Below are 56,899 nucleotides of genomic sequence, written 5' to 3' on the forward strand. Positions count from 1 at the left end.
GAGGAGTCCTCGACGACCGCCACCGAGCTCGAGTTCACCGAGGGCATGCAGTTCGACAAGGGCTACCTCTCGGCGTACTTCGTCACCGACACCGAGCGCATGGAGACCGTCCTCGAGGACGCCTACATCCTCATCAACCAGGGCAAGATCTCCTCGGTCGCCGAGGTCCTGCCGGTCCTGGAGAAGGTCGTCCAGTCGGGCAAGCCGCTGCTCATCATCGCCGAGGACGTCGACGGCGAGGCCCTCTCGACGCTCGTCGTCAACAAGATCCGCGGCACGTTCAACGTCGCCGCCGTCAAGGCTCCCGGCTTCGGCGACCGCCGCAAGGCGATGCTCCAGGACATCGCCGTGCTCACCGGTGGCCAGGTCATCGCCCCCGAGGTCGGGCTCTCCCTCGACCAGGCCGACCTCACGGTCCTCGGCCAGGCCCGCCGCGTCGTCCTCACCAAGGACGACACGACGATCATCGACGGTGCCGGCGAGCAGTCCGAGGTCACCGGCCGCGTCAACCAGATCAAGGCCGAGATCGAGCGGACCGACTCCGACTGGGACCGCGAGAAGCTCCAGGAGCGCCTCGCCAAGCTCGCCGGTGGTGTCTGCGTCATCAAGGTCGGCGCGCACACGGAGGTCGAGCTCAAGGAGAAGAAGCACCGCATCGAGGACGCGATCTCCGCGACGCGCGCCGCGATCGAGGAGGGGATCGTCGCCGGTGGCGGCACCGCCCTCATCCACGCGGCGACCGTCATCGACGGCCTCGGCCTGTCGGGCGACGAGGCCACCGGCGCCGCGATCGTCCGCAAGGCCGTGCAGGAGCCGCTGCGCTGGATCGCCGAGAACGCGGGTCTGCAGGGCTACGTCGTCACCTCGAAGGTCGCCGACATGCCGCTGGGCCAGGGCCTCAACGCCGCCACGGGCGAGTACGGCGACCTCATCGGCGCCGGCGTCATCGACCCGGTCAAGGTGACGCGCTCCGCGCTGCGCAACGCCGAGTCGATCGCCTCGATGATCCTGACGACCGACACGCTCGTCGTCGAGAAGCCCGAGGACGAGCCGGAGGCCGCCGGCGGCCACGGTCACGGCCACGGTCACTGATCGCGACCACCGCACACAGAGAGGGCCGCTCCCCGTCGGGGGAGCGGCCCTCTCCGCGTTCCGGCGGCGCCACCCCGTCGTGGGGCTGCCGGAGCGTCCGGGTCCCGCCCGGTGTCCGTGGTGGTCGACGTCGTCGGCGACCGTGGTCGGTGGGTGGGTCGGGGTCGGTGGTGGTGGACGTGAGGTGGTGGGGTCGTGGAGGCGGGTGACGATCAGCCGGTGGCGACGGTCAGGACGCCGCGGCCACCCCGTCGTAGAGCAGCTCGCGCTCGCCCTCGGTGAGGCCGCCCCAGACGCCGTAGGGCTCGCGGACCTCAAGAGCGTGGGAGCGGCAGGCGGTCACGACGGGGCAGGCCGCGCACACGGCCTTGGCCTGCGCGTCGCGGTTGCGCCGGCGCGGTCCGCGCTCGCCCTCGGGGTGGAAGAACACGTCGGGGCTGACCCCGCGACACGCTCCCTCGAGCTGCCAGTCCCAGAGGTCTGCAACCGGTCCGGGCAGGCGGGTGATCTCGGCCATGAAGTCGTCTTTCGGGTCGGGCGGGTGGAGACGCCGGGTCGAACGTGCGGCCGGAGGTTTCGCCTTGCGAGGCCACGGAATCGACGCTAACCGGGCGCAGGATCACGGTTAAAGGGCGGAATCTTCAAGACTTGTTCAAGACTTTCCAACCAGATGGCATGCTCGTCGGGAGGCTGCGGCCCGGACGGGTGGGGGGTGCCCGACCCGCTCGGAACCGGATCCGGAACGACTAGCATGAGGGCGCTCCGCAGGACCGCCGGGTGCCGGTGCGTGGCCCCGCCACGGGTGCGGCAGCACCGAGCAGCAGAGGCCGGCGCGACCAGCACGGGCACGACAGACGAGCACGACCGACGAGCAGGACACACGACCATCGGGGGAGCGAGGTGCCATGGGTCTGGGACGCTCGACGTCCGTCCGCGTAACGCCGGGCGGTGTCGCCGCGATGGAGCGGGTGGATGCACGCCCCCTTCGCGACCTCGCGGCCGCTGCCGGCCGTGACGCCCGCGCCCATGAGCTGCTGCTCGCCCGGGTGCGGGACATGGCGCTGAAGTATGCGCGCGTCCGCCTCGGCCGGTTCGGTGCCGAGGACATCGCGCAGGACGTCGCCCAGGAGGTGTGCATGGCTGTCATGACGGCCCTGCCGACCTACGAGGAGCGCGGCCTGCCCTTCGAGGCGTTCGTGTACACCATCACCTCCCGCAAGCTCGCCGACGCGCAGCGCGCGGCCATGCGCGGTCCGGCCCCCGTCCCGGAGGTGCCGGACGCCCCGGACGACGCGCCCTCGCCGGAGTCGGTGGCCGTGATGCGGGACCAGGCCGCGACCGTCATGGCTCTCATGCAGCGGCTGCCTGCGCAGCAGCGCGAGATCCTGACGCTGCGCGTCGCGGTCGGCCTGTCCGCCGACGAGACCGCCGCAGCGCTCGGCATGTCTGCCGGCGCCGTACGCGTCGCCCAGCACCGGGCGCTCGGCAAGCTGCGCGGGCTCGTGGCCGAGGCCGAGGCGGGTGACGTCGCATGAACGAGCTGCACCCCATCGACGACGTCGTCGCCGACGACCTGCTCCTCGACGCGCTCGGGCGTCGCTCCGGCGGCTCCGGTGAGCCGGTGGCCGCCCTGCTCGGGGCGCTCGCCGCGCACGCCGACACCCGGCTGCCCGGACGCTCCGGCGCGCGTCGGCGTCGGACCCAGCACCGTTACCTCGGTGCGTTCGCCGCGCTCGCCATCGCCGCATCCGGCGCCGGCGTCGCGGCCGCGGTGTCGCTGCCCGACCGAGGCCCGAACAGCGCCGGCCGGGCGCGCGTGCTGCAGCAGATGGAGGACAGCGCGCACAGCTCGGCACCGAGCGGCCTCTTCGCGCGGCTCGGCCTGCCCCAGACCGCCGGCTCGACGCGGGCCAAGGGCCTCGTCCTCGTCCGCCGCGCCGACGGCGCCATCGTGCTGCTGCCGCCCGCGCAGGCCGCGGCCGTCGAGGCGGCGGTGGCAGCAGGTGGGCCGGGTGCCGTCAGCGACGCCGCCCAGCAGGGTCACACCGCCGGGGGCGACGCCGGCCACGGGCGCGGCTCGGGCAACCAGGGCGCCGTCGGCGCCGGCCAGACCGCTCACCCGCCGGCCGGCGGGAACGGCCAGGGCGGCACCGACGAGGGTGGCGACGGCCAGGACGGCGACGCGCAGGGCGCAGACCAGGGGACCAAGAGCACGAACAACGGCAACGGCACCAAGGGCACCAAGGGCGGCAAGGGCGGCAAGAACGCGACGGGCACGCCGACCGCCCCGGCGCCGACGGAGCCCGCAACGCCCACCCAGACGCTGGGCGCGACCTCCCCGAGCACGTCCGGCTCCGCCGGGTCGGGCAGCAGCGCGCGGAAGACGGCGTCCCCGACGTCGCCGGCCCCGGGTCGCGCGGGCAGCGCGGGCGGTGCCACCGGCAGCGGGGTCGTGCCCGGGAGCGACGACACATTGACGCTCCTCGGCGACACGACGTCGACGCTCGTCGGCGGCGCCGGCGCTGCCGTCGGCGGCCTGCTCGGCGCCGGCTGAGACGCGTCCGAGGGGCCTTCGCGCAGCCCTTAGACTTGGGCAATGAGCCTCGGATCGTCTGACGTACCCGCTGCCTTTGCCACGATGGGGCTGACGTACGACGACGTTCTGCTCCTGCCGGGCTACAGCGACCTCGCCCCCAGCGACATCGACACCACGACGCGCCTCACCCGCGAGCTGTCGATCAAGTCCCCGCTCGTCTCGGCGGCCATGGACACCGTCACCGAGGCCCGGATGGCCATCGCGATGGCCCGCCAGGGCGGTCTCGGCGTGCTGCACCGCAACCTCTCGATCGCCGACCAGGCCTACCAGGTGGACCTCGTGAAGCGCACCCAGACCGGGATGATCTCCAACCCGATCACCATCGGCCCCGACCGCACCCTCGAGGAGCTCGACCAGATCTGCGGCGAGTACCGCGTCTCTGGCCTGCCGGTCATCGGCGAGGACAAGAAGCTCATCGGCATGGTGACCAACCGCGACCTGCGCTTCACGCCGGTCGCCGAGTGGGCCACGACGCTCGTGCGCGACGTCATGACGCCGATGCCGCTCATCACCGGCCACGTCGGCATCACCCGCGACGAGGCCACGGCCCTGCTGCGCCAGCACAAGCGCGAGCGGCTCCCGCTCGTCGACGGCGAGGGCCACCTCACCGGCCTCATCACCGTCAAGGACTTCGTCAAGAGCGAGCAGTTCCCCGACGCGAGCAACGACGCCGACGGCCGCCTCATGGTGGGTGCCGCGATCGGCTACTTCGGTGACGCGTGGGAGCGGGCCACGACCCTCATCGAGGCCGGCGTCGACGTGCTCGTCGCCGACACCGCCCACGGCCACGTGCGCCTGCTCATCGAGATGGTCGAGCGGCTCAAGAAGGACCCCGCGACGCGTCACGTGCAGGTCATCGGCGGCAACGTCGCGACGACGGCGGGCGCGCAGGCGTTCGTCGACGCGGGCGCCGACGCCGTCAAGGTCGGTGTGGGCCCGGGCTCGATCTGCACGACCCGCATCGTCACCGGCGTCGGGGCCCCCCAGATCACGGCCGTCCACGCCGCCGCCCAGGCGTGCAGGCCGGCGGGCGTGCCGGTCATCGCCGACGGCGGTCTGCAGTTCTCCGGCGACATCGCCAAGGCCATCGTCGCCGGCGCCGACTCCGTCATGATCGGCTCGCTGCTCGCCGGCTGCGAGGAGAGCCCCGGCGAGCTGATCTTCGTCAACGGCAAGCAGTTCAAGAGCTACCGCGGCATGGGCTCGCTCGGCGCGATGAGCAGCCGCGGCAAGAAGTCGTTCTCCAAGGATCGCTACTTCCAGGCCGAGGTCGAGTCCGACGACAAGATCGTTCCCGAGGGCATCGAGGGCCGGGTCGCCTACCGCGGCCCGCTGTCGGCCGTCGCCCACCAGATGCTCGGCGGCCTGCGCCAGTCGATGTTCTACGTCGGCGCGCGCACCGTCACCGAGCTGCAGGACAAGGGCCAGTTCGTGCGGATCACCTCGGCCTCGCTCAAGGAGAGCCACCCGCACGACATCCAGGGCATCGTCGAGGCGCCGAACTACTCGACGAGCGGCTGACGCGTCGCCTGACGCGTCGCCTGACCCGGCCCGCCGGCACACGCGACGGCCGCCCGACCCCGGATGCGGGTCGGGCGGCCGTCGCGCGTCGTGGCCTCGTCTCAGGCCAGCGGCTTGGCCGCCTGGACGAACTCGTTGGTGAAGGTCTTGGACAGGTCGATCGACTTGCCCTGCACCTTCGGGTTGAACTCGCCGAGCACGGCGAGGCAGGTCTGCGGGCCGTCGGCCGGCATGAGCCCGGTCGGGTTGAAGATGCCCTTCTCGCTGTTCAGCGCGGCGACGTAGGCGTCCTTGCCGACACCCTTGTAGTAGTCGGCCGGCATCTTGTCGGCGATGGCGGCGCCGTCGTGCGCCTGGATCCACGACAGCGTCGCGACGTAGGCGTTGACGAGCTTCTGCACCGTCGCCTTGTTGCTGTTGACCCACTCGGTCGGCATGTAGAGAGACGTGGCCGGGTAGGTGCCGCCGAGGGCGGCCTTGGAGCCGGCGGCGGTGCGCATGTCGAGGAGGATGAACGCCGTGCCGTCCGAGAGGGCCTTGCTGACGGTCGGCTCGGTCGTCATGCCGCAGGCGATCGTCTTCTGCTTCATCGCGGCGATGAAGGTCTGGCCGGCGCCGACACCGCGGCGGGTCTCCTGCGTCGGGTCGACGCCGTTCTTCTTGCTGAGGTACTGGGTGAGGAAGTCGGTCGAGGAGCCGGTGTCGGTGATGCCGAGCGCCTGGCCCTTGAAGTCGGCCGGGCTCTTGATGGTCCCCTTGAGGTCGCTGCGGCACAGCTCGACCTCGCCGGGGATCTGGAGCATCGAGACGACCGCCTCGGACGACTTGCCCTGGGCCTGGAGGGCGATGTTGTGGTCGTAGAAGCCACCGACGCCCTGGACCTGCCCGGCGAGCATGTTCTGCGTCGCGTCGCCACCGGCGGGCTCGTCGACGAGGTTGACGTTCACGCCGGCCTTGGCGTAGTAGCCCAGCTGCTTGGCGAGCATGAACGGCAGGTAGATCTGCTTGCTCATGCCGCCGACCATGATGGTCACGGTGGGGGCGTTGGCGTCGACCGAGCCGGCGGCGCCGGTGGCACCGGACGCGCTGTTGGCGCAGGCGGCCATCGTCGAGGCGGCGAGCAGGGCGGCACCGAGGGCGCCGAATCGCTTGGTGTTCAAGGGAACTCTCCTTTGAGTCTGTTCTGGGTCTGGTGCTGGGAGTGCAGGCGTGGGCGGGCTACTCGTGCGCGCCTCCTCCGTGCGTCTGCGGGGGACGCCACCGCAGGAGCCGACGCTCGAGGAGGGTGATGAGCCCCTCGGCGGTCAGGGCGATGACGGCGACGAGCACCATGCCGGCGAGCACGCCGTTCATGTCGAAGTTGTTCTGAGAGGACCGGATCAGCAGGCCCAGCCCCTCGTTCGCGCCGAGGATCTCCCCGACGAGCGCCCCGATGAGGGCGAAGCCGAAGCTGATGTGCAGGCTCGCGAGGATCCACGTGAACGCAGACGGCAGGACGACGTCGCGGGTGACCCGCCACCTCGAGGCCCCGAGCAGCCGGGCGTTGGCCACGAGGTTGCGGTCGACCTCGCGGCTGCCCTGGAAGGCGTTGAAGAACACGCCGAAGAACACGAGGACGACGGCGAGGATGACCTTCGACTGGATCCCGAAGCCGAACGCGACCGTGAAGATCGAGCCGAGGATGATGCGCGGGATCGAGTTGGCGGCCTTGAGGAACGGCGCGAAGATCTCCGAGAGGATCTGGATGCGGCCCAGGGCGATGCCGAAGACGACGCCGAGCACCGAGCCGATGACGAAGCCGAGCACGGCCTCCTCGAGGGTCACGAGGATCTGGGCGCCGAGCGAGCCCTGCGGCGTGCCGACGGTGACCCAGTCGACGAGGGTGCTCCAGACGCCGGTCGGCTCGCCCCAGAAGAACGGGTCGACGACGCCGGCGTGGACGCACAGCTGCCAGGCGACGAGGAGGACGACGACGATGCCGAGCCGCACCGCGCCGAGACGCAGCCGCCGGTTGCGGGCGCGTGCCCGGGGCGAGGTCACGGACGCCTGCGCGTCGGTGGCTCGGACCGGTCGGGCCTCGGCGGCCTGCGCCGTCAGGGACCCGTCCTGGTGGGTCGCGGCGTCGATCACGATGCCACCTCCGCCAGACGCGTCGTGCGCGCGTAGGCCTCCTCGACCTCGGCGCGGAGCGCCTCCCAGATCTCGGTGTAGAGGCGCGTGAAGCGGGGGTCGAGCCGGATCTCCTGGACGACGCGCGGGCGCGGCAGGTCGATCTCGAACTCGGCCTTGACCGTGCCGGGGCCGGCGGTGATGACGACCACCTTGTCCGCGAGGGCGATCGCCTCCTCGAGGTCGTGCGTCACGAAGACGACGGCCGGACGCGTCTGGTCCCACAGGTGCAGCAGCTCGGTCGACATGATCGCCCGGGTCTGCACATCGAGCGCGCTGAACGGCTCGTCCATGAGCAGGATCCGCGGCTGGTTGACGAGCGTCTGGGCCAGGGCGACGCGCTTGCGCATCCCGCCCGAGAGCTGGTGCGGGTAGCGGTCCTCGAACCCGGACAGCCCGACGCGGCGCAGCCAGTCCCGGGCCAGCCGGGTGGCCTCCGCGCGGGACCGGCCGCGGTAGAGCGGTCCGGAGGCGACGTTGTCGAGGACCGACCGCCACGGGAAGACGGCGTCCTGCTGGAAGACGAAACCGGTGCTCGTGTCGATGCCGTCGACGGGTTCGCCGTGGACGAAAGCCTCGCCCCGGGTGGGGCGCTCCAGCCCGGAGACCAGGGTCAGGGTGGTGGACTTGCCGCAGCCGGTCGGTCCGACGACGGCGCAGAACTGGCCGTCCTCGACGGTCAGGCTCAGGTCCTGGATCGCGGTGTAGGTGCCGCCCCCGCTCGTGGGGAAGGTCTTGGTGACGTTTCGTAGCTCGATGGCGGCCATGGGCCGAAACCCTTTCTCCTCGTTGAGTTGCGTCAACGTAGGAGGCGGCCGCACCCGGCCTGAAGCCTTGTGCGCCTTGGTCGTGATAGTCGCTTTGTCTGTGGTTTTGTGCGTTCTGCTCAGTCATGCTTGATCGCGTCCCGATGGCGTGAGGAGAGCTATGCCGAGGTTTGCCCGGACGTTGGCGTCCCGGATCCTCATCGCCGTGCTCGGCATCGTCGTCGTGACCATGGCGGTGGGGTTCGGCTTCTACACGCGCCTGACCGGCCGGGCCGCCGACGCGCACGCCATCGACCAGGCCACGAGCGTGGCCGTCACGGTCGGGCGGATCCCGGCGGTGGCCACGGCCGTCGAGCAGGGCGACCCAGCCCGCGTCCTGCCCCAGCTCGCCGAGCACATCCGCTCGGCGACGCAGGCCTCCTACGTCGTCATCATCGACCGTGACGGTCGGCGGTACTCCCACCCGAACCCGTCCCTCATCGGGCAGCGCGTCGAGGAGCCCGTGGTGGCCCTCGACGGGAAGGTGCACACCGGCATCGACGAGGGCAGCCTCGGGCGGTCGGCGAACTCCCGCGCGCCGATCCTCGATGCGTCCGGACGCCCGATCGGAGAGGTGTCCGTCGGCATCCTCGAGTCCGAGGTGGGGGTCAGGGTGTCGGCCGAGGTGGCCGACATCGCCCTCTACAGCCTCGTCGCGCTGGGCCTCGGGGTCGTCGCGTCGCTGCTGCTCGCGCGCGCGATCAAGCGGGTGACCTTCGGCGTCGAGCCGGCCGAGATCGTCGCCCTCGTGCAGGAGCGCGAGGCGATGCTGCACGGCATCCGCGAGGGGGTGCTCGGCATCGACGCCGACGGCGCGATCAACGTGCTCAACGACGAGGCGCGCCGGCTCCTCGGCCTCGAGGCGGCGCGGCTGGGCCAGCCCCTCGAGGAGGTCGTGCCCCCGGGCCGCCTCCGGGGCGTCGTGACGGGCGACGTCGAGGGCACCGACCTCGTCGCCGTCACCGACGAGCACCTGCTCGTCCTCAACCGGATGCCCGTCGTCGTCGGGGGCCGGCGTGCCGGTTGGGTCGTGACGATCCGCGACCGCACCGAGCTCGAGGGCCTGCTGCGCCAGCTCGACTCCGTCGAGGGGCTGACGACGGCCTTGCGCGCCCAGGAGCACGAGTTCTCCAACCGGTTGCACGTGCTGTCGGTCCTGCTCGAGATGGGCGAGGTGGACGAGGCGACGCGGTACAGCCAGCAGCTGTGGCAGGAGACCTCCCTGGCGAGCGAGGAGATCCGCTCGCGCGTCGCGGCCCCGGTCGTCGCCGCCCTTCTTCTCGCCAAGACGACCGTGGCCGCCGAGCGCGATGTCACCGTGCGGCTGGACCCCGCGAGCCGCGTCGAGGCGCGCGACGTCGACGGGCTGCCGGTGACGACGGTGCTCGGCAACCTCGTCGACAACGCCGTCGACGCCGTCGCCGACGACCCGGCCACGCTCGGACGGCACCCGCGCGGCGAGGTCACGGTCTGCCTGCTGTGCCACGACGGCGTCCTGCACCTGCGTGTCACGGACACCGGTCCCGGCATCCCGGCCGACCGGCTCGAGGACGTCTTCGTCGACGGGTACTCGACCAAGGACCCGCGCGGGGCCATGCGCCGTGGCGTCGGCCTCGCCCTCGTGCACCGGCTCGTGACACGAGCGGGCGGGACGATCACGGCGTCCTCGCCGGGCGGCGCGAGGTTCGAGGTCAGCCTGCCGGTCCGGGTGCGGGAGGGAGTGGCGTGATCAGCGTCCTCGTCGTCGACGACGACTACCACGTGGCCCACGCGCACGCCCTCGCCGTCGGCAAGGTCGAGGGCTTCCGCGTCGTGGGGGAGGCCCCTACCGGGGCCGAGGCCGAGCGGCTCGTCGGAGACCTCGAGCCCGACCTCGTGCTGCTCGACATGTACCTGCCCGACTTCACCGGGCTCGACCTCGTCCGGCGCCTGGCCGCAAGTGGCCGGCCGGTGCCCGACTTCCTCCTCGTGACGGCGGCCCGGGACCTCGAGTCGGTCCGCACGGCGATGCAGCTCGGCGCCTTCTACTACCTCGTCAAGCCGTTCAGCTTCGCGGCCCTGCGCGAGCAGCTCGAGGCCTACCGGGCGTGGGCGGAGCGCGTGCGCCGGGCACCGGCCGGAGGGGGCGACGCGGGCGACCTCGACCAGGCCGTCGTCGATGCCCTCTACACGTTGCGCGGGACCCCGCCGCGCCAGGCCGCCTCGGTCCGTGGCCTGCAGCCCACGATGGCGCGCGTCCTCGAGATCGTGACGCAGGCTCCCGCGCCGGTCGGCGCCGCGGAGGTGGCCCAGATCCTCGGCGCGAGCCGGCCGACCGCCCAGCGCTACCTCGCCACGCTGGTCAAGAAGCAGCTCGTCGACCTCGACCTCTCCTACGGGACGACCGGGCGACCGGAGCACCGCTACCTCCCCCGACGCCGCTGATTCCCGTCGCTGACGCCGCCGCCTGTCCGCCGCCATCCCCGCCGCCGTGGGAGGCGCGACCGCGCCGGTCGCGGGCTCGATAGGATCTGCCGGTGACCGAGATCGAGATTGGCCGAGGCAAGCGCGGCCGCCGCGCGTACTCCTTCGACGACATCGCGGTCGTGCCCTCGCGGCGCACCCGTGACCCCGAGGAGGTCTCGGTCGGCTGGCAGATCGACGCCTACCACTTCGACATCCCGGTCATGGCCGCGCCGATGGACTCGGTCGTCTCGCCCGAGACGGCCATCGCCCTCGGCAAGCTCGGCGCCCTGCCGGTCCTCGACCTCGAGGGTCTGTGGACCCGCTACGAGGACCCGACGGCCCAGCTGCGCGAGATCGCCGCGATCGACCCGCACGCGGCCACGGGCCGCATGCAGGAGATCTACGCCGAGCCGATCAAGCCCGAGCTCATCACCGAGCGGCTGCGCCAGCTGCGCGAGGCCGGCGTCACCGTCGCCGGAGCGCTGTCGCCGCAGCGCACCCAGCAGCACTGGAAGACCGTCGTCGACGCCGGCGTCGACCTCTTCGTCATCCGCGGCACCACGGTCTCGGCCGAGCACGTGAGCGGCCGGGCCGAGCCGCTCAACCTCAAGCGGTTCATCTACGAGCTCGACGTGCCGGTCATCGTCGGCGGAGCGGCCTCGTACACCGCTGCACTGCACCTGATGCGCACGGGCGCGGCGGGCGTCCTCGTCGGGTTCGGCGGCGGCGCCGCCCACACGACGCGCACCGCCCTCGGCATCCACGCGCCCATGGCCTCCGCCGTTGCCGACGTCGCCGCGGCCCGCCGCGACTACCTCGACGAGTCGGGCGGCCGGTACGTCCACGTCATCGCCGACGGCGGCGTCGGCACGTCCGGCGACATCGTCAAGGCCATCGCCTGCGGGGCCGACGCGGTCATGCTCGGCGCCGCGCTCGCGCGCGCGACCGACGCGCCCGGTGGTGGCTACCACTGGGGCCCCGAGGCCCACCACTCGGAGCTGCCCCGTGGCGAGCGCATCGAGCTCGGCACGCAGGCCTCGCTCGAGGAGATCCTCTTCGGCCCGGGCCGGCGCGCCGACGGCACGACGAACATCGTCGGCGCCCTGCGGCGGGCGATGGCCACGACCGGCTACTCCGACGTCAAGGAGTTCCAGCGCGTCGAGGTCGTCGTCTCGCCCTACCTCGGCAACTGACCCGGCCGACGGCTCCGGGTGCGTGACTCAGGTTACTGTCGGTAGCCTGCGGCGACGCGGCTGGCTAGGGTCGGTGCCATGAGCACCTTCGACCACGACGTCGTCGTCATCGGATCGGGGTTCGGGGGGTCGGTGGCGGCCCTGCGCCTGGCCGAGAAGGGCTACCGCGTCCACGTCTACGAGGCGGGGCGCCGTTTCGAGGACGACGACTTCGCGCGGACCAGCTGGGACGTGCGCCGCTACCTGTGGGCGCCGCGGCTCGGCTGCTTCGGCGTGCAGCGCATCCACCGGCTGCCCGACTGCCTGGTGCTCGCAGGAGCGGGCGTCGGCGGTGGGTCGCTCAACTACGCCAACACGCTGTACGTGCCGCCGGAGGCGTTCTTCCGCGACCGGCAGTGGGCGCACATCACCGACTGGCAGGCCGAGCTCGCGCCGCACTACGCCACCGCCCAGCGGATGCTCGGCGTCGTCACCAACCCGTGCGAGGGCCCCGTCGAGGCGCTGATGCGCGAGGCCGCCACCGACCTCGGCGTCGCCGACACGTTCCGCAAGACGCCCGTCGGCGTCTTCTTCGGCGAACCCGGCCGACGCGTCCCCGACCCGTACTTCGGCGGCCAGGGGCCCGAGCGCACCGGCTGCACCGAGTGCGGCAACTGCATGGTCGGCTGCCGCGTCGGCGCGAAGAACACGCTGATGAAGAACTACCTCGCGCTCGCCGAGCGACGCGGCGTCACCGTCGAGCCGTTGCGCACGGTCACGCGGCTGCGGCCGCTCGACCCGGCGCGCCCGGAGGAGGGCTACGCCGTGACCACCGTCCGCTCGGGCGCGTGGGGACGGCGTCGGGCCGGCGAGCGGACCGTCACCGCGGGGCAGGTCGTCGTGGCGGCCGGGGCCTGGGGCACCGCCCAGCTGCTCCAGGCGATGCGCACCGACGGGCTGCCGCACCTGTCGAGCCGGCTCGGGCACCTCACCCGCACCAACTCCGAGGCGCTCGGCGGCGCCATGACCCAGCGGGTGCCACGCGATGCGGACCTGACCAAGGGCGTGGCCATCACGTCGAGCTTCCACGTGTCCGACACGACGCACGTCGAGAACGTCCGCTACGGCAAGGGGTCCAACCTCATGGGTGCCCTCGCCGTCATGCAGGTCGACGGCGGCGGACGCGTGCCGCGGTGGGTCCGCTTCGCGGGGGAGGTGCTGCGCCACCCGACGATCTTCGTGCGGTCGCTGTCGAGCCGGCGCTGGAGCGAGCGCACCGTCATCGCGCTCGTCATGCAGTCACGCGACAACTCGATCACCGTGAGCCGCAGGCGGGGCCTGTTCGGCTGGCACCTGACGTCGCGCCAGGGCCACGGCGAGCCGAACCCCACCTACATCCCCGAGGGCAACGTGGCCGTCCGTGCCATGGCGCGACGGCTCGAGCAGGGCACCGGCGAACGGGCGTGGCCCGGCTCGTCGGTCGGCGAGATCCTCGACATCCCGATGACGGCGCACTTCCTCGGCGGGGCGGTCATCTCCGACTCGCCGCAGACCGGTGTCGTCGACCCGTACCACCGGGTCTGGGGCTACCCGGGCCTGCACGTCGTCGACGGTGCCGCGGTGTCGGCCAACCTCGGGGTCAACCCGAGCCTGACGATCACGGCCCAGGCCGAGCGAGCCATGTCGCTGTGGCCCGCGGTCGGGGAGGCCGACCGGCGCCCGGCGCAGGGCGAGCCGTACCGGCTCGTGCCCGCCTGACGCGTCGTTCAGTCCCCGCGCGGACGGGCCGACCCGGGTGGAGGAGGAGGCCGGGTGGGCCGATCCGTGCGTCCCGGCGAGGCCCGGCGGCCGAGGGGGAGGACGTCGCGGGCCCGCCGGGGGTGGGTGAGCGGACCCGCGACGCGTGCGGGTGGGGCCGTCACCCCTCAGAGACGGCCCCACCCTCGGTGCGCGGGCTGGCAACCGGTCGAGAAACAGCCCTGCACCGCGCTGACCAACGACCGCCGGGCGGCGGAGTTACGCCTCTTCGTCAGCAATTTCCGCGGATTTCTCGGACGGCGTCACGAAGTGCCGCCCGACCCGCTCAGCGGGGTGCCGGCTGGGGCTCGTCGCGCCACGACCGCCAGAGCGCGGCGTAGGCGCCGTCGGCCGCGAGCAGCTCGTCGTGGGAACCGATCTCGCTGATCCGGCCGTCCTCGACGACGCAGACCCGGTCGGCGTCGTGGGCCGTCATGAGCCGGTGCGCGATGGCGACGACGGTGCGACCCTCGACGACGGCCGCCAGCGACCGCTCGAGGTGCCGCGCGGCACGTGGGTCGAGCAGCGAGGTGGCCTCGTCGAGGACGAGCGTGTGCGGGTCGGCGAGGACGAGCCGCGCCAGAGCCAGCTGCTGGGCCTGCGGCTCGCTGAGCCGGTGCCCACCCGAGCCGACGCCGGTGTCGAGCCCCTCGGGCAGGGCCAGGGCCCACTCACGGGCGTCGACGGCGGTGAGGGCGTCGAGCAGCTCCTCCCGCGTGGCCCCGGGTCGGGCCAGGCGCAGGTTGTCCTCGAGGCTGCCGACGAAGACGTGGTGCTCCTGCGTGACGAGCGCGACCTGGCCACGCAGCTGGGCCAGCTCGAGGTCGACGAGGCGCACCCCGCCGACGTCGACGCGACCCTCGCGGGGGCCGTCGATGCCGGCCATGAGGCGCCCGAGCGTCGACTTGCCGGCGCCCGACGGACCGACGATGGCGAGCCGCTCACCCGGGAGCAGGTCGAGCGAGACGCCGCGCAGCACGTCGCGGCCCGACCGGTAGGCGTAGTGCACGTCGTCCACCTCGAGGTGGTCGTCGGCCGGTTCCTCGCCGGTCGCCGAGCGGTCGGGCGGCACGTCGGCGATGCCGATGACGCGGGCGAGGGAGGTGGCGCCCACCTGGATCTCGTCGAGCCAGGAGATCAGCTCGTCGAGCGGCCCGGCCATCTGCTGCACGTAGAGCGCCACGGCCGTGACGGTGCCGGCGGTGACGACGTCGCGCGAGATGAGCCAGCCGCCCCACGCCAGCGTCACCGCGACGGGGAAGAAGAAGGCGAACTCGACGGCGGGGAACCACCGCAGCCGCAGGCCCAGCGTGTACTTCTCGGCCTCGTAGCAGTCGCCCAGGGCGGCGTCCATCCGGCGGCGCCGACGCGCGCTCAGGCCGAGCGCGTCGACGGTGCGGGCGCCCTCGGCCGACTCGGTGACGACGCCGTTGAGCACCGCGTACGTCGCACGCTCGCGCAGGTAGCCCTCCGGGGCGTACCGCAGGTAGCGACGCGTCGAGACGACGAGCACCGGGATGCCGACGACGATGGCGAGGGCCACCTGCCAGCCGGTGAGGAAGGCGGCCACGACGGTGATGGCGGTCGTGACGGCGCCGACGAAGATCGAGGGCACCCCGAACCGGATGACGTGCGAGAGGGCCTCGACGTCGTTGGTCGTGCGCGACACGAGGTCGCCGGTGCCGGCGCGCTCGACCGTCGACAGCGGCAGGCCGACGACCCGCTCCATGAACTGCTCACGCAGCTCGGCGAAGACGGTCTCGCCCATGACGAACGACGCGCGGCGGGCGAACCACGTGACGACGGTCTGCACGACGACGGCTCCGGCGATCCACATGGCGAGCCGGTCGACGACCTCGACGCTCCGGCCGTGGCTGATCTCGTCGACGAGGAGGCCGATGACCCGGGGCGCGACGAGTGAGGCGACCGCGGCCACCGCGTGCAGCCCCACGACGGTGGCGAGGGCCCGGCGGTGGCGGCGCAGCAGGCCGCGGGTGTGCTGGCGGACCGACGCGGTGTCGGCGACGGGCAGGGCTCGGCCGGTGGTCGGGTTCGGCTGCGGCGCAGTGGTGGTGGTCGACATCAGTCCTCCTCACCCCGGACGACGGTGCGTCGGTAGCGCGGGTGGCCGGTCATGAGCTGTTGGTGGGTGCCCGTCGCGACGGCGCGGCCGCCCTCGAGGAAGACGACCTCGTCGGCGCGGTCGAGCAGCAGGGGGCTGGCCGTCATGACGACGGTCGTGCGGCCCGCGCGGGCCGTGCCGAGGCGCCCGGCGATGCGTGCCTCGGTGTGGGCGTCGACGGCGCTCGTCGGCTCGACGAGCACGAGGGTGTCGGCATCGGTGAGCAGGGCCCGGGCCAGGGCGAGGCGCTGGCGCTGGCCGCCGGAGAAGGCGCGACCTCGCTCCTCCACCTCGCTGTCGAGACCTGCCGGCAGCGCCTCGAGGACGTCCTCGCCGCTGGCCACGCCGAGGGCCTCGAGGAGGGCGGCGTCGTCGTGGGTGCCGAGCGGGTCGAGCTCGTCACGCAGCGAGCCGGTGAAGAGGCGGGGGTCGGTCTCCGACACGACGATCCGCGCCCGCACGTCCGCGAGCCGGGCGTCGGCCAGACGCGTGCCGTCGAGGCGGGCGTCGGTGGCCCGCGGCCCGAAGCGGCCGAGCCGGTCGGCGAGGGCGGCGGACTCCTCGGGACGCGCCGACACGACGGCGGTCAGCAGCCCGGGTCGGACTGCGACGCCGCTCGTCGGGTCGACGAGGCGGGCCGGACCCTCGGGCAGCGGCCGCAGCTCACCCGTGGCATCGGTCTGGTCGGGGGTGACGCGCAGGACGCGGAGCAGCTTGCCGGCGCCGATGTGGGCCCGCGTGGCCCGGTCGACCATCTCGGTGGCGGTGCGCAGCGGGATGACGAGGAAGGCCGTGTACCCGTAGAAGGCGACGAGCTGTCCGGGCGTGATCTGGCCCTCGATGGCGAAGCGCGCCCCGAGCCAGACGACGACGAGGACGAACAGCCCGGGCAGCAGCACCTGTGCCGCGTCGAGGGCCGCCTGGTAGCCGGCGACACGGTTGCCGACGACGCGGACCTGCTGCGACTGGGTCGCGTAGCGGCGCAGGAAGGTGTGCTCGCCCCCGATGCCGCGCAGCACGCGCAGGCCGGCGACGGTGTCGGCGCCGAGGCCGATGAGCTTGCCCGACTCCTCGCGCTGGGCCAGCTGGCGCGCCTGCAGCGGACGCACGATGAAGGTGAGCGCGCCGACGAGGACGGGCACACCGATGAGCACGACGAGGCCGAGCGGCTTCGAGGCGTCGAGGAGGATGAGCGCGACGACGACGTAGGACACGACGGCGCCGGCGAACCGGGCGCTGACGTCGTAGAGCCCGCCGATGCGCATGGCGTCGGAGCTGACCGTGGCGACGACGTCGCCGGTGGGCACGGTGCGCGTCAGGGCCTCGCCGGTGTCGGCGGCCTGGTGACCGATGAACTGGGCCGAGCGGAAGGCGCCCTGGAGCCAGTTGGCCACGGCGAAGCGGTGTCGGACGGCGCCCGAGGCCGCGCTGATGAGGACGAGCCCGACGAGCGCGCCGGACCACGCGAGCAGGGCTCCGCCGTCACCGCCGATGATCCCCTCGTCGATGGCCTTGCTCATCGCCGCGGGGAAGAGCGCCTGGCTGACGAGCCAGATGACGCCGAAGAGGACGCCGAGCAGGAGCGTGGGCACCTGGTAGGTGGCCAGACGCCGGAGGTACGCGGTCGGCGACGACAGGTCGGGGGTCCGGGGACGGGCGTCCGGCAGCGCGATCACTCGCTCCACTCTACGGAGCAGCGCGGTCGGCCTCACGCGATTTTCGGTCGGGCCGAGAACCCCTGTCCGACAGCGCAGCCCGACGCCCCTGACTACCGCGCCCCCTCCCTGTCGATCGAGTGAGCACTGCGTCCCACGCGTCACAGGTCCTCTGTGTGACGGGTGGGGCTGGGTGCTCACTCGACGAAGAGGACGGGATGACGAGCGGGTGGCGACGGAGGGGTCAGCGGGTGGGGTCCCAGCCGGAGCGCTCGAGCGCCTCGGACAGCTCGTCGACCTCGAGGGTGTCGCGATCGACGCTGCCGTTGCGGTAGGACGCACGCCCGACGAGGTGCGCCGACACGGGTGCAGTGAGGAACTGCGTGGCGCCCACGAGCAGCAGGGTCGTGACCGCGGCCCAGGTGCGCAGCGTCAGCGCGAGCCCGAGGAGCACGACGAGCAGGCCGAGCGTCTGCGGCTTGGTCGCTGCGTGCAGCCGCGACAGGGTGTCGGGGAAACGCGCCAGGCCGATGGCACCGGCGAGGCAGAGGAAGGCGCCGAGCAGGAGGCACACGCCGCCGAGCGCGTCGAGCGTGGACAGGAGCCAGGCCGGGCCGGTCACGACGCCTCCTGCGGGTCCGCGGTGTCGGTGCCTCCGGTGCCTTCGGTGGCGCCCGTGGGGTCCGCGTCGTCGCGGTCGCGCGAGAGGAACCGTGTGACCGCGACGCCACCGACGAAGGCGACGAGGCCGAGCACCATGAGCAGTGGCAGGTAGGTGGCCGTGCGCTGGCGCACCGACTCGAGGGCCACGCCGGCGATGACGACGACGAGGAGGATGTCGGAGGCGACGATGCGGTCGAGGTTGCTCGGGCCGCGCGCGATGCGCACGAGGACGATGACGGCGGCGACGCCGAGCATCGCGAGCGCGGCGAGGGCGATGGCGTTCACGCGTCGCTCCTTCCGGTGGAGGGGTCGGTCGGCTCGTGCGTCTGCTCGTGCGGGGGGACGTGTCGGTCGGTGGGGACGCGCCCGGTGCCGTCGGGGTCGGCAGCGGCCGCCGCCTCGAGCGCCGCGACCTCCTCGTCGGAGCCGATGGCCCGCACGACGCGGGCCTCGACGGCGAGCACGTTGCGGCGGGCCGCGTCGACGGCGCCCTCGCGGCCGACGTCGAGCAGGTGCAGGTACAGCACCGAGCTCGAGCGTCGGGCGTCGACGACGACCGAGCCGGGCACGAGAGCGACGAGCTCGGCGGTGACGGTGAGGTAGAAGTCGGAGCGCGAGCGCAGCTGCACCCCGACGACGGCGTTGCGCAGGCGGCCGGGGCCGAACGCGAGCCGGATGACCTGCCACGAGGCCGCGACGAGGTCACCGACGAACCGGAGGCCGAGCCAGAGCAGCCGCAGCGGCCGGACGCGTCCGGTGAAGACGATCGAGGGCAGCGGGAAGGCGTACGTCACGAACAGCCCGACGAGCAGCCCGTTGACGACGTTGCCGAGCGAGACGCGGTCCCAGAGCAGCACCCAGACGACCGCGATGGCCACGACGGCCCGCGGCTGGAAGGTGCGGCGTCGCCGGCGTGGCCCCTCGGCGACGGGCGCCGGTCCGGCCGGCACGGTCCTGGGCGGGGTCTGGGACGGGGTCATCGGCGCACCTCCGGCGGCAGGACCGAGGTGATGTACGGCTGACGGCTGTGGAGGTCCTCGGCCGCGCGCTGCGTGTAGGCGAAGAGCGGCCCGGCGACGAGCGTGATGAGCAGGCCGACAGCCGTCATCGCCGCCGTGGCCCCGAGCATGAGCCGCGGCAGCGCCCGCGGCGCGCGGGCGTCGCCGCCGACCTCGGACGCCACGGCGACGCTCCCCCGCGTGGCCGCGGCCACCGGGGCCGACGCCGACGACGGCGCGCCCTCGCGCACGGTCGGCTGGACGGCCGAGGGGAGGGACGCCTCGGCGCCGTCGGCATCGTCGGTCGGGACGTGCTCGGGGCGCGGCCGCCAGAACGCCTGGCTCCACACCTTCGCGAGGGCGTAGAGCGTCAGCAGGCTCGTGACGACGCCGCCGACCACGAGCACCCAGGCCAGCGGTGTGCCGAGGGCGATGCCGGCGTCGAGCAGCCCGATCTTGGCGAGGAACCCCGACAGCGGCGGGATGCCGGAGAGGTTCATCGCCGACACGAAGAAGAGCACGGCGAGCACCGGCGCCGAGGCGGCGAGGCCACCGAGACGGTCGAGCGAGGTGGTGCCGGCGTAGCGCTCGACGAGGCCGGTGACGAGGAAGAGCGCGGTCTGGATGGTGATGTGGTGGGCGACGTAGAAGATCGCGCCGGCCGTGCCCTGGGTGCTCGACAGCGCGATGCCGAAGATCATGTAGCCGATGTGGCTGACGAGCGTGAACGACAGGATCCTCTTCAGGCCCGTCTGCGACACCGCCCCGAGGATGCCGACGACCATCGTCAGCAAGGCCGCCCACATGAGCAGGCCCTGCAGCGGTGAGTCGGGGAACAGCAGGGTCTGGGTGCGGATGATCGCGTAGACGCCGACCTTGGTCAGCAGGCCGGCGAAGACCGCGGTGACCGGCGCCGGTGCGGTGGGGTAGCTGTCGGGCAGCCACGCCGACATCGGGAAGACGGCCGCCTTGATGGCGAAGGCCGTGAGCAGCGTCAGCTGGAGCACGAGCGCCACACCGGGCGCGAGCCCTTCGATGCGGATCGCGAGCTGGGCGAGGTTGACGGTGCCCGTCGCGGCGTAGACCGCAGCGATGCCGACGAGGAAGAGGGCCGAGCTGATGAGGCTGACGACGACGTACGTCGTGCCGGCGTGGATGCGGGCCGCGGAACCGCCGAGCGTCAGCAGCACGTAGGAGCTGAACAGGAGGATCTCGAAGCCGACGAAGAGGTTGAAGAGGTCGCCGGCGAGGAAGGCGTTGGCCACGCCGGCGGACAGCACGAGGTAGGTGGGGTGGAAGATCGACAGCGGCGTGCTCTCGTCGTCCTCCTCCTCGTCGGCGTGGCCCTGCCCGATGGCGAAGAGCAGCACGAGGAGGGTCACGACACCCGACACGAGCAGCATGAGGGCGCTGAGCCGGTCGGCGACGAGGGAGATGCCGAGCGGCTCCTGCCAGGCGCCGAGCCACAGCACCTGCGGGCCGTTCGCGTCGGTCTGCCAGACGAGCACGCCCGCGACGGCCACGGTGGCGGTGAGCACGGCGATGCTCGTGGACCGTTGCAGGCGCGGGGAGCGGCGCAGCGCCAGCGTCAGGGCCGCGCCGAGCAGCGGCAGCAGGACCGGCATCGGCAGCAGGTTGGGCACGAGGTCGGCACCGACGAGGGCGGCGCTCGCGAGGGTCGGGTCAGCCACGGGTGTCTCCTCGGTGGGCGTCCGCGCGGGCGTCCGCGTGGGCGTCCGGGCCGGCGTTCACGTCGTCGTTCTGGTGGCCGTCGTCAGCGTCCTCGCGGGCGTCCTCGTCGGAGGTCGTCGTCGACACCTCGGACGGGTCGTAGGTCTCCGACGTCGCGTCGGCCTCGGCGAGCCGCTGGATCCGGGCGTCCTCGGCGTCGTCGGGCACGTCGTCGGTGCCGGAGATCTGCCAGAGCCGGTAGGACAGCGCGAGGAGGAAGCCGACGGTGGCGAGGCTGATGACGATGGCGGTGAGCACCATCGCCTGGGGGAGCGGGTCGCTGATCGACGCCGGGTCCTCGCCGACGAACGGCGCCCGGCCCGCGCGCCCGCTGACGACGAGGTAGAGGACGGCGACGCCGTTGCCGATGAGGACGACGCCGAGCAGGACCCGCACGAGGCTGCGGTCGAGCACGAGCGCGGTCCCGGCGGCGACGAGCCCGACGGTGACGAGCACGAGGGTCAGGTTCGGCTCGAGGGTGCTCTCGATGAGCGACGGCGCGAGTGAGGTCACGGGTGCACCTCCCCGGTGGGCGCGCCGCTGACGGCCCCCGCGGCGACGGGGGTCGTGCCGCCCTCGGGTGTTCCGGCGTCGGCCTCCTCGGCGATCTGCCGGTCGATGCCCGTGCCCAGGCTCCGGACGATGTCGAGCATCATGCCGACGACGATGAGGTAGACGCCGATGTCGAAGAACAGCGACGTCACGAGGTGCACCTCGCCCCACGGCCAGAGCGTGAAGTCGACGGCGGTGGTCTCGAGGATCGTGCCGCCGAAGGCGAGGGGTGCCAGGGCCGACGCGACGGCGACGAGCAGCCCGAGCCCGACGAGCAGCCCGGCGTCGAAGGGGGCCGCCTCGTCGAGCTCGTACCGGCCGCCGGCGAGGTAGCGCACGACGAGCGCCAGGCCGGCGACGAGGCCGCCGGCGAACCCGCCCCCGGGCTGGTTGTGGCCCGAGAAGAGCAGGAAGAGCGAGGCGGCGAGCATGACGTGGAAGACGAGGCGCGTCACCACCTCGAAGATCACCGAGCGCTTCTCCTTGCGCATCGTGCGCCCACCGGCCAGCCACGTGCCGCGCGCCGGGTTGCTCGAGGGCAGCTCCTTGGCGCTCGCCCGGGAGAGCCGGGTGTTGCGGGTCTGCACGAAGATGAGGCTCGCGATGCCGGTGGCCGCCGCGACGAGCACCGACACCTCGCCGAGGGTGTCCCACGCGCGGATGTCGACGAGGGTGACGTTGACGATGTTCTTGCCGTGACCGAACTCGTAGGCCTGCGTGGGGAACCCGGCCGACACCGGTTCGGTGGAGCGGCCGCCGGATGCCACGAGCGCGATCGCCCCGACGGCACAGCCGACCGCGAGGCCGAGCCCGAGACGCCAGGTGCGGGCGGGGGAGTGCCGGTGCCGCGTGAACTTCGTCGGCAGCCGACGCAGCGCGAGGACGAACACGACGAGCGACACGGTCTCGACGAGCATCTGGGTGATGGCGAGGTCGGGCGCGCCGTGCACGATGAACAGCGTCGCGACGCCGTACCCGGTGACACCGACGAGCATGACGGCCGTGAGGCGTCGCCGCGTGACGAGCACGAGCACCGCGGCGGCCACGACGATGAGCCCGACGACGGCCTGACCGGCGTTGTCCCACAAGCGGACCGAGGGCAGGTGTCCCTGCGTGACCGCGGCCAGCCCGGGCAGCAGGACGAAGACCAGCAGGATGCCGGTGAGGTAGATCGGCAGCGATCCCCGTTGGGTGACGGCCGTGGTCTCGACCGCGCCGCGGTCGACCCAGCGCAGTGTGCGGGCGAAGGCGCGCTCGCCGTCGACGAGGGCGGGCACGCCCGTCTGGGCCCGCGCCACGAGGTCGCGCTTCCAGAAGAGGACGAGACCCACGGCGATCGACAGCAGCGACAGCAGCAGCGGGACCGTGACGCCGTGCCAGAGCGCGAGCGGCTCGGGAGGCGCCCCCTGCGGCAGCGTGTCGGCGTACGGCATGAGCCACGGCGACTCGAGCGGTGCGAGCAGGCCGAGGAGCAGGCTCGCGGTGCCGAGCAGCAGAGGGGCGAGGACGAACCCGGGGTGGGGCACCTTGCCGCGCGTCGGGGCCACGCCCGGTTTCGTCGCGAAGGCGCCCCAGAGGAACCGGGCCGTGTAGGCGGCCGTCAGCGCCGAGCCGACGACGACCCCGGCGATGGCGAGCCAGCCGAAGGCCGGCGGCAGCGGCACCCCGGTCTCGACGTCCTGCCACAGCGACTCGAGCGCGCTCTCCTTGCTCACGAAGCCCGCGAGCGGCACGACGCCGGCCATCGACAGGGCCGCGAGCGTGGCCGGCACCGACACCGGCAGCAACCGGCGGCCGACGCCGGAGAGCTCGCGCAGGTCGCGGGTGCCGGTGGCCTTGTCGACGACGCCGACGGTGAGGAAGAGGGTCGACTTGAAGAGGGCGTGCGCCACGACGAGCGCGAGGGCCGCGAGCCCCGCCGTGCGGGTGCCGAGCCCGGCGATGGCGACCATGAAGCCGAGCTGGCTCACCGTGCCGTAGGCGAGGAGCAGCTTGATGTCGTGCTGGCGCAGCGCGCGCCAGCCGCCGACCGCCATCGTCAGCAGACCGAGGCCGAGGGTGAGCACGTGCCAGGCCGGCGCCCCGGCGAAGGCCGGCGCGAGGAGCGCGACGAGGTAGACCCCTGCCTTGACCATCGCCGCGGCGTGGAGGTACGCGCTGACCGGCGTCGGTGCGGCCATGGCACCCGGCAGCCAGAAGTGGAACGGCACGAGCGCCGACTTCGACAGCGCGCCGACGAGCAGCAGCACGACCGCCGCCACCGTGACGGCGTCGAGCGGTGGCGGGTCGGCGAGCAGCCCCGAGATCGAGTACGTGTGGTGGACGCCGAGGGCGATGATGCCCACGAGCATGGCGAGTCCGCCGAACGTCGTGACGACGAGGGCCTGCATCGCCGCGCGCCGGTTGGTCGAGCTGGCCGGGTTGTGCCCGATGAGCAGGTAGGACAGGACCGTCGTCAGCTCCCAGAAGATGTAGAGCACGAGGAAGTTGTCGGTGAGGACGAGGCCGAGCATCGCGCCCGCGAAGGCGATGAAGACCGACGAGAACCGCCAGATCGTGGGGTCGTCGTCGGCGAAGTACCACGTGCAGTAGAGCAGGACGAGGGCGCCGATGCCGGTGACGAGCAGCGCCAGAACCCACTGCAGCGTCGAGAGGCGGAAGTCGAGGTCGAGACCGAGGCCCGGCACCCACGGCACCCGCTCGACGGGGCCGTGCCCGTCGCGCACGTCGCCCGCCACGGTGAGCAGCCAGACGAACGACACAGCCGGCACGAGGGCGAGGACGGCGAAGGCCTTGGCGCGCAGGTACCTCGCGAGCAGGGGTGCGACGACCGCTGCTGCGAGGTGGAGGATGAGCAGGTGCGCCACGGCGGCCCCTCGGTCGTCGGGTTGGCAGGTCGACCACGGCGCGCATCCGGCGATCCGGCGCTCGTGAGCCCCAATCCTACGTGCCGCGTGCGAGTGCCCCGTCGACGGTGGCGTCGACGGGGCACTCGGTCACCGGGTCAGCGGGTCACCGCGGAGCGACGAGGACGTTGAGGTCGCCGCCCTGCTTCGAGGTCGACACGACACGGATCGTCGTGCCGGTCTTCGGCACGTCGACCGAGTACCAGCCCGGCTGGTACCGGCCCGGGTGGGCACCGGTCGCACCGTGCTCGTCGGCGTTGACCCACCACGTCTTCGTGTCGTCGAAGACGGGCTGCGCCGGCTTGGTTGCGATCGACCCGGCGACACCGTTCGTGTGCAAGGTGATCGGGTCCGTGGCCTCGAGCCCGAAGGTCGAGTCGTAGGACAGGATGCGGTTGCGCATGAGCGTGCCGTCCGGCCAGTGGCTCAGCTCGGGGTGCGCGTCGACGGGCAGGACCAGGCCCTTGCCCGGGTGCTCGCCGACGTTGTTGTTCGACTGCGAGGAGTCCCAGTACGACACGAGCAGGCCGTTCTGGTACGGGTAGCTCTCGACCCAGTCGGGACGCGTGCCGAGGAAGCCGAAGTTGTACGCGGTGCGCAGCGACGCGTCATAGCCGTCGTACTGACGGTTCTCGGCGACGTAGGCGTTGAAGTAGCCCTTGACGTACTGCTGCTGCGTGCGCACGAACCCGTCGAAGGTCCAGCCCTCGTCGGGGGTCTCGCCCGAGCCGATGACGGCCCCGTTGAGCGCGACGTCGTCGACGCGGATGCCGGGCCGGGTCTCGGCGACGTCGGTCCAGTAGCGGAACCGCACCTGCTTCGTGCCGGTGGGCAGGGTGCCGGTGAGGTCGACCCACGCGCCGGAGACGCCGGTGATGCCCTGGCCCTCGTTCTGCCCGTTCGGGTTCGCCGTCGTCGAGCGGTTGGTGGCGACCGGCGTCCACGTCGTGCCGTCGGGCGAGGCCTCGAGGTAGGCGTAGTCCCAGTCCTTCTCGATGTCGTAGTTCACCTTCGCCGTCAGGGTGCCCGGCGAGGCGGCGTGGGTCATCGTCGTCTCGATCTCGTCGCCCTGGGTGCTGTAGAACTGCCAGCTGCCAGCCGCCGGTGCCCCGATGTCGAGCGACACCTGCTTGTCGGGCAGCACGGTGAACAGCGCCTGCGACTTCTTCGTCGCCGGGACGTTGGAGCCGAGCGTGTGCGACGAGCGCTTGCCGGAGTGGGCGACGTCGTAGAACGGGCCCTGCTTGCCCTGCGGCTGGAGCCAGCCGAGCTGGAAGAGCTCCCACGCACCCATGTCGGTCGGCGCGTCGCCGATGCCGTCCGGGCCGCCGTCGCCGATGTTGGCGCCGGAGGACATGAGGGTCCAGAACGCCGTGTTGTTCTCGGCTCCGCCGGTGTTGCCGGAGGTGTCGTAGAGGTCGGGCAGGCCGAGGTCGTGGCCGAACTCGTGGGCGAAGACGCCGAGGCCGCCGTTCTCGGGCTGCATCGTGTAGTCGCCGACCCAGATGCCGGTCGGGTGGTTCGGCACCTGCGCGCTCGAGACGATCCCGCTGTTGGTGCCGATGTCGACGCCGGAGCCGAGCGGCCCGCCACCCTGGACGTTGGCGAAGGAGCGGTGGCTCCAGATGGCGTCGGTGCCCTGGTTCGGGTCGCCGGCCGCCTCGTCGCCGCCCGCGTGGACGATCTGGAAGTGGTCGATGACGCCGTCGGGCTCGTTGAAGTTGCCGTCGCCGTCGATGTCGTAGCGGTCCTGCTGGTCGAAGGTGCGCAGGTAGGCCTGCACCTCCTCCATCGTCTTGCCCGACTTCAGCTGGTTGTCGACCCACACGGCGAGGGCGTCACGCACGAGCGCCTTGGACGTGGCGCAGACGATGCTGCCGCAGTAGTTGCGACCGTAGAGCGCCTCGTTGAAGGGCACCTTGACCCACTCGGTGACGTCGCCCTCGACGGAGTACCGGCCCGAGGACTGCCGCTCGTAGTACTTCGCCATCCGGTTGTAGTACATGTCCTGGTAGTGCGCCCGGTCGTAGTTCGCCTGCCACAGCGTCGAGTTGTCGACGGAGCGGTCCGGCGCCGGGATCTCGTTGTGGCGCGGGCCGGTGACGTCGGTGGCGCTGCCGTCCGGCGGCGGTCCCTGGAAGATCGGGTTGGGGTACTGCTGGTCCCCGAACTCGACGATGACGACGAAGATCTTGTCCGTGCCCTCGCGCTCGAGCTGCACGTACTGTCCCTTGCCCTGGATGCCGCCGACCTTGGCGACCTTGCCCTGAGCCGTCGGGTCACCCTTGACCCGGGCCTGGAGGGCCTTCTGCCGCGCCGCGTCCTGTCGGACGGCGAGCGGCGAGCGGAGGTTGTCGGCGTGGGTGCTGCCGACGGACTTCTGGTTGCCGGATGACCCGGTGTTCGGTGCGGCCTGGACCGGCGACGCGGCGAGCGCGCCGGCGACCAGGGCACCGGTGGCGACGACGCCGACGACGGCCCGCCGCCCCATGTGCACTGTGTGCCTCACGAGACTTCCCCTTGGTGTGAGTTGTGTATCCCGTGTCGCCGGACCCCCGAGGGGCGACGCCCCAGTCAATTCCCAGCGGGTCCACAGGCGAGGTCGTGCTCGAGGTTGTTACCGATTCGTGACCTTCGGGGGGTCGGCGTCTCGTCGGACCACCAGTACCGGCGGTCGCTCAGAACGTGACGAAGGTGCGGCGGGCGAGGAAGAAGCCGTGCTGGTGGGCCTGGTCGACACACGTGATGCCGGACTCCTCGCTGAGGCACTGCACCGGGCCCGGCGCCGACGTGCGCGACCCGTACTCGAGCGTCGGGACGTCCGCGTGCGTGACGGTGTCACCGTTGCACACCGGGACCGCCCCGCCCTCGGTCAGCTCGATGCGGCCGATGTCGGTGGCGCCACCGGGCTTGCACAGGCCCGGGCGCGGCGGCGTCACGCGTCCCTCGACGACCTCGCACGCGGGCGCCGGTGCGCCACCGGTGACGACGCAGCGCAGGTTGCCGCTCGGGCTGACGAACGCCGCGGTGACGCCGGCCGCCGCCTTGGCGCCGGCAACCCGGGCCGCGGCCTCGGCGAAGGAGTGCGGGGCGCCGCGCTGCGCGCCGGCGGCGAGGGCGGTCGGTACCGCGGTCGACGACGGAGCGGTCTGGGTCGGTACCGGCGTCTCGGTGGCGGGCGCGCTCTGCCCGGGCGTGCTCGGCGGGTCGACGAGGACCGTGACGGTCCTGGGCGCCGACGGGATGTCGGTGACGCCGCAGCCGGCGAGCAGGAGGGCCACGAGGGCCGTGCCGATGCCGAACGCGGCGCGGGCCGCGGGGCGCGCGCCGACCGCGGCACCGCGGGCGGGAGGGGTCGACCGGCCGTGCATGGGCCCGAGTCTGGCACGCCGGCCGCCCGCCCGCCTCCGTGCGCCGTGGCCGCGACGTCGGGCGGCGTCGGGGACGCCGATGTCGGTGACCTACCCTTGGGAGGTGCTCCGCCGACTGCTCACCCCGCGCTGGGCGGCCGCCGTCGCGGGCCTGCTCGTCGTCGTCGCGGCGTGCGTCCTGCTCGGGATGTGGCAGCTCGGTGTCGCCCGCGACAACGGCCGCCAGGACGCCATCGCCGCCGCTGCGACGATGACTCGCGAACCCCTCGCGCAGGTCACCGCACCACACCGCGCCTTCCCGCCGGAGCTGTCCAACCGTCCGGTCACCGTCACCGGCCGCTACGACGCGTCACGGTCCTTCGTCGTCGTCGACCGACGTCTCGGCGACCGCAGCGGCTCCTGGGTCGTCACCCCGCTCGACACCGGAGCGGGCACCGTGGCGGTGCTCCGCGGCTTCGTCGCCGGCGCCCCGTCCGCCGCTCCGACGCCGCCGGCCGGGCCCGTCACGGTGCTCGGCACGCTCGGGCCCGGGGAGTCCCCCCGCACCGGTGACCCCCTCCAGGGCCAGCAGCGTCGCTCGATCGACCTCGCCGAGCTCGTCAACGAGTGGCCCGGCGACCTCTACGACGCCGTCGTCTTCGCCTCGGCCGAGCACACCGGAGCCGGCGCGGCGGGCCCCACCCTGACCGACGCCGCCCTCAGCCGCGTCCCGCCGCCCACGCTCGACACCCCGCTCAACCTGCGCAACGCGGCCTACGCCGTGCAGTGGTGGGTCTTCGGCGTCTTCGCGATCTGGATGTTCTGGAAGATGCTCCGCGCCGAGGAGGACGCGGACGAGGACGTCGCCCTCGCCACTCCTGCCGCCCCGATCCCCAGCACGACCGACAGCACGACCGACAGCACGACCGACAGCACGAGAGAGAGCGCCACGACGTGAGCACCTACCCGCAGGCCCTGGCCAAGCCGAAGCAGATCCGCTCGGCCCTGTCCGCCTACCGCGTCCTCGCGATCGTCGCCGGCATCGCACTGTTCGTGCTCATCCTCGAGATGGTCATGAAGTACGCGCTGCACCAGACGAACGTCCTGACGCAGTACTGGAGCCCGATCCACGGCGTCATCTACATGGGCTACGCGGCGTCGGTCGCCAACCTCGGCCTCAAGGTCGGGTGGAGCCCGATGCGCATCATCCGCAACCTCCTCGCCGGGTTCGTGCCCGTCCTGCCGTGGGTGGCCGAGCGCCGCAACACCGCCGAGATCGAGGGGATGCTGGCCCGGTCCTACGCCGCGGGCGAGGGCACGCCGGCCGACGCCGGGGCCTGAGCGGGGTCCGGAGCCCCCGACGCCAGCCACTAGGCTGTTCGCGTGACCGACGCGCACGACCTGCAGAGCCATCCCGTCCTCGTCGTCGACTTCGGCGCCCAGTACGCCCAGCTCATCGCCCGGCGGGTGCGTGAGGCGAACGTGTACAGCGAGGTCGTGCCGCACTCCATGGCGGTGAGCGACATGCTCGCCAAGGAGCCGGCAGCGATCATCCTGTCCGGCGGCCCGAGCTCGGTCTACGAGGACGGCGCCCCGCGGCTCGACCCGGCGCTGCTCGAGGCCGGCGTCCCGGTCTTCGGCATGTGCTACGGCTTCCAGTCGATGGCCCAGGCCCTCGGCGGCACCGTCGCGCGCACCGGTGCCCGCGAGTACGGCAAGACCGACGCCTCGATCTCGGGCCTCGGCTCGACGCTCTTCTCCGGGCAGCCGGCGAACCAGGTCGTCTGGATGTCGCACGGCGACTCCGTCACGCAGGCCCCGCAGGGCTCCGCCGTCACGGCCTCGACCGCCGGCACGCCGGTGGCCGCCATCGAGGACGACACGCGTCGCCTCTACGGCGTCCAGTGGCACCCCGAGGTGCTGCACTCCGAGCAGGGCCAGCGCGTCCTGGAGAACTTCCTCTGGAAGGGCGCCGGCATCGCTCCCGAGTGGACCGCCTCGAACGTCGTCGACGACCTCGTCGAGTCGATCCGCGAGCAGGTCGGGCAGGACCGCGTCCTCTGCGCCCTCTCCGGCGGTGTCGACTCCTCCGTCGCGGCAGCCCTCGTGCAGAAGGCGATCGGCGACCAGCTGACGTGTGTGTTCGTCGACCACGGGCTGCTGCGTGAGGACGAGGCCGAGCAGGTCGAGAAGGACTTCGTCGAGGCCACCGGCGTCGACCTCGTCGTCGTCGACGCGCGCGAGCGCTTCCTCGAGGCGCTCGCCGGGGTCACCGACCCCGAGACGAAGCGCAAGATCATCGGCGAGCAGTTCATCCGCGTCTTCGAGCAGGCCGCGCGCGACGTCGTCCACGACCGCGGCGACGAGGAGCACCCGGTCAAGTGGCTCGTCCAGGGCACGCTCTACCCCGATGTCGTCGAGTCGGGCGGCGGCGAGGGCGCGGCCAACATCAAGAGCCACCACAACGTCGGCGGCCTGCCCGACGACCTCCAGTTCTCGCTCATCGAGCCGCTGCGCACCCTCTTCAAGGACGAGGTGCGCCAGGTCGGCCTCGAGCTCGGCGTTCCCGAGGTCATCGTGTGGCGCCAGCCGTTCCCGGGCCCCGGGCTCGGCATCCGCATCATCGGGGCCGTCGACGCCGAGCGCCTCGCGGTGCTGCGCCGGGCCGACGCCATCGCCCGCGAGGAGCTGACGAAGGCCGGCCTCGACCGCGACATCTGGCAGTGCCCCGTCGTGCTGCTCGCCGACGTCCGCTCCGTCGGCGTCCAGGGCGACGGCCGCACCTACGGCCACCCGGTGGTGCTGCGGCCCGTCGCGTCCGAGGACGCCATGACGGCCGACTGGGCGCGCGTGCCCTACGACGTCCTCGCGACGATCTCGACCCGCATCACCAACGAGGTCGAAGAGGTCAACCGCGTCGTCCTCGACGTCACGAGCAAGCCGCCGGGCACCATCGAGTGGGAGTGACCGGCGCGGATCGCAACCGCGACCGGCCGGACGGCCCACCGCGAGACCGTCCACGGCGCGACCCGTGGGCGCGGACCGTGCCGCTGGTGCTGTGCGTCGCGCTCGTGGCGCTGACGGTCGGTGTCGTGCGTGCAGGCCGGGTCTACCGCCTCGACGACGCGGTCCTGGCCCTGACCCCCGGGGAGGACGCGGGGCCCGCGCTGCCGCACGCGCTGGCGTTCCTCGTGGTCGACCTCGCGACCCCCGCCGTCGGCGTCGCGGTCGTCCTGCTCGTCGCCGCCGTGCTGTCGTGGCGCGCGCGCGACTCGGCTGCCCTCGTCGTCGCGGTCCCCGCGATCGCGCTGCTGACCACCACGGTGCTCGTCGGCAAGGCCGTCATCGACCGCGCGGCACCGGGCTTCGACGCCGTTGCCGCGCACGACGGGTCCTATCCCTCGGGGCACACGGCGACCGCGCTCGTCTGCGCCGGCGTGCTCGCCGAGCTGGTGTCGCGGCTGCTGCCCGCCTGGCGACGGTGGGCGTGGGCGGCCGCCGCCGTCTGGACCCTCCTCGTCGTGCTCGGGCTGCTCTGGCTGCACTTCCACTGGCTCAGCGACGTCGTCGGTTCGGTGCTGCTCGGCACGCTCGTCCTGTGGCTCCTGCTGCGCTGGCCGTGGCGGCTCGGCGAGCGGATCGCCCGACACTAGGGTGGAGCCCATGTGTGGAATCAGCGGGCATCTCGGGGCTGACGGCGACGGCGACCTCGTGCGGCGGATGGCCGACTGCGGTCACGGCACCCAGGACAGCGAGGGCACCACGGGCGCCGAGGCCGGCGACATCACCGTGATGGGCTCCGGCGGCGCGGCGCTCGTGCTGCGCCCGATCGGCGGGGCGCCGAACGACACGAGCGGCGCGTCCGTCGCCCGCACGCCCACCGGGCGCCACACCCTCCTGCTCGACGGCGACCTGCTCGACACTGCCGACGTCCGCTCCGAGCTGACGACGCTCGGGCACGACCTCGCGTCCGGCTCCGACGCCGAGGTTGCCCTCGGCGCGTGGGTCGAGTGGGGCCCTTCGGGCCTCGACCGGCTGCGCGGCGAGTTCGCCCTCGTCGTCTGGGACTCCGAGACCGGCACCCTGTCGGCGGCCCGCGACCCGTTCGGCACGCGGCCGCTGCACGTGTGCCGTGTCGACGACGGCTGGCTCGTGTCGAGCGACGTCCGCGGCATCCTCGCGAGCGGTCGCTACGACAAGCGCCCGAACGACCGCACCATCTACCGGTACCTGCGCTTCGGTGTCCACGACGACGGGGCCGACACCTTCTTCGCCGGCATCGAGCGCGTCCTGCCCGGCCAGGTCGTGACGCTGCGCGCCGACGCCACGAGCCCCGAGCGCACCGGCTGGTCGCGACTGCGCGCCGAGCTCGAGGACGCCGCACGGTCGCCGCGCCCCTGGTCGCCCGAGCTCGCGACCCAGCTGCGCGAGCACCTGGCCACCGCGGTGCGCCGCCGGGTCGGCTCCGACGGCCGCGTCGGCACGACGCTGTCCGGGGGCATCGGCTCGGCCGCGCTCACCGCGCTGCTCGCCGGCAACGACGGCCGCACCGGCCTGGCCCCCGACGGCATCGACGCGTGGACCGCCGCCTACCCCGACACCGCCGCCGACGAGACCGGCCACGTCGCGGCAGTGCTCGCCGCCGTCGGCGCGCGCGTCGACGCCCACCGCGTCGAGCCCACGTCGGCCGAGTTCAAGAAGGACATGCGCGAGCTCGTCCGGGCCCAGGAGGAGCCGATCGGCTCGTCCGGCGCGTACACCCAGTACCGGCTGCTGCGCGAGGCCGCCGGCATCGACGGCACCGTCCTCGACGGCACCGGCACCGACGAGCTGCTCGCCGGCTTCGGCGCGCACCACCTCGTGCACCTGCGCGAGCTGCGGGCCCACGACGCCCGCGCCGCGGCGTCCGAGCTCGGACGCTCCGCCGAGGTGCTGCTGCGTCGTGGCCGCCCGCTCGTGACCGACCGGCTGCGCCGGCGTCGCCGGATCCCGGTCGAGTCGCTGCTGTCACGCGCGTTCGTCGCGGCGAACGCGTCGGAGCAGTTCGTGTCCGAGGACTCGAGCCTGCGTGCGCGGCTGATCGACGACCTGCTGCGCGGATCGTTGCCGGCGCGCCTGCGCGTCGCCTACCGGAACGCGCGCGCCACCGGGGTGTCGGTGCGGATGCCGTTCGTCGACCGCGACCTCGCCCGGTTCGTCTTCTCGCTGCCCGACGAGGCGTTCGTCACCGGAGGCGTCGGCAAGCGGGTGCTGCGCGAGTCGGTCCGCGGGCTCGTGCCCGACTCGGTGCTCGACCGCCGCGACAAGGTCGGGGCCGTCACGCCGCAGAGCGAGTGGTTCATGGTGCTGAAGAACCACATCTACGGCGAGTTCCTGTCCGAGTCGTTCGCGAACCGTCCCTACGTCGACCAGACCGCCGTGCTCGAGGCCTTCGAGGGCTGGATCAAGGGCACGAACACCGTCGACTCCGACACGATCTGGCGCCTGCTGAACCTCGAGCTGTGGCTCCAGGAGTTCTTCGACGAGCGCGAGCCGGAGCCCGAGGGCGAGCCGCGCGTCAAGACCGACTACGAGCCGAACGCCCGCAAGCAGCTCGACCTCACCACCGACGACGGCACGTCGGTGCGTCGCTACCCGCTGCGCACCGAGCTGTTCACCCGCGAGGACCCGCTCGTCGACAAGGCGCTGTCCTACGTCACGCGGTTCTTCGACGGCCTGCCCGCCGCGGGGGAGGAGCACGCGGCCGCCACGACCGGCCGCTGGTACTACTTCATCTCCGAGAAGATCGTCGCCATCACCCAGGGACGTTCGTACTTCATCTGGGACATCAAGGTCGGGCGCTCGGCCCGCGTGCTGTCCCGGTACGTCACGCGCACCCCGGCCGGCATCGGCCTCGGCTCGCCGTTCACGATGCAGCTGGCCATCGAAGAGGCCGGCCTGCCGCGCGTGGTCTTCGCTGCCGCAGGCGGATTCGTCGGCAAGCTCATCGGGCGCAAGGGCCTCTTCTACGACCTGGTCGGCGGCGACATCCGCGCCATCGACGGCCCCACCGAGTACTCGGTGTACCCGGCGAACGTGTCGGCCAAGCTCGGCCCGAAGGATCCCGACGAGGTCGCCGCCCGCATCTCGGCCGCGATCCGCGAGCGGGTTCCAGAGCCGTGGCGCTCGACCTTCGGCGGCACGGTCGTCATGGACGCCAACGACATCGGTCGCAACGTGCTCGGCAAGGACGCCCCCGGCTCCAAGGAGCGCTACGAGCTGATGTTCGCCGACAACCCGCTCGGCCAGGGTTCGGAGCAGACCCCGATGGCGGTCGTCTTCGAGCGGCCCGCCGACGCATGACGCGTCGGGGTCTCGAGCCGTCTCCTGCCGACGACCGGTGGTCGCCGGTGAGCCGCGGCACGCGGTCGGACACGCCGGTGACCGCGCGATGCGGTGACCGACGGTCGTCCGGCGGTTACCTGACGTCTGTGCGTCACGGACGCCGTGGCGTCGGGTCGGCCTGTGCCGCAGGCGTTCCCGCGGTGTGCGGCACGAGCGCGAACGCGCCCTCCTCCTCCTGCGCGTTGTGCAGGCGGCACACCGCGTAGAGGCCGTAGAGCAGCCGGCGCAGCTCGGTGACGTCCTCGGGACGGACGCGTCCCGCGTCGGTGATGTCGTCGAGGAGGCGGCGCAGCCGGCCGACCTGCTGCTCGATCTCGGCGTGGGTGCGCCGCAGTCCGCGCGCGGCCGGCGCGCCCAGGGCACGCGTCACGATCGGCATCAGCTCGTCCTCGTCGGCCCGCTCGTGCGGCACGAGGTCGCGCTCGAGGCGCGCGAGCAGCGCGACGACCGGGGCGATGTCGGGGTCGTGGCGGTCGAGCCCGTCGGCGACGGTGCGGATCGACTCGACGGCCACCAGTGCCACCTCGTGGCCCTCGCGCAACCGACGCGCGGTCGCGACGTCGGCGTCCGACATCGACACGGTGTGCATCCGCCCCGGCAGCAGCACCCGCAGCGCGATGGCGATCGCGAGCACGTCGATGGCCTCCTGGAGCACCGCGCCGGCCGCGGGTGCCAGCAGGCCTGCCGCGGCCGCGCCCATCGCCACGACCGACAGCCCCATCCCGACGACCACCGCCTCGAGGGCGATCCGCCGCGACCGGCGCGCGATGAGGATGGCGTCGGCGAGCCGGTCGACGCGGTCGACCGTGAGCACGACGTCGGCGGCCTCCGAGGACGCCGTCGCGCCCCGGGCCGCGAGCGCGACGCCGACGCCGGCCGCGGCCAGCGCCGGGGCGTCGTTGACGCCGTCCCCGACCATGATGGTGCGAGCGTGCGCCGACTCGTCGCGGATCGCCGCGAGCTTGGCGGCGGGGTCGTGGTCGGCGAGCACGGCGTCGACGCCGACGACCCGTCCGACGGTCTCGGCGACGTCGTGCCGGTCGCCGGTCACGAGCACGGTCCGCTCGATGCCGGCCTCGCGCAGTGCCGTGAGCATCCGTGGCGCGTCCTCGCGGATCGGGTCCGCGAGGAGGAACACGCCGGCCGGCTGGCCGTCGACCGACGCGAACACCGTGAGGCAGCCGTCGAGGGTGGCCCGGCGCCGGGCCTGGGACACCCATCCCGGCGCGTCGGCGCCGACCGTCCACGACGCCTTGCCGAGCCGTACGACGTGGTCCTCGACGCGTCCCTCGAGGCCGTAGCCGTGCACCTCGCGGACGTCGGTGGGCAGCGTCAGGGGCAGGCCGCGGGCCCGCGCCGCACCGACGACCGCGCTCGCGAGCGGGTGCGGCGACACCTGGTCGAGCGACGCGGCGAGCCGGACGACATCGGCCTGCGCCGACGCGTCGGTGCCGGCGCCCGACGCCGGCGGCGGCACGACGACCGACGTCACCTCGGGGCGGCCGTGCGTCAGGGTGCCGGTCTTGTCGAAGAGCATGACCTGCCCGGCCGCGAGCCCCTCGAGCGCGGCGCCGCCCTTGACGACGACGCCGATCCGCGCGGCCCGCGACACCCCCGACATGACGGCCACGGGCGCCGCGAGCAGCAGGGGGCACGGCGTCGCGACGACGAGCACCGCCACGGCCCGCACCGGCGTCCCGCCGAGCCACCACGCGAGGCCGGCGACGAGCAGCGTGAAGGGTACGAAGAGAGCGGCGAAGCGGTCCGCGGTGCGCACGAGCGGTGCCGAGGCGGCCTGCGCCTGCTCGACCAGACGGACCACGTGGGCGTAGGTCGAGTCGGCCGCGAGGGTCGTCGCCACGAGGTCGACGGGCGGCCCGGCGTTGACGACGCCGCTGCGGACGTCGTCGCCGGCGGGGTGCTCGACCGGCATCGGCTCGCCGGTCAGGGCCGACTCGTCGAGGCTCGCCGGCCCGAGCACCCGGCCGTCCACCGGGACGACCTCCCCGGTGCCCACGACGAGGACGTCGCCGCGCTGCACCTGCTCGACCGGCACGACGTCGATCGACGTGGCCCCGCGGCGGCGGGCTGTGCGCGGCGTCCGTTCGACGAGCAGGCGCAGGTCGCGGTCGGCCCGTGCGGCGGCCCGCGCCTCGAGCAGCTGCCCGCTCGCGAGCATGACGGTGATCATCGCGCCCGCGAAGGCCTCACCGACCCAGAGGGCGCCCGCGAGGGCGAGGACGGCCACGACGTCGACACTGGCGCGGCGTGCGAGCACGGCCCGCGCCGTCGTCCAGCAGGACACGACGAGACCGAGGACCGTCGCGGCGAGCCACAGCGCGCGCGCCGCCTCGGACCAGGCGTCGTTCCCGGTGCGGAGCCCGGCGACGGCGACGATGGCACCACCGCCCAGCAGGCCTGCGGAGGCGAGGAAGAAGAGCGTGGGTACGCGTCGACGCCACCTCACCCCTCCATCATCGTGCTGCTGCGACCCGGTGGCCGGCGTCCGCGACAGGACTCACACCGCCCGCGTCTTCGCATGGATGGAGCGGTGGCGCGGCGTCAGTCGAGGCCGTCGAAGACGTCGCGTCGCACCGGGCTGCCCGGCGGCAGCGACCGGTCGACGAACCACTCCCGACCGAAGACGAGGTCGTAGAGCGGGCGGGGGATGCGCAGGAACGCGGCGAGCGTGCGGTCGGCGCCGCCGTCCGCGCTCGCCTGGGAGGCGTGCGCGCGCATGGATGCGCGTTTGGCCGCGATGTGCCGCCGGACGCTGATGCGGTGGGTGATCTCGCTGCGGGCCGAGAACGCCCGGTCGAAGCTCGAGCGGTCGAACTCCGGTGGGAACCGGTAGACCTTCGCGGCGAGGTCGATGGCCCGGCAGATCGTGTCGCGGGGCACCGTCGCCTCGAGCACGGTCGGCGTGCCGGCGATCTGGGCAGCCCGGGTCCCGACCTCGTGGACCTTCTTGTGGTCGGGGTGGCCGTAACCGCCGTTCGGTTCGTAGTGCAGCAGGACGTCGGCGTCCTCCTCGCGCAGGATCGCGGCCAGGCGCGTCGCGGCCTCCTCGACGTCGGCGCGCACGAACCGCGTCGCTCCCGGCGGGTCGGGAGCGACGTCCGGGCCGAGGCCGCTGTCGGCGTACCCGAGATGCTCGACGCGGGCGACGCCGAGGGCGCGGGCGCTCGTGCGGAGCTCGTCCATGCGCGTGGCGGCGAGCCGGCCTTCACCCGTGAACTCGCTCGCGGCGAGGCCGAGCTCGCCGTCGGTGGCCACGACGACGACGACGCGGTGCCCCTCGGCGGCGGCGCGCGCCATCGTGCCCGAGGTGAGCAGGGCCTCGTCGTCGGGGTGGGCGTGGAAGGCGACCAGAGTGTGCGGCATCGGCCCCATCTTGGCCCATGACAGAGTGTGACCCGTGAAGGTGGCGCTGCTCTCCGACTGTTACCTGCCGCGGCTCGGCGGTATCGAGGTGCAGACCCACGACCTCGCCCAGCAGCTGCTCGCGCTCGGCCACGAGGTGGAGGCGTTCACCGCGACCCGCGGGCCCGAGGGGCAGATGCACGGCGAGGTGACGGTCGTCGACGGCGTCGCGGTGCACCGGCTCGCCGCCCGGGTGCCGTGGGAGCTGCCCGTCAACCCGTGGGCCCCGAAGGAGCTGCGCCGGCGGCTCGTCGAGGGCGGCTTCGACGTCGCGCACGTCCAGACCGGCGTCGTGTCCCCGTTCGCGTGGGACTGCACGCGCGTCACCGTGGGACTCGGTCTGCCGACCGCGATGACGTGGCACTGCATGCTCGCCGGCGTCGCGCCGGCCTTCGGCGCGGCCGGGTTCGTGCGCCGCTGGGCTTCACGCGGCGTCGCGATGTCGGCGGTGTCCGACGTGGCGGCCGAGCCGCTGCGCCGCCTCGTCGGCGACGGCGTGCACGTCGGGGTGCTGCCCAACGGTATCGACGCTGCCCGATGGGCCGTCGGCGTCCCGGGCGAGCGGGCGCCCGGCCCGCTGCGCCTCGTCACCGCGATGCGTCTCGCCGCACGGAAGCGGCCGGCCGCGCTCGTCGCGCTCGTCGAGCGCGCCGCTGCCCTCGCCGGCCCCGGGTCGCTCGAGCTGACGGTGCTCGGTGAGGGGCCCGACCGCGGTCGTGTCGAGAGGTACGTGCGCCACCACGGCCTCGACTGGGTCCACCTGCCCGGACGCGTCAGCCGCGACGAGGTGCGCGAGCGCTACGCAGCCTCCGATGTCTACCTGTCGCCGGCGCGCCTGGAGTCGTTCGGCATCGCCGCCCTAGAGGCCCGCACCGTCGGGCTGCCCGTGATCGGCCGGCAGGGTTCCGGCGTCAGCGAGTTCGTCATTGACGGCGTCAACGGACGCGTCGTCGACAGCGACGACGCCATGGCCCTGGCGATCGCCGACCTCGCCCGCGACCCCGCCGAGGTGGCCCGCATGAGGGCCCGCAACCTCGCCCAGCCGCCCGCGCAGGAGTGGTCGCGCGTGGCCCGGCTCGCGGTGTCCGAGTACGAGCGCGCCGTCGGGCTGGTGCGCCGATGAGGACCAACGTGCCCGGCGGCATCCGCATCGTCGCGCTGGCGGCGTCGGGCGAGCGGGTGGCGTCGGAGCCGCTGCACCACGGCGCCGACCCGGTGCACGTGCTCGGCCTGGCCGGGTGGGCGGTCGACGCGCCTCTGACGTCGTCGATGGCGGATGACGGCACGCTCGAGATCGCCTACCGCGCAAGCCCGCTCGTCGGCGAGGTGCCGCCGCCGGGGACCGTCTTCCGCGACCCCGATGTGCGCGTCGGCGACCCCGCCGTGCCCCACCAGCGCGTCGCCGCGTACGCCGTCGTCACGAGCGCGCGGGGCGTGCTGCTCACCGAGTTCACCAACCTCACCAACGTCGAGGGGGAGTGGGGCCTGCCCGGCGGTGGGCTCGACGAGGGCGAGGCCCCCGTCGACGGCCTGCACCGCGAGGTGTGGGAGGAGACCGGGCAACGCGTCGAGCTCGGCGACCTGGTCGCCGTGCAGTCCTCGCACTGGTTCGGCCGCGCCCCGTCGGGCGTCGTCGAGGACTTCCACGCCGTGCGCATCGTCTACGCGGCCACGTGCCCCACGCCCGGCGACCCGGTCGTCCACGACATCGGCGGCACGACGGCCGACGCGCGGTGGTTCGCCCCGCACGAGATCGACGACGTGCCGCTCACCAGCTCGTGGCGCCGGCTCGACGCGCTGCGGGCCCTCGCGCGACGCGACTACGACGCTCCGTAGGATGACCGCCATGGACCTCGTCTACAACCTGCTCGTCGTGCTCCACCTGCTCGGCATGGCCGCCATCGTGGGCGGCTGGATCGCCGTCCGCTCGGGGCGCACGGTCATCGCACCGGTCGTGTGGGGAGCCCGGGCCCAGATCGTTACCGGTGTCATCCTCGTCGGCATCGCCGAGGCGCTCAAGGACGAGGAGCACCACATCAACAACACGAAGATCGCCGTCAAGCTCGTCATCGCCCTCGTCGTGGCCGCCATGGCCGAGATCGGGCACGCCCGCTCCAAGCGCGGCGAGGACGCCGGCACCTTCCTCGACGTCGCGGGCGGCGGGGCGGTCGTCAACGTCGCCGTCGCAGCCCTGTGGGTGTGACCACCGGCCGCTGAAGCGGAGGTACTCCGGATGCGTTGGGACGCAGGCGTTCTCGCGGGCGTCCTCATCGGGCTCGTGTGGCTGGTGGCCGGCACGGTGCTCGTCGTCATCGGCCGGCGGCGGCGTCGCGCGGCCGCAGCCCAGGGCGCCGAGGGAGCGGGCAACGTCGCCGTCATCGGCATCTTCCTGCTCGTCGTCGGCGCCCTGACCTGGTTCGCCACCCTCCTCCTGTCCGTCGTCCCCGGCTGAGCACCTCGTCCCACCCGCCACCCGCCGCCCCGCGCCATCGGTGCCCCTCCACGTCGAGTGAGCACCCCGTCCCACCCGCCACACGCCGCCCCGTGCCATCGGTGCCCCTCCACGTCGAGTGAGCACCCCGTCCCACCCGCCACACGTCGGCGGCGAGCGTTCAGGAAGACGACCACCATTCGGCATTTCGAGCCCGACCCGTGCTCGGAGCGGCCTCGGGATGGCATTCGTGGTCGTCATCCTGAACGTCTTGGGTCGCTGTGGATGACGCGCTCGGTGCCGTGCTCGGCTCGGCCAGAGTCGGCTCATGCCCAGTGCCGCTCCTCTGGTCCGATTCGTCACTGCTCTCGGCGGCGTCGCCAGGAGGGGTGAGCTGACGCCGCGGTTCACCGGGCGCGAGATCTCGGCCGCCGTGCGTGACGGCGTCCTCGTGCGCGACGCGCCGGGCCACTACGCCCTCCCCACCGCCGATGCTGCCCGTCGGGCGGTTCGCCGTGTCAACGGCGTCGCGGTCGGTCGGAGCGCCGCGGCCATGTGGCGTCTGCCGCTCAAGACCCAGCCGACGCGGCCGGAGGTCGCCGTGCCCAGGGGTCGACGCGTCCGTCCCGAGGACCAGCGGGCGTGTCAGGTGCAATGGCGCGTCCTCGACGCGCACGATGTCCACGACGGGGAGGTGACGACGCCACTGCGCACCGTCATCGACTGCGCGCGGACGCTGCCCCTCGACGAGGCCCTGGCCGTGGCGGACTCCGCGCTCCGGCACCGCCGCGTCACCAGCGACCAGCTGCTCGCCGCAGCAGGTGCCGTTCCGCGCTCAGGTCGTGCGGCGGCTCTCCGCGTGGCGCGGGAGGCGAGCGGCAAGGCGGCCAACCCGTTCGAGTCGGTGCTCCGCGCCATCTCGCTCGAGGTGCCCGGGCTGCGCCTCGTGCCGCAGGCACCCATTCGGAGCGCCGGCCGCACCATCCACCCGGACCTGAGCGACGCCGGGCTGCGGATCGTCGTCGAGGGCGACAGCCACGAGTTCCACACCAACCCGCGCCAGATCGACATCGACTGCGAGCGCTACGACGAGCTGACCCTCGACGGCTGGCTCGTGCTGCGGTTCTCGCACCACCAGGCGATGGCACGGCAGGACTGGGTCCGGGACACCATGGCGCGCGCCGCGGTGTCCCGGATGACGACCACCATCGCGGCGCTGAGCACAGGTCGGTCGGCAACGCGGCGGGCTGGGTGATGATGGTCGTCATCCTGAACCGCGGTGGGTGTTCGGGATGCTGCCGGCGGGGTGGGGTCAGGAGGCGTCGTCGACGAGGGCGCCGGCGATGCGGGTCTGGAGCACCCGGGTGTCGCGGATCGCGGCGGGCTCCGAGTGCTCCAGCGCCCACGGGTCGCGGTCGAGGCAGACGAGGTCGGCGAGCTGTCCGAGGGCCAGGCGTCCCACGTCGGTGCGCCCGACCGACGCGTGGGCCGCGACGGTGAACGCGTGCACGGCCTCGTCGAGGGTGACCCGCTCCTCCGGACGCCAGCCGCCGAGTGGGTACCCGTCGGCGCGCTGGCGTGTCACGGCGGCGTGCAACCCCCAGAAGGGGTTCGGGTCCTCGACCGGGGCATCCGACCCGAACGCCACGGCGACACCGGCGTCGAGGAAGGTGCGCCACGCGTAGGAGGCGAGCCGCCGCGGGCCGATGATGGCGTCGGCGAGGTCGAGGTCGGCCGTGCAGTGGCTCGGCTGCATCGAGGCGACGACGCCGAGCGCCCGGAACCGCGGCACGTCGACGGGCCGCACGTGCTGGGCGTGCTCGACGCGCAGCAGGGCGTCGGCACCGACCCCACCGGACGCGCGGACCGCCTCGAACACGTCGAGGACGAGCCGGTTGGCCTCGTCGCCGATGGCGTGCGTCGCGACGTCGAGCCCCGACCGCACGGCGAGCAGCGTGCGCTCGAGCAGCACGTCGTGCGGCATGGCCGCGATGCCGCACCCCTCGTGGCCGACGAAGGGCTCGGTCATGTGCGCGGTGTGCGAGCCGAGGGCGCCGTCGCTGAAGAACTTGACCGGCCCGACGCGGAACACGTCGTCGCCCTGGCCTGACCGGCGCCCCTGGGCGATGGCGGCCTCGAGGTCGCCGTCGCGGGTGCACTTGGTGACCCGCAGCTGCAGGACGCCGTCGGCGTGCATCGCGGCGTAGGCGTCGCGGGCGTCCTCGCCGTCGATGTCGGTGATGCTCGTGAGGCCGACCGACAGCAGCCGTTGCTGGCACCGCTCGAGCCACGGCCGCAGCGGTCCCTCGTCGTGGTCGATGACGAGCAGCAGCTCCTGGGCCTTCTCGCGCAGGATGCCGGTGGGCTCGCCGTCGACGTCACGGTCGATCTCGCCACCGACGGGGTCGGGGGTGTGCCGGGTGATGCCCGCGGCGCGCAACGTCGCCGTGTTGGCCCAGATGGTGTGGCCGTCGACGCTCGCCAGCGCGGCGAGGCGTCCTTCGGTGACCGAGTCGAGGGCGCGCCGGTCGGGCTGGACCGGCACCTCCCACACGTTGTGGTTCCAGCGCCCGCTGTGCAGGCCGGTGCCGGGCGGGAGCGTCGACGCGTGGGCCGCGACGCGTCCCAGCGCCTCCTCGAGCGACGTGGCGTCGCGCAGGTCGACGGAGGCCATGTCGCGCGAGAGCCACTCGGTGTGCACGTGCGCGTCGTGCAGGCCCGGCATGACGACGACGCCCGGCAGGTCGACGACCCCGCAGGAGCCGACCGTGGCGGCCTCGCGGGCGTCGGAGCCGACGGCCACGACGCGTCCGTCCTCGACGAGCAGCGCGTCGGTCCACGGCGAGGCGCCACCGGCCGTGACGCCGGTCCAGATGCGGTCGTGGCGCAGGAGTGCCCGGGTCACCGGCCGGGCACCAGGACGAGCTTGCCCGTGGTGCGGCGGCCCTCGAGGGCCTCGTACGCGTCGGCGACGTCGGCGAACGAGTAGCGCCCGCCGACCTCGAGCCTGAGCGCGCCGGCAGCGATGGCGCCGAGCACCTCGCCGGCCCGCCACTCGTACTCCTCGCGCGTGGCCACGTGGTCCCCGAGCTTCGGCCGGGTGAGGAAGAGCGAGCCGCCGGCGTTGAGGCGCTGGATGTCGAACGGCGGCACCTGTCCGCTGGCCCCGCCGAAGAGGACCATCGTGCCGCGCGGGCGCAGGGAGGCGAGCGAAGCGTCGAAGGTCGCCTTGCCGACGCCGTCGTAGGCGACGTCGACGCCGCGGCCGGCCGCCGCGCGGATCGCCGTCGCGAGGTCTTCGGCAGCCGAGAACTGCGAGTAGTTGATGACGTGCTGGGCGCCGAGATCCGTTGCGATGGCGAGCTTCTCGTCGGTGCCTGCCGTCGCGACGACGGTGGCGCCGCCTTGCGTGACCATCTGGACGAGCAGCTGCCCGACGCCACCCGCGGCCGCGTGCACGAGTGCGACGTCGCCCTCGGACACGGCGAACGTGCTCGTCACGAGGTAGTGCGCGGTGAGGCCCTGGAGCATCGCGGCCGCGGCCACCTCGAGGTCGAGGCCGTCGGGCACGTGGACGAGCGCGGTGGAAGCCTTGTTGACGAGCGTCGACTCGCTGCCGAGCGACTGGCACCACGCGACGCGGTCGCCCGTCGCGAAGCCCTCGACGCCATGGCCGACGGCGACGACGGTGCCCGCGCCCTCCTCCCCGAGGACGAACGGCGTCGGGACGGTGTAGACACCCTGGCGCTTGTAGACGTCGATGAAGTTGACCCCGGCGGCCGCGACCTCGACCTGCACCTCGCCCGGTCCTGGCTCGGGCACGTCGTGCTCGCGCAGCTCGAGGACGCTGCGGTCGCCGGGCTCGGTGACGAAGACGCTGGTGGCGGTGGTCATGCTCGCCACCCTACGACCGTCGACGCCGCGCCCCCGGAGCGGTCGGAGCGGTGGGAGCGGTGGGGGCAGCGGCCCCGATGCGGACGAGCACGGCCACCTCCTCCTCGAGAGCCACCAGCAGCGCCTCGGGGTCGGGGACGACCGACGCGTCGGCCATGATGCCGACCCGCAGCGTGTCGTCGTAGGTGACGATGCAGAACCCGAGCGTGTGGCGCCCCGAGCCGGGCACCCAGCCGAGCACCCCGGCCACCCGGACGCCCGCGAGGTACCGGACCTGCCGCGGCCCGGCGACGTTGGTCGTGACCCCGATCGCCTTGTCGGCGAAGAAGTCGACGACCCGGCGCTCGAGCGCGGCCGGGAAGCGACCGATGACGGAGATGAGGGCGAAGGTGAGGGCGGCCTCGGGCGAGGCCTTGAGCCAGTCCATCCGCGCCTTGGACAGCGCGAGGCGACCGAGCGGCGTCGCGTCGCCGCTCGGGAAGCGCAGGAAGACGAGGGCGAACCGGTTGCCGAGCTCGCGCGGCAACGGCTCGTCGAGCGGCCTGACGTTGACGGGCACCATCGTCACGAGGTCGACCGGCGTGCGACCGTGCTCCTGCTGGTAGACGTGCAGGGCGCCCGCGACGGCGCTCATCAGCACGTCGTTGAGGGTGGCACCGACGAGCCTGCCGACGCCCTTGAGGCCGCCGAGCGGCAGGGGCTGGGTCCAGACGAGACGCTTGCCCCGCCCGGGCACGCCGCCGACCGCGCTGGTCGGGTTGGTCGTCAGCAGCAGGTCGGAGACGACCTGGCCGGTGCGGAGGGTGAAGCCGGCCGCGTCGGTGACAGCGGTGCGAGCCCCCTTGGAACGCAGGCGGTTCCAGGCGGAGCGCGCGGAGGCACGGGCGAGTCGCAGGCCCGGGCCGAGGGCACCGGGCGATGCGGGGGCGCCGACGGGCAGGGATGCCAGGTCGGCGGCCGCCGGAGGCCCGACGAGGTCGCCCGGCACACCGTCGGCGTCCTCGGTCAGCCCGAGCAGCACGCGTGTCAGGGCGATCCCGTCGGCGAGGGCGTGGTGGCTGCGGAACACGAGCGCCGCTCCCGGCCCGTGGCCCTCGACGAGGTGTACCTCCCAGAGCGGACGCGTGCGCTCGAACGGACGCGGGAGCTGCTCCTCGACGTAGGCCTGCAGCTCCGCGTCGGCCTCGGCGGCGGTCCCGCGGCCGGACAGGGTGACCCGTCGCACGTGCCGCGCGAGGTCGAAGTCGGGGTCGTCCTCCCACCGGTAGCGGCCCAGGATCCGCGCGGACCGCCGGGGGCGCTGGCTGAACACGGGGTAGGGCTCGACGATCCGGGTGCGCAGCACGTCGAGCACGCGGTCCCAGTCGGGCACCGACTCGAGGAGCACGACGGACACCACGACCATGAGGTTGGTCGGACGGTCCATGGTCAGCCAGAGCACGTCGGCCGAGCCCATCCGTCGGGGTGGCCGCCCGGGGCGAGCGGCGGGCTCGCCGGGTGTTCCTGGCGTTCCTGGCGTTCCTGGCGTTCCGGGCGACCCGGGTCGGGGGCGCGTGGCCATGGCCTAGGAGGTCGCCAGCCGCGTCAGCGCGTCACCGTCGACGCGGAAGGTGGTCCAGTCGTCGAGGGGGTGCGCCCCGTGCGAGCGGTAGAAGGCGATCGAGGGGGTGTTCCAGTCGAGCACCGTCCACTCCAGGCGCGTCCACCCGCGCTCGACGCACGTGGTCGCCAGCTCGGAGAGCAGTGCCGTGCCGATGCCGCCACCGCGCGCAGCGGGGTCGACGAAGAGGTCCTCGAGCCAGATGCCGGGCTGCCCGGTCCACGTGGAGAAGGTCGTGAACCACAGCGCCATGCCGGCGACGCGTCCGTCGGGCCGGACGGCGACGTGCGCCGACGCCACGGGTGCCCCGTCGGTGGGGAAGAGGGCCACGGTGAACTGCTCAGGCGTCGCGACGGCCGCCTCGGGCTCCTTCTCGTAGAGGGCGAGGGCCCGCACGAGGCGCAGCAGCTCGGGCACGTCGTCCGGGAGGGCGGGGCGCACGAGGAAGGCGGGGCACTCCGGGAGCGGCGCGGAGTCGGTGCGCGCACCGGAGCTGTGCTCGGGGGTCCGCTCGGCGCTCTGCTCGGCGCTCTGGTCGGGGGTCATGCACCCATCGTGCCGTGGTCGGGTGGTGTGGGTGGTCCGACGTAGGCTGGGCCCCATCATGAGCACGCTCTTCGACGACCTCCCCATGCCCGGATTCGAGCGCGGCGGGGCCGGCACCCCACCGGCGGCCGGGCGCGCCGGCGAGGTCACCGAGCGTGGCGTGCCGACGTGGGCCGAGGCCGCCGCGCAGGGTGGCGTCGCCACGCCGGGCGCAGCGCCCCACCTCGACCCCGAGGAGCTCCTGCTGGGGCTCAACCCGCAGCAGCGCGAGGCCGTCGTCCACGAGGGCGGCCCCCTGCTCATCGTCGCCGGCGCCGGCTCGGGCAAGACCCGCGTCCTGACCCACCGCATCGCCTGGCTGCTCGGCGAGCGCGGTGTGCAGCCGGGCCAGGTCCTGGCCATCACCTTCACGAACAAGGCGGCGGCCGAGATGCGCGAGCGCGTCGAGGCCATCGTCGGCCCGCGGGCGCGCGCCATGTGGGTCATGACCTTCCACTCGGCGTGCGTGCGGATCCTGCGGCGCGAGGCCGCCAAGGTCGGCATGAAGTCGACGTTCTCGATCTACGACGCCGCCGACAGCCAGCGCCTCATGGGCCTCGTGCTGCGCGACCTCGACCTCGACCCCAAGCGCTACCCGCCGCGCTCCTTCTCCTCGCAGGTCAGCAACCTCAAGAACGAGCTCATCGACGAGGAGACCTACGCCTCGCAGGTGGCCGAGGGCAACCACTACGACCGCACCGTGTCGCAGGCCTACACCCAGTACCAGCGTCGCCTGCGCCAGGCCAACGCCCTCGACTTCGACGACATCATCATGATGACCGTCAACATCCTGCAGGCCTTCCCGGACGTCGCCGAGTACTACCGGCGCCGGTTCCGGCACGTGCTCGTCGACGAGTACCAGGACACCAACCAGGCGCAGTACCAGCTGATCCGCGAGCTCGTCGGCGAGGTCAAGGGCCCGGAGGGCGCCTACGCCGTGCCGCCGGCCGAGCTGTGTGTGGTCGGCGACTCCGACCAGTCGATCTACGCCTTCCGCGGCGCGACGATCCGCAACATCCTCGAGTTCGAGAAGGACTACCCGGACGCCCGCACCATCCTGCTCGAGCAGAACTACCGCTCCACGCAGCGCATCCTCCGCGCCGCCAACGCCGTCATCGCCCGCAACGAGGGGCGTCGGGCCAAGAACCTCTGGACCGACTCCGGCGACGGCGCGATGATCGTCGGCTACGTCGCCGACAACGAGCACGACGAGGCTGCCTTCGTCGCCAAGCAGATCGACGACCTCGCCGAGCACGGCGTCAAGCCCGGTGACGTCGCCGTCTTCTACCGCACCAACGCGCAGAGCCGCGCCGTCGAGGAGGTCCTCGTGCGGACCGGCCTGCCGTACAAGGTGGTTGGCGGCACCCGGTTCTACGAGCGGCGCGAGATCAAGGACGCCCTCGCCTACCTCCGTGTCGTGTCCAACCCCACCGACACCGTCAACCTGCGTCGCATCCTCAACACGCCCAAGCGGGGCATCGGCGACCGCGCCGAGGCGTGCGTGGCGGCCCTGGCCGAGCGCGAGCGCATCCCCTTCGTCGCGGCCCTCGGCCGGGCAGAGGACGCCCCGGGCATCGCGACCCGGTCGGTCGCCGCGATCCAGGGCTTCACCTCGATGCTCGAGCAGCTGCGGCTCGTCTACGAGAGCGGCGGCGGCATCGCCACGCTCCTCGAGGCCGTCCTCGACCAGAGCGGCTACCTCGCCGAGCTGCGGGCCAGCCAGGACCCGCAGGACGAGACCCGCATCGAGAACCTCGCCGAGCTCGTCGCCGTCGCGCAGGAGTACGACGAGCGTCGGGCCCGCGACGCCGCGGAGGCCGAGGTCACGGGCGAGGCCACCTCGACGCCGGGTCAGCCCGACGCCGAGCCCGAGGACGTCGCGCCGGCGGGCCCGCTCGAGGAGTTCCTCGAGCAGGTCTCGCTCGTGGCCGACGCCGACGAGATCCCCGACGAGCCCGAGGCGCAGGCCCAGGGCGTCGTCACGCTCATGACGCTCCACACGGCCAAGGGCCTCGAGTTCCCCGTCGTCTTCCTCACCGGTATGGAGGACGGCACCTTCCCGCACCTGCGCGCCCTCGGCGACCCGAAGGAGCTCGAGGAGGAGCGCCGGCTCGCCTACGTCGGCATCACCCGCGCCCGCGAGCGTCTCTACCTGACGCGTGCGGCCGTGCGCTCGGCCTGGGGTGCCCCGCAGTACAACCCGCCGTCGCGCTTCCTCGACGAGATCCCCGGCGACCTGCTCGACTGGCAGCGGCTCGGCCCGTCCTTCAGCGGGGCCCGCGGGTCCGACCGACCGGCCGTGGCGACGCTCGCGGCCCGCCCCGGCGTCCGCAGCCCCGGCAAGCGTCCGGTCATCTCGCTCGACGCCGGTGACCGCGTCAGCCACGACGCGTTCGGCCTCGGTACCGTCGTGCGGGTCGAGGGGGAGGGCGACAAGTCGATGGCGCACGTCGACTTCGGGCCCGACACCGGCACCAAGCGGCTGCTGCTGCGCTACGCACCCCTCGTCAAGCTCTGAGCCGGACGCACACCGCCGGACACGCGACGAGGCCCGCCCCGGGTGGGGTGGGCCTCGTGTCGTGACGCCGGTCGCGTCGGTGCTGCGGGTGTTGCGGGGGGCCGGGAGGCTCAGAGGTTGACGCCGCGCTCGGCGAGCCAGGGGCGCGGGGCCACGGCCGAGCCGTCCTCGGGGTGGATCTCGAGGTGCACGTGCGGACCGGTCGAGTTGCCGGTGGAGCCGCTGTAGGAGACGAGCTGACCCGGCTCGACCGAGTCGCCGACCGAGACGACGAGGCGGCTGTTGTGGGCCATCCACGACACGGTGCCGTCCCAGTAGCGGATCTTGACCATGTAGCCGTAGCCCTCGGTGGACCAGCCGGCGAAGACGACCGTGCCGCTGGAGAGGGCGTGGACGGGGGTGCCGGTGGCGACGGCGAGGTCCTGGGCCGGGTGCATCTTGCCCCAGCGCCAGCCGAAGCCCGAGGTGAGGGTGTAGCCGGCGACCGGGACGACCCACCGGTGGGCCCGGGCGATGGCCCGGGCCTTGGCTGCCTCCTCGGCCAGGCGGGCGGCCTCGGCCTTGGCCTGCTTGCGCGCCTGCTCGGCGTCGGCGGCCTCGTTGGCGGCGTCCGCGGCCTGCTCGGCGGAGGTGGTGGCGCGGGTGATGATGGCGCTCGCGTCGCGGGCCATGTCGCGGGAGGAGCGGGAACCGGCCCGGTTGTCGGCGGCAGCGGCGACGGCGCCCGGGTCGGCGGCGAGGCCGAGACCGGCGACGGAGTTCGACACGTTCTTCATGGCGGCGGCCTCGGGGCTCAGCTCCTGTGCGCCGGCCTGCCGGATGACGAGGCCTCCGGCGACGGTCGAGGAGAGCACAGCGACGGGGACGACGAACTGTCGACCCCGCGACGGCTTCGAGGGCGGCCGGTGCCGGCCGGTGTAGCTGTTGTTGCTGGGCACGGAAGAATGACCTATCGGTTCCGGATGCGAGCGCCCAGCGTAACGTGACCGTTTCGTGACGCAAAAAACGGTTGAGAACGCAGGGGGCCAGCGGCGCGGTGGAGGGTTCGCGACTGAGCCCGACCCTAGGGCATCTGCGCCTTCCGTGGCGGTTTTCCACCGCGTGGTTTCGGCGTGCCGCCGTCGGGCGTGTGGCGGGTGCGCAGCGGGCTGACGCCGGGCGTCAGCGTCGCGCCGGTGGCGTCGAGGTGGGCGAGCGCGGCCGAGATGCCGTGCACGACGCTGCTCGTGATCGGGATGCTCATGTGCCCGACGCCGTGCAGCGCGATGTTGTGGACGTTGAGGTCGGGGTGGTGCAGGGCCGCGTTGCGCTGCGGCACGACGACCTGGTCGAGGTCGGACCAGTAGGCGATGAACCGGGTCTGGCAGTCGCGCACCGGCCGGGCGAGCTCGGCGAAGAGCCGGCTGCGGGGGCGCAGCTGGCGCGTGAGGCCGTTGTTCCACGCGTAGGCGAGGTAGCTGCCCCGGTGCGGGGTGCCCAGCGTCACGAGCGTGTGGACGTGCGCGTCGCCGCCGAGACGCGTCACGTAGTAGCGGGCGATGAGCCCGCCCATCGAGTGGCCGATGACGTGGATGCGCTCGTAGCCGGTCTCCTCGACGATCCGCTCGACCTCCGTGCCGAGGTCGGCGGCCGCGGCGCGGACGTCGCCGGTGAACAGCGAGTAGTTGATGGTGTCGATGCGCCCGAAGCCGCGCCGGGACAGCCCCCGGCGCAGGACGGTGAAGATGGACCTGTTGTCGACCATGCCGTGCACGAGCAGGATCGGGGTACCCGCCGCCTCGACGTCGCTGACGATGAGGCCGCGCTGGCTCGGCGTCAGGTGCCCGACGCGGTAGCCGTCGCGGCGGTCGGAGGCTCGAGCGCCGAGGTGCCCGACGGGCCAGAGCGCCATGTGCAGGCCGATCCAGGTGGCCTCGAGGGCCGCGCCGGCCAGTCCGGTGGGCGTCAGCAGGGCAGCGGCAACCTCCCCGACCGCGTCGAGGGCGCTCCTGGCGTTCACGGCGCCACGCGTCCGACGGGCCGGGGCGGACTCGGCTCGCGACGACGTCGTCACGCGTTGGGAGGCGCCCACGGCGGTGACGTTACCCCGGGTAATGGGTGGCTGGTCACTTTCGTGCTGCACCTTCGGCGGGTCTGGCTAGAGTTCCGCCCATGAGCGAGACCCCTGGTGCCGTGTCGGCCGACGTCATCCGAGTCGTCGTGGCCAAGCCCGGCCTCGACGGGCACGACCGCGGGGCCAAGGTGGTGGCCCGCGCACTGCGCGACGCCGGCATGGAGGTCATCTACACGGGCCTGCACCAGACGCCCGAGCAGATCGTCGAGGCGGCCATCCAGGAGGACGCCGACGTCGTCGGCCTCTCGGTCCTCTCCGGGGCGCACCTGACGCTCTTCGCCCGCGTCGTCGAGCTGCTCCGCGAGCGCGACGCGAGCGACATCGTCGTCTTCGGCGGCGGCATCATCCCCGACGACGACATCCCCGAGCTCGAGCGGCTCGGGGTCGCCAAGGTGTTCACGCCCGGTGCGACGACGCGCGAGATCGTCGACTGGGTGCACGCGAACGTCCACCCCGCCTGACGCGGCGCCTGCGCGAGTCGCGCCCGATTCTGACGCGTCGCCGGCGCCGCAAGGTCAGAGGCGGTCCGCGTGGTCGGCGCGCTCGACGCGCTGGATGCGGTCGACGCGTCGGTTGAGCGAGAAGAGCCGGCCGAGCACCGGCATGAGCACGATGTTGAGCCCGTGCAGCACGCCGATGACGAGCAGGATGCCGCCGATACGGACGAGCTCGGCCTGCACCTGCGGGGCGACGACGGTCTGGGACAGGTTGCCCCACTCGTCCTTCGGTGGCCCGAGCTGCACCGTGAAGAGGATGTACGCGGCGAAGATGAGGTAGTACACGACGTCGGTCAGCACGATGTAGCTCTTGCCGGTGGCCGGGTTGTCGTGGAAGACGTCGGCGGCGTAGGCGCGGCCGAACCGCTTGATGAACGGGCCGAGCCACACCGCGATGCCGACGAGCACCGCCGTCGTCGCGAGCTCGAGGATCCACCAGGGCATGAGCAGGACTCCGTCCGATCGGGGGGTGAGCAGGAGCACGAGGAGGACCGCGACTGCGACGGCGGCCGCCCAGAGGGCGACGACGCGTCGGACCTTGCGCCTGCGGCGCTGGTCGTCGTGGACCGACTCGAGGACGCGGCCGAACAGGTCGCGCGAGGGTGGGGGAGGTGCGGCGCCCACGGGTCGCAGGGCCTCCTCGATGAGGTGCTCGATGTCGCTCATGGCGCCTCCCGGAGCGCGACGTGCAGGGCCCGGAGGCCTCGCTGGAGGTGGGTCTTGACGGAGTTCACCGACATGCCGAGGCCGTCGGCGATGTCGGCCGGCGACATGTCGTAGTAGTACCGCAGCGTCAGGCAGTCACGCTGTCGCCCCGGCAGGGCGCGCAGGGCCTCGATGACCTCCTGGCGGGCGCTGCGTCCGAGGGCGGACTCCTCGGCAGAGGGCACGTCGTCGGGCGCCGGGGGCCGGTGGTGCAGCGACACCAGCCCTCTGCGGTTGTGGTCGCGGGCCAGGTTGATGACGATCGAGCGCAGGTACGCGGCGGCGCGGGACGGCTCGCGGACGCGTCCCATGGTGCGGCTCAGCCGGATGAACGCCTCCTGCACGAGGTCCTCGGCCGCCGTCTTGTCGTCGACGTAGAACCGGGCCAGGTGCAGCAGTGATGGAGCCTCGGCGTTGAACAACGCCGCGGCTCGGGTGTCGAAGTCGTCGCCGGCCACTCCGGCGGTCACGACCTCAGCAGGGAAGGCATCCATCACCTCGACAGACGGGCGACGGATCGGTCCGGGTGACAGGAAGATTCCGAATTCTTTTTGTTGAGCTCCCTGTCGCCCGGCAGGCCGGCGCGCCCGTCTCCAGTGTAGGAACACACAACACGAGGGAGGGCGTGAAAGCCATGCATCACAGGAGGATTCGAGGAGGGATGGCCGGACTGGTCGCGGCGTCGGGGGTGGTCGCACTGGCATCGACGGCGGTGGCTGCCGCCGTGGTCGTCCGGTCGTCGGGGGAGATGCGCGACTACGACCCCGTCGCCGCGGGCCCGTTCGACCACGCGACGGCCCGCGTCCAGCTGGTCGGGCACGGGTCGGGCACGACCGCCGTGCTGCACGTGCGCGGCATCGACCGCTCGGTCGCGGGCCGCACGTTCGGTGCGCACCTGCACGACGGGCCGTGCGCCGCCGGCCAGCCGGGGCTCGCATCGGGGCACTACAACGCCGATGCGCACGCCGGGCACCTGCCGCCGACGGTGTCACCGGGCACGGAGGTCTGGCTCGACTTCACCGTCGACGACTCCGGTGGGGGCGACTCGAGCGCGGTCGTGCGCTTCCCGGTGCAGTCCGGCGCGCGCTCGGTCGTCGTGCACGCCGCACCGACCAACCCGGTCACCGGCGCGGCCGGGGCCCGGCTGGCCTGCCTCCCGGTGGAGTGGTGAGGATGCGCGCGCCGCAGACCGGCCGACGCGGACCATCAGGGCTCGTGTCGGGGCTGGCCGTCGGGCTCGGCCTGGGTGCGGGGTGGGGCGTCCTCGCCCGGCTCTTCATGCGACTCGTCTCGACCACACCTGAGTTCTCCTGGGGCGGAACGTTGCTCATTGTCGGGCTCAGCGCCCTGCTCGGCGGTGGGATCGGGCTGGCCGCCGGCGCGCGGGGGTCGGGCCGCACCAGGTGGTGGCGTCTCGCGCCCCTCCCGGGACTGCTGCTGTTCGGCAGTCCCGGCGTGATCCTGCTGCCCGGTGCAGTCGGGGTGGCGCTCGCGGCGTCGGTGCGACACGTCTGGCTGCGGGTGCTGCTGTCCCTTGCGGGGCTGGCCATCACGTTCCTCCCGGCCCTCAGCGCCGAGGACGGCGGGCCCATCACCCTGACGCCGGCGATGTCGACGGGGTTGGCGCTGGTCGCCCTGGCGACCGTGCTGCTGGGTCTGGGATTCCACGAGTGGTGGCGCAGGTGGACTCCCGCGGCCGGTGGAGGGGGCTCCCCGGCCGCGGGCCACCGGGAGGAGCCGGTGTCGCAGCAGGCACCCGCCTGAGGCCCAGGTCAGCCGGGTGCGTGGCGGCCACGACGTGGACACCGGGTGTGATCCACGTCCCGTCGCGCGCACCCGGTGACATCGGCACCGGTCCGGGGGCACTAGAGTCCGAGGGTCAGCCTTCTTTCGGTTGCGCCCTGGCGCGAGGACCGACCGCGTGCACACGTGGGTGGCCCGGCGGACGCCTCCTCGGCGCAGTCGACGACCCCATCGACGACGAGGACGGACCCCACCCGTGGATCTCTTCGAGTACCAAGCCCGCGACATGTTCGAGAAGCACGGAGTCCCCGTGCTCGCAGGCGCCACCGCGACGACGCCCGAGGAGGCGCGTGCCGCCGCCGAGCGGATCGGCGAGACGTCGGGCGGCGTCACCGTCGTCAAGGCGCAGGTCAAGACCGGAGGTCGCGGCAAGGCCGGCGGCGTCAAGGTCGCCAAGAGCGCCGACGAGGCGCAGGCGCACGCGGAGCAGATCCTCGGCATGGACATCAAGGGCCACACCGTCGGCACCGTGATGATCGCCGCGGGCGCCCGCATCGCCGAGGAGTACTACTTCTCGATCCTGCTCGACCGTGCCAACCGCACCTACCTCGCCATGTGCTCCAAGGAGGGCGGCATGGAGATCGAGCAGCTCGCCGTCGAGCGCCCCGAGGCCCTGGCACGCATCGCCGTCGACCCGAACACCGGCATCGACGCGGCGAAGGCGCAGGAGATCGTCGACGCCGCCGGCTTCGACGAGGGTGACAAGGCGGCCATCGCCGACGTCGTCCAGAAGCTCTGGACCGTCTACCGCGACGAGGACGCGACGCTCGTCGAGGTCAACCCGCTCGTCAAGACCGAGGACGGGAAGATCGTGGCCCTCGACGGCAAGGTCTCCCTCGACACCAACGCCGACTTCCGCCACGCGGACCACGCCGCCCTCGAGGACAAGGCGGCCGCCGACCCGCTCGAGGCCGCGGCCAAGGAGAAGGACCTCAACTACGTCAAGCTCGACGGCTCCGTCGGCATCATCGGCAACGGTGCGGGTCTCGTCATGAGCACCCTCGACGTCGTCGCCTACGCCGGTGAGCAGTTCGGCGGCCAGAAGCCCGCGAACTTCCTCGACATCGGCGGCGGCGCCAGCGCCGAGGTCATGGCCAACGGCCTGCACATCATCCTGTCCGACCCGCAGGTCAAGAGCGTCTTCGTCAACGTCTTCGGCGGGATCACGGCGTGCGACGCCGTCGCCAACGGCATCGTCGGCGCGCTCGACGCGCTCGGCGACGAGGAGAACCGCCCGCTCGTCGTGCGCCTCGACGGCAACAACGTCGAGGAGGGCCGCCGCATCCTGCAGGAGCGCAACCACCCCCTCGTGACGATCGAGCCGACGATGGACGGCGCCGCGCGCCGCGCCGCCGAGCTGGCCTCGCAGGCCTGAACCCGAGAGTCCGAGAGAGAGAACGATCAACCATGGCTATCTTCCTCAACGCTGACTCCAAGGTCATCGTCCAGGGCATGACCGGCTCCGAGGGCATGAAGCACACGCAGCGCATGCTCAAGTCCGGTACGACCATCGTCGGCGGCGTCAACCCGCGCAAGGCCGGCACCACCGTCGACTTCGAGGGTGGCGTCAGCGTCCCCGTCTTCGGCTCGGTCGCCGACGCCGTCGCGCAGACCGGCGCGAACGTCAGCGTCATCTTCGTCCCGGCCGCCTTCACCAAGGCCGCCGCCGTCGAGGCCGTCGACGCCGAGGTGCCGCTCGTCGTCGTCATCACCGAGGGCGTCGCCGTCAAGGACACCGCGGAGTTCTACAACTACGCCAAGGAGAAGGGCACGACCCGCATCGTCGGCCCGAACTGCCCCGGGCTCATCACGCCGGGCGTCAGCAACGCCGGCATCATCCCCGCCGACATCTCGGGCACCGGCCGCATCGGTCTCGTCTCGAAGTCGGGCACGCTGACCTACCAGATGATGTACGAGCTGCGGGACTTCGGCTTCAGCTCGGCCGTCGGCATCGGTGGCGACCCGATCATCGGCACGACGCACATCGACTGCCTCGAGGCGTTCCAGAACGACCCCGACACCGACGCGATCGTCATGATCGGCGAGATCGGTGGCGACGCCGAGGAGCGCGCGGCGGCCTACATCAAGGAGCACGTGACCAAGCCGGTCGTCGGCTACGTCGCCGGGTTCACGGCCCCCGAGGGCAAGACGATGGGACACGCCGGCGCCATCGTGTCCGGTTCCTCGGGCACGGCCCAGGCCAAGAAGGAGGCCCTCGAGGCCGCCGGCGTCAAGGTCGGCAAGACGCCGACCGAGACCGCCGACCTCATGCGCGAGATCATGAAGGGCCTCGCCGGCTGACGCACCGGTCCTCGCAGCACGTCTTCCGGGCGGCCACCCACACGGGTGGCCGCCCGGCCGACGTCCGGGGGAGGGAGCCGCCGGACGCCGGGTCTTGCCGCCTCGGCGCCGCGTTGCGCGTCAGCAGGCCATCAGGCCGACGACGAACCCGCGGGCGCGGAGACGGGGGATGAGCAGGTCGAGGGCCGCGACGGTCTGCGAGCGGTTGCCGCCGCCGTCGTGCAGCAGGATCCGCGAGCCGTCGCGGACGTTCGCGAGCACCCTGTTGACGATCGTCCAGGTGCCGGGGCGTGCCCAGTCGCGCGGGTCCACGGTCCAGAGGATCTGTCGCTGGCCGCGCGCGGCGATGATCGCGGCGATCCGGGCGTTCGTCGCGCCGTAGGGCGGTCGCACGCAGCGCGGTCGGTAGCCGAGCGCGGACTCCATGCGGTTGAGCTGGGAGGTGACCCAGTAGCTCGACAACGTCGTGAGGTCGGGGTGGCTCCACGTGTGGTTGCCGATCTTGTTGCCGTAGTAGCGGAGGCTGCGGGTGATCGAGGGGTACCAGGACACGTTCTGCCCGACCTCGAAGAAGACCGCCTTGACGCCGTACCGGCGCAGGATCGCGAGGACCTGCGGGGTGTACGTGGCGCTGGGGCCGTCGTCGAAGGTGAGGTAGACGGTGCCGGCGTAGGCGACCGCTGCGGTGCTGATGCCGGCGGCGGACGAGGCGCGGGCCGCGGCCGTCTGGGCCGGCGCCGGGGCCGCGACGACGGTCGCGAGGGCGAGGGCGAGAAGGGGGCCGAGGACGCAGGTGAGAAGCGTCGTGGCCCGGGAGCGGATGGTGGTCATGGAGGGTCACTCCCTTTCACCTCCAGTCTCCGTCGCGCGCCGAACGCTGTCTGTCGGTTGGGCTGCTCCGTCCGTCACACCGTCTGGGGCAGTGACGAGTTCGGGCGCGTCCGGCGTGGGGGCTCGCTCCCGGCAGACCGAGCGCCGACCATGGAGACGACCGCACGCCCGGCCCGTCAGGAGTGAGTCCGCTGCCCGCCACGAGCCCCACCCCGTCGTCCGCCGTCCCGGCGGCCCTG

Annotated in this window: 50 protein-coding genes (2 of these 50 only partly in view); 25 read left to right on the forward strand and 25 right to left on the reverse strand. The window is 72.9% G+C overall.

Annotation, left to right across the window (positions count from 1 at the left end; translation table 11 throughout):
- Positions 1-1,092: the 3' portion of a chaperonin GroEL gene (groL, locus tag AC3A5R_RS14485; RefSeq protein ID WP_487621469.1), read on the forward strand. Its footprint begins 525 nt before the window's first position; 1,092 of the gene's 1,617 nt are visible here — the last part of the coding sequence; the start codon falls outside the window, past its left edge; the stop codon is at positions 1,090-1,092.
- 229 nt (positions 1,093-1,321) lie between these two features.
- Here groL and AC3A5R_RS14490 read toward each other — a convergent pair whose 3' ends face one another.
- Complete coding sequence (locus AC3A5R_RS14490) at positions 1,322-1,609, reverse strand: WhiB family transcriptional regulator (protein ID WP_487621470.1); 288 nt, start codon at positions 1,607-1,609, stop codon at positions 1,322-1,324.
- Between the two features lie 442 nt (positions 1,610-2,051).
- Between AC3A5R_RS14490 and AC3A5R_RS14495 the strand changes: the two genes are divergently transcribed.
- Genes AC3A5R_RS14495 through guaB form a run of 3 tightly spaced genes read left to right on the forward strand, consistent with a single transcriptional unit; the run spans position 2,052 to position 5,209 of the window.
- The gene (locus AC3A5R_RS14495; protein WP_487621614.1) at positions 2,052-2,627 is read left to right on the forward strand and encodes a sigma-70 family RNA polymerase sigma factor; all 576 of its coding nucleotides are present in this window, start codon (positions 2,052-2,054) and stop codon (positions 2,625-2,627) included.
- Positions 2,624-3,646 carry a hypothetical protein gene (locus AC3A5R_RS14500; RefSeq protein ID WP_487621471.1) on the forward strand — a complete coding sequence of 341 codons (1,023 nt, stop codon included), beginning with the start codon at positions 2,624-2,626 and terminating at the stop codon, positions 3,644-3,646. The genes AC3A5R_RS14495 and AC3A5R_RS14500 overlap by 4 nt, the downstream gene beginning before the upstream one ends.
- 42 nt (positions 3,647-3,688) lie before the next feature.
- Entirely contained in the window at positions 3,689-5,209 is a 1,521-nt protein-coding gene (gene guaB, locus AC3A5R_RS14505; RefSeq protein ID WP_487621472.1) for an IMP dehydrogenase, read from the forward strand.
- Between the two features lie 101 nt (positions 5,210-5,310).
- Here the strand turns inward: guaB and AC3A5R_RS14510 are convergent, their stop codons facing one another.
- The 3 genes from AC3A5R_RS14510 to AC3A5R_RS14520 are packed head-to-tail and all read right to left on the reverse strand — an operon-like array spanning position 5,311 to position 8,145.
- A complete protein-coding gene (locus AC3A5R_RS14510) occupies positions 5,311-6,369 on the reverse strand; it encodes an ABC transporter substrate-binding protein (protein ID WP_487621473.1) in 1,059 nt (352 codons plus the stop codon).
- A gap of 58 nt (positions 6,370-6,427) precedes the next feature.
- The gene (locus AC3A5R_RS14515) at positions 6,428-7,339 is read right to left on the reverse strand and encodes an ABC transporter permease (protein WP_487621474.1); all 912 of its coding nucleotides are present in this window, start codon (positions 7,337-7,339) and stop codon (positions 6,428-6,430) included.
- Positions 7,336-8,145 carry an ABC transporter ATP-binding protein gene (locus AC3A5R_RS14520; protein WP_487621475.1) on the reverse strand — a complete coding sequence of 270 codons (810 nt, stop codon included), beginning with the start codon at positions 8,143-8,145 and terminating at the stop codon, positions 7,336-7,338. The genes AC3A5R_RS14515 and AC3A5R_RS14520 overlap by 4 nt, the downstream gene beginning before the upstream one ends.
- A 160-nt stretch (positions 8,146-8,305) precedes the next feature.
- On the opposite strand from AC3A5R_RS14520, the gene AC3A5R_RS14525 reads away from it, so the two are divergent.
- From AC3A5R_RS14525 to AC3A5R_RS14540, 4 genes are all read left to right on the forward strand, one after another.
- Positions 8,306-9,913 (forward strand): ATP-binding protein, encoded by a 1,608-nt coding sequence (locus tag AC3A5R_RS14525; RefSeq protein ID WP_487621476.1) that lies wholly within the window; start codon positions 8,306-8,308, stop codon positions 9,911-9,913.
- A complete protein-coding gene (locus tag AC3A5R_RS14530; protein WP_487621477.1) occupies positions 9,910-10,608 on the forward strand; it encodes a response regulator in 699 nt (232 codons plus the stop codon). Before AC3A5R_RS14525 ends, AC3A5R_RS14530 begins: the two co-directional genes overlap by 4 nt.
- Before the next feature lie 92 nt (positions 10,609-10,700).
- Complete coding sequence (locus AC3A5R_RS14535; RefSeq protein WP_487621478.1) at positions 10,701-11,822, forward strand: GuaB3 family IMP dehydrogenase-related protein; 1,122 nt, start codon at positions 10,701-10,703, stop codon at positions 11,820-11,822.
- A gap of 78 nt (positions 11,823-11,900) precedes the next feature.
- Positions 11,901-13,559: a GMC oxidoreductase gene (locus AC3A5R_RS14540; protein WP_487621479.1), complete on the forward strand. Its 1,659-nt coding sequence runs from the start codon at positions 11,901-11,903 to the stop codon at positions 13,557-13,559.
- Between the two features lie 325 nt (positions 13,560-13,884).
- Here the strand turns inward: AC3A5R_RS14540 and AC3A5R_RS14545 are convergent, their stop codons facing one another.
- The 10 genes from AC3A5R_RS14545 to AC3A5R_RS14590 form a co-directional block, all read right to left on the reverse strand.
- Positions 13,885-15,681, reverse strand: coding sequence for an ABC transporter ATP-binding protein (locus AC3A5R_RS14545; protein WP_487621480.1), 1,797 nt, complete (start codon positions 15,679-15,681; stop codon positions 13,885-13,887).
- Entirely contained in the window at positions 15,681-17,396 is a 1,716-nt protein-coding gene (locus AC3A5R_RS14550; RefSeq protein WP_487621481.1) for an ABC transporter ATP-binding protein, read from the reverse strand. The genes AC3A5R_RS14545 and AC3A5R_RS14550 overlap by 1 nt, the downstream gene beginning before the upstream one ends.
- Before the next feature lie 223 nt (positions 17,397-17,619).
- Positions 17,620-17,997, reverse strand: coding sequence for a monovalent cation/H(+) antiporter subunit G (gene mnhG, locus AC3A5R_RS14555; protein ID WP_487621482.1), 378 nt, complete (start codon positions 17,995-17,997; stop codon positions 17,620-17,622).
- The gene (locus tag AC3A5R_RS14560; RefSeq protein ID WP_487621483.1) at positions 17,994-18,323 is read right to left on the reverse strand and encodes an MrpF/PhaF family protein; all 330 of its coding nucleotides are present in this window, start codon (positions 18,321-18,323) and stop codon (positions 17,994-17,996) included. The genes mnhG and AC3A5R_RS14560 overlap by 4 nt, the downstream gene beginning before the upstream one ends.
- Positions 18,320-19,018, reverse strand: a complete 699-nt coding sequence (locus AC3A5R_RS14565; RefSeq protein WP_487621484.1) for a Na+/H+ antiporter subunit E — start codon at positions 19,016-19,018, stop codon at positions 18,320-18,322. Before AC3A5R_RS14565 ends, AC3A5R_RS14560 begins: the two co-directional genes overlap by 4 nt.
- Positions 19,015-20,727, reverse strand: coding sequence for a Na+/H+ antiporter subunit D (locus AC3A5R_RS14570; protein WP_487621485.1), 1,713 nt, complete (start codon positions 20,725-20,727; stop codon positions 19,015-19,017). Before AC3A5R_RS14570 ends, AC3A5R_RS14565 begins: the two co-directional genes overlap by 4 nt.
- Entirely contained in the window at positions 20,720-21,280 is a 561-nt protein-coding gene (locus tag AC3A5R_RS14575; protein WP_487621486.1) for a Na(+)/H(+) antiporter subunit C, read from the reverse strand. Before AC3A5R_RS14575 ends, AC3A5R_RS14570 begins: the two co-directional genes overlap by 8 nt.
- Complete coding sequence (locus AC3A5R_RS14580) at positions 21,277-24,186, reverse strand: Na+/H+ antiporter subunit A (RefSeq protein WP_487621487.1); 2,910 nt, start codon at positions 24,184-24,186, stop codon at positions 21,277-21,279. Before AC3A5R_RS14580 ends, AC3A5R_RS14575 begins: the two co-directional genes overlap by 4 nt.
- A gap of 145 nt (positions 24,187-24,331) precedes the next feature.
- On the reverse strand, positions 24,332-26,734 hold the full coding sequence (locus tag AC3A5R_RS14585) for an immune inhibitor A domain-containing protein (RefSeq protein WP_487621488.1): 2,403 nt from the start codon (positions 26,732-26,734) through the stop codon (positions 24,332-24,334).
- Between the two features lie 169 nt (positions 26,735-26,903).
- Positions 26,904-27,596: a DUF6636 domain-containing protein gene (locus AC3A5R_RS14590; RefSeq protein WP_487621489.1), complete on the reverse strand. Its 693-nt coding sequence runs from the start codon at positions 27,594-27,596 to the stop codon at positions 26,904-26,906.
- Between the two features lie 103 nt (positions 27,597-27,699).
- On the opposite strand from AC3A5R_RS14590, the gene AC3A5R_RS14595 reads away from it, so the two are divergent.
- The 5 genes from AC3A5R_RS14595 (at position 27,700) to AC3A5R_RS14615 (ending at position 33,917) form a co-directional block, all read left to right on the forward strand.
- Positions 27,700-28,533, forward strand: coding sequence for an SURF1 family protein (locus AC3A5R_RS14595; RefSeq protein ID WP_487621490.1), 834 nt, complete (start codon positions 27,700-27,702; stop codon positions 28,531-28,533).
- The gene (locus tag AC3A5R_RS14600) at positions 28,530-28,916 is read left to right on the forward strand and encodes a DUF3817 domain-containing protein (RefSeq protein ID WP_487621491.1); all 387 of its coding nucleotides are present in this window, start codon (positions 28,530-28,532) and stop codon (positions 28,914-28,916) included. The genes AC3A5R_RS14595 and AC3A5R_RS14600 overlap by 4 nt, the downstream gene beginning before the upstream one ends.
- A gap of 42 nt (positions 28,917-28,958) precedes the next feature.
- Entirely contained in the window at positions 28,959-30,542 is a 1,584-nt protein-coding gene (guaA, locus tag AC3A5R_RS14605; protein ID WP_487621492.1) for a glutamine-hydrolyzing GMP synthase, read from the forward strand.
- 77 nt (positions 30,543-30,619) lie between these two features.
- The gene (locus tag AC3A5R_RS14610; protein ID WP_487621493.1) at positions 30,620-31,228 is read left to right on the forward strand and encodes a phosphatase PAP2 family protein; all 609 of its coding nucleotides are present in this window, start codon (positions 30,620-30,622) and stop codon (positions 31,226-31,228) included.
- Between the two features lie 10 nt (positions 31,229-31,238).
- Entirely contained in the window at positions 31,239-33,917 is a 2,679-nt protein-coding gene (locus tag AC3A5R_RS14615; protein ID WP_487621494.1) for an asparagine synthase-related protein, read from the forward strand.
- A gap of 133 nt (positions 33,918-34,050) precedes the next feature.
- Here AC3A5R_RS14615 and AC3A5R_RS14620 read toward each other — a convergent pair whose 3' ends face one another.
- Together AC3A5R_RS14620 and AC3A5R_RS14625 are read right to left on the reverse strand one after the other, a co-directional pair.
- Positions 34,051-36,426, reverse strand: coding sequence for a heavy metal translocating P-type ATPase (locus tag AC3A5R_RS14620; protein ID WP_487621495.1), 2,376 nt, complete (start codon positions 36,424-36,426; stop codon positions 34,051-34,053).
- A 95-nt stretch (positions 36,427-36,521) separates the two neighbouring features.
- Positions 36,522-37,343 carry a PIG-L deacetylase family protein gene (locus AC3A5R_RS14625; RefSeq protein ID WP_487621496.1) on the reverse strand — a complete coding sequence of 274 codons (822 nt, stop codon included), beginning with the start codon at positions 37,341-37,343 and terminating at the stop codon, positions 36,522-36,524.
- Positions 37,344-37,377: 34 nt separating this feature from the next.
- Here AC3A5R_RS14625 and AC3A5R_RS14630 point away from each other — a divergent pair, with 34 nt between their 5' ends.
- From AC3A5R_RS14630 to AC3A5R_RS14650, 5 genes are all read left to right on the forward strand, one after another.
- Positions 37,378-38,505, forward strand: coding sequence for a glycosyltransferase (locus AC3A5R_RS14630; protein WP_487621497.1), 1,128 nt, complete (start codon positions 37,378-37,380; stop codon positions 38,503-38,505).
- Positions 38,502-39,218: an NUDIX hydrolase gene (locus tag AC3A5R_RS14635; protein ID WP_487621498.1), complete on the forward strand. Its 717-nt coding sequence runs from the start codon at positions 38,502-38,504 to the stop codon at positions 39,216-39,218. The genes AC3A5R_RS14630 and AC3A5R_RS14635 overlap by 4 nt, the downstream gene beginning before the upstream one ends.
- Before the next feature lies 1 nt (position 39,219).
- The gene (locus AC3A5R_RS14640) at positions 39,220-39,585 is read left to right on the forward strand and encodes a hypothetical protein (RefSeq protein ID WP_487621499.1); all 366 of its coding nucleotides are present in this window, start codon (positions 39,220-39,222) and stop codon (positions 39,583-39,585) included.
- Between the two features lie 30 nt (positions 39,586-39,615).
- Entirely contained in the window at positions 39,616-39,834 is a 219-nt protein-coding gene (locus tag AC3A5R_RS14645; protein WP_487621500.1) for a hypothetical protein, read from the forward strand.
- 307 nt (positions 39,835-40,141) lie between these two features.
- Positions 40,142-41,068, forward strand: coding sequence for a type IV toxin-antitoxin system AbiEi family antitoxin domain-containing protein (locus AC3A5R_RS14650; protein WP_487621501.1), 927 nt, complete (start codon positions 40,142-40,144; stop codon positions 41,066-41,068).
- Between the two features lie 57 nt (positions 41,069-41,125).
- Here AC3A5R_RS14650 and AC3A5R_RS14655 read toward each other — a convergent pair whose 3' ends face one another.
- From AC3A5R_RS14655 to AC3A5R_RS14670, 4 genes are read right to left on the reverse strand one after another with little or no spacing between them, the layout of a single operon-like run.
- On the reverse strand, positions 41,126-42,718 hold the full coding sequence (locus AC3A5R_RS14655; protein WP_487621502.1) for an amidohydrolase: 1,593 nt from the start codon (positions 42,716-42,718) through the stop codon (positions 41,126-41,128).
- Complete coding sequence (locus AC3A5R_RS14660) at positions 42,715-43,707, reverse strand: quinone oxidoreductase family protein (protein WP_487621503.1); 993 nt, start codon at positions 43,705-43,707, stop codon at positions 42,715-42,717. Before AC3A5R_RS14660 ends, AC3A5R_RS14655 begins: the two co-directional genes overlap by 4 nt.
- A gap of 10 nt (positions 43,708-43,717) precedes the next feature.
- On the reverse strand, positions 43,718-45,268 hold the full coding sequence (locus AC3A5R_RS14665; protein ID WP_487621504.1) for a wax ester/triacylglycerol synthase family O-acyltransferase: 1,551 nt from the start codon (positions 45,266-45,268) through the stop codon (positions 43,718-43,720).
- A gap of 3 nt (positions 45,269-45,271) precedes the next feature.
- Entirely contained in the window at positions 45,272-45,853 is a 582-nt protein-coding gene (locus AC3A5R_RS14670; RefSeq protein ID WP_487621505.1) for an N-acetyltransferase family protein, read from the reverse strand.
- A 58-nt stretch (positions 45,854-45,911) separates the two neighbouring features.
- On the opposite strand from AC3A5R_RS14670, the gene pcrA reads away from it, so the two are divergent.
- Positions 45,912-48,410 carry a DNA helicase PcrA gene (pcrA, locus tag AC3A5R_RS14675; protein ID WP_487621506.1) on the forward strand — a complete coding sequence of 833 codons (2,499 nt, stop codon included), beginning with the start codon at positions 45,912-45,914 and terminating at the stop codon, positions 48,408-48,410.
- Positions 48,411-48,520: 110 nt separating this feature from the next.
- Here the strand turns inward: pcrA and AC3A5R_RS14680 are convergent, their stop codons facing one another.
- The gene (locus tag AC3A5R_RS14680; protein WP_487621507.1) at positions 48,521-49,348 is read right to left on the reverse strand and encodes a M23 family metallopeptidase; all 828 of its coding nucleotides are present in this window, start codon (positions 49,346-49,348) and stop codon (positions 48,521-48,523) included.
- A gap of 125 nt (positions 49,349-49,473) precedes the next feature.
- Positions 49,474-50,409: an esterase/lipase family protein gene (locus AC3A5R_RS14685; protein ID WP_487621508.1), complete on the reverse strand. Its 936-nt coding sequence runs from the start codon at positions 50,407-50,409 to the stop codon at positions 49,474-49,476.
- 152 nt (positions 50,410-50,561) lie between these two features.
- Here AC3A5R_RS14685 and icmB point away from each other — a divergent pair, with 152 nt between their 5' ends.
- Positions 50,562-50,984 (forward strand): coenzyme B12-dependent isobutyryl CoA mutase small subunit, encoded by a 423-nt coding sequence (gene icmB, locus AC3A5R_RS14690; RefSeq protein WP_487621509.1) that lies wholly within the window; start codon positions 50,562-50,564, stop codon positions 50,982-50,984.
- Between the two features lie 54 nt (positions 50,985-51,038).
- On the opposite strand, the gene AC3A5R_RS14695 is transcribed toward icmB, so the two are convergent.
- On the reverse strand, positions 51,039-51,686 hold the full coding sequence (locus AC3A5R_RS14695; RefSeq protein ID WP_487621510.1) for a hypothetical protein: 648 nt from the start codon (positions 51,684-51,686) through the stop codon (positions 51,039-51,041).
- Positions 51,683-52,195 (reverse strand): RNA polymerase sigma factor, encoded by a 513-nt coding sequence (locus tag AC3A5R_RS14700; RefSeq protein WP_487621511.1) that lies wholly within the window; start codon positions 52,193-52,195, stop codon positions 51,683-51,685. Before AC3A5R_RS14700 ends, AC3A5R_RS14695 begins: the two co-directional genes overlap by 4 nt.
- 191 nt (positions 52,196-52,386) lie before the next feature.
- On the opposite strand from AC3A5R_RS14700, the gene AC3A5R_RS14705 reads away from it, so the two are divergent.
- The 4 genes from AC3A5R_RS14705 to sucD all read left to right on the forward strand — a co-directional run bounded on the left by AC3A5R_RS14705 (position 52,387) and on the right by sucD (position 55,829).
- On the forward strand, positions 52,387-52,896 hold the full coding sequence (locus AC3A5R_RS14705; protein ID WP_487621512.1) for a hypothetical protein: 510 nt from the start codon (positions 52,387-52,389) through the stop codon (positions 52,894-52,896).
- Positions 52,897-52,898: 2 nt separating this feature from the next.
- Positions 52,899-53,489, forward strand: coding sequence for a hypothetical protein (locus AC3A5R_RS14710; protein ID WP_487621513.1), 591 nt, complete (start codon positions 52,899-52,901; stop codon positions 53,487-53,489).
- 235 nt (positions 53,490-53,724) lie between these two features.
- Entirely contained in the window at positions 53,725-54,903 is a 1,179-nt protein-coding gene (gene sucC, locus AC3A5R_RS14715; protein ID WP_487621514.1) for an ADP-forming succinate--CoA ligase subunit beta, read from the forward strand.
- Between the two features lie 32 nt (positions 54,904-54,935).
- Entirely contained in the window at positions 54,936-55,829 is an 894-nt protein-coding gene (gene sucD / locus AC3A5R_RS14720) for a succinate--CoA ligase subunit alpha (protein ID WP_487621515.1), read from the forward strand.
- Positions 55,830-55,949: 120 nt separating this feature from the next.
- Here sucD and AC3A5R_RS14725 read toward each other — a convergent pair whose 3' ends face one another.
- Positions 55,950-56,660 (reverse strand): polysaccharide deacetylase family protein, encoded by a 711-nt coding sequence (locus AC3A5R_RS14725; protein WP_487621516.1) that lies wholly within the window; start codon positions 56,658-56,660, stop codon positions 55,950-55,952.
- Between the two features lie 182 nt (positions 56,661-56,842).
- Between AC3A5R_RS14725 and AC3A5R_RS14730 the strand changes: the two genes are divergently transcribed.
- Positions 56,843-56,899: the start of a cell division protein PerM gene (locus tag AC3A5R_RS14730; protein ID WP_487621517.1), read on the forward strand. It continues 1,278 nt past the right edge of the window; only the first 57 of its 1,335 coding nucleotides appear in the window; it begins with the start codon at positions 56,843-56,845; the stop codon falls past the right edge of the window.

The organism is Intrasporangium sp. Soil_C_50 (assembly GCF_057656595.1).

What these genes read in the sequence shown, in the direction of transcription:
- AC3A5R_RS14525 (WP_487621476.1), top strand. Translation starts at nt 8,306, where the DNA reads ATGCCGAGGTTTGCCCGGACGTTGGCGTCCCGGATCCTCATCGCCGTG.
- sucD (WP_487621515.1), top strand. Translation starts at nt 54,936, where the DNA reads ATGGCTATCTTCCTCAACGCTGACTCCAAGGTCATCGTCCAGGGCATG.
- AC3A5R_RS14590 (WP_487621489.1), bottom strand. Translation starts at nt 27,596, where the DNA reads ATGCACGGCCGGTCGACCCCTCCCGCCCGCGGTGCCGCGGTCGGCGCG.
- AC3A5R_RS14725 (WP_487621516.1), bottom strand. Translation starts at nt 56,660, where the DNA reads ATGACCACCATCCGCTCCCGGGCCACGACGCTTCTCACCTGCGTCCTC.
- AC3A5R_RS14615 (WP_487621494.1), top strand. Translation starts at nt 31,239, where the DNA reads ATGTGTGGAATCAGCGGGCATCTCGGGGCTGACGGCGACGGCGACCTC.
- AC3A5R_RS14640 (WP_487621499.1), top strand. Translation starts at nt 39,220, where the DNA reads ATGACCGCCATGGACCTCGTCTACAACCTGCTCGTCGTGCTCCACCTG.
- pcrA (WP_487621506.1), top strand. Translation starts at nt 45,912, where the DNA reads ATGAGCACGCTCTTCGACGACCTCCCCATGCCCGGATTCGAGCGCGGC.
- AC3A5R_RS14665 (WP_487621504.1), bottom strand. Translation starts at nt 45,268, where the DNA reads ATGGCCACGCGCCCCCGACCCGGGTCGCCCGGAACGCCAGGAACGCCA.
- AC3A5R_RS14705 (WP_487621512.1), top strand. Translation starts at nt 52,387, where the DNA reads ATGGCCGGACTGGTCGCGGCGTCGGGGGTGGTCGCACTGGCATCGACG.
- AC3A5R_RS14520 (WP_487621475.1), bottom strand. Translation starts at nt 8,145, where the DNA reads ATGGCCGCCATCGAGCTACGAAACGTCACCAAGACCTTCCCCACGAGC.
- AC3A5R_RS14645 (WP_487621500.1), top strand. Translation starts at nt 39,616, where the DNA reads ATGCGTTGGGACGCAGGCGTTCTCGCGGGCGTCCTCATCGGGCTCGTG.
- AC3A5R_RS14565 (WP_487621484.1), bottom strand. Translation starts at nt 19,018, where the DNA reads ATGACCCCGTCCCAGACCCCGCCCAGGACCGTGCCGGCCGGACCGGCG.
- AC3A5R_RS14545 (WP_487621480.1), bottom strand. Translation starts at nt 15,681, where the DNA reads ATGTCGACCACCACCACTGCGCCGCAGCCGAACCCGACCACCGGCCGA.
- AC3A5R_RS14495 (WP_487621614.1), top strand. Translation starts at nt 2,052, where the DNA reads ATGGAGCGGGTGGATGCACGCCCCCTTCGCGACCTCGCGGCCGCTGCC.
- AC3A5R_RS14625 (WP_487621496.1), bottom strand. Translation starts at nt 37,343, where the DNA reads ATGCCGCACACTCTGGTCGCCTTCCACGCCCACCCCGACGACGAGGCC.
- AC3A5R_RS14635 (WP_487621498.1), top strand. Translation starts at nt 38,502, where the DNA reads ATGAGGACCAACGTGCCCGGCGGCATCCGCATCGTCGCGCTGGCGGCG.
- icmB (WP_487621509.1), top strand. Translation starts at nt 50,562, where the DNA reads ATGAGCGAGACCCCTGGTGCCGTGTCGGCCGACGTCATCCGAGTCGTC.
- AC3A5R_RS14660 (WP_487621503.1), bottom strand. Translation starts at nt 43,707, where the DNA reads ATGACCACCGCCACCAGCGTCTTCGTCACCGAGCCCGGCGACCGCAGC.
- AC3A5R_RS14710 (WP_487621513.1), top strand. Translation starts at nt 52,899, where the DNA reads ATGCGCGCGCCGCAGACCGGCCGACGCGGACCATCAGGGCTCGTGTCG.
- AC3A5R_RS14490 (WP_487621470.1), bottom strand. Translation starts at nt 1,609, where the DNA reads ATGGCCGAGATCACCCGCCTGCCCGGACCGGTTGCAGACCTCTGGGAC.
- guaB (WP_487621472.1), top strand. Translation starts at nt 3,689, where the DNA reads ATGAGCCTCGGATCGTCTGACGTACCCGCTGCCTTTGCCACGATGGGG.
- AC3A5R_RS14695 (WP_487621510.1), bottom strand. Translation starts at nt 51,686, where the DNA reads ATGAGCGACATCGAGCACCTCATCGAGGAGGCCCTGCGACCCGTGGGC.
- AC3A5R_RS14500 (WP_487621471.1), top strand. Translation starts at nt 2,624, where the DNA reads ATGAACGAGCTGCACCCCATCGACGACGTCGTCGCCGACGACCTGCTC.
- AC3A5R_RS14650 (WP_487621501.1), top strand. Translation starts at nt 40,142, where the DNA reads ATGCCCAGTGCCGCTCCTCTGGTCCGATTCGTCACTGCTCTCGGCGGC.
- AC3A5R_RS14670 (WP_487621505.1), bottom strand. Translation starts at nt 45,853, where the DNA reads ATGACCCCCGACCAGAGCGCCGAGCAGAGCGCCGAGCGGACCCCCGAG.
- AC3A5R_RS14540 (WP_487621479.1), top strand. Translation starts at nt 11,901, where the DNA reads ATGAGCACCTTCGACCACGACGTCGTCGTCATCGGATCGGGGTTCGGG.